General features: G+C 71.7%; 46 protein-coding genes and 2 pseudogenes (2 of these 48 running past the window's edge). 24 read left to right on the forward strand and 24 right to left on the reverse strand.

The genetic code is table 11. The features are described 5' to 3' along the window. From ACH4LD_RS14730 to ACH4LD_RS14740, 3 genes are all read right to left on the reverse strand, one after another. Window positions 1-813 carry the 5' portion of a beta-ketoacyl-[acyl-carrier-protein] synthase family protein gene (locus ACH4LD_RS14730; protein ID WP_398055085.1) on the reverse strand. 459 nt of this gene lie to the left of the window's left edge, so only the first 813 of its 1,272 coding nucleotides appear in the window; it begins with the start codon at window positions 811-813; its stop codon lies off the left edge, out of view. After that, window positions 810-1,139, reverse strand: a complete 330-nt coding sequence (locus ACH4LD_RS14735; protein ID WP_398055086.1) for a TcmI family type II polyketide cyclase — start codon at window positions 1,137-1,139, stop codon at window positions 810-812. The genes ACH4LD_RS14730 and ACH4LD_RS14735 overlap by 4 nt, the downstream gene beginning before the upstream one ends. Window positions 1,140-1,953: 814 nt before the next feature. Beyond that, window positions 1,954-2,802 carry a helix-turn-helix domain-containing protein gene (locus ACH4LD_RS14740; protein WP_132784324.1) on the reverse strand — a complete coding sequence of 283 codons (849 nt, stop codon included), beginning with the start codon at window positions 2,800-2,802 and terminating at the stop codon, window positions 1,954-1,956. Window positions 2,803-2,950: 148 nt separating this feature from the next. Here ACH4LD_RS14740 and ACH4LD_RS14745 point away from each other — a divergent pair, with 148 nt between their 5' ends. Then, window positions 2,951-3,556: an NADPH-dependent FMN reductase gene (locus ACH4LD_RS14745; RefSeq protein WP_398055087.1), complete on the forward strand. Its 606-nt coding sequence runs from the start codon at window positions 2,951-2,953 to the stop codon at window positions 3,554-3,556. 277 nt (window positions 3,557-3,833) lie between these two features. Here the strand turns inward: ACH4LD_RS14745 and ACH4LD_RS14750 are convergent, their stop codons facing one another. Beyond that, window positions 3,834-4,769, reverse strand: a complete 936-nt coding sequence (locus ACH4LD_RS14750) for a zinc-binding dehydrogenase (protein WP_398055088.1) — start codon at window positions 4,767-4,769, stop codon at window positions 3,834-3,836. A 67-nt stretch (window positions 4,770-4,836) separates the two neighbouring features. On the opposite strand from ACH4LD_RS14750, the gene ACH4LD_RS14755 reads away from it, so the two are divergent. After that, window positions 4,837-5,475, forward strand: a complete 639-nt coding sequence (locus tag ACH4LD_RS14755) for a TetR/AcrR family transcriptional regulator (RefSeq protein ID WP_398055089.1) — start codon at window positions 4,837-4,839, stop codon at window positions 5,473-5,475. 98 nt (window positions 5,476-5,573) lie between these two features. Next, window positions 5,574-6,377, forward strand: coding sequence for a hypothetical protein (locus ACH4LD_RS14760; RefSeq protein ID WP_398055090.1), 804 nt, complete (start codon window positions 5,574-5,576; stop codon window positions 6,375-6,377). A 28-nt stretch (window positions 6,378-6,405) separates the two neighbouring features. Here the strand turns inward: ACH4LD_RS14760 and ACH4LD_RS14765 are convergent, their stop codons facing one another. Further along, a complete protein-coding gene (locus tag ACH4LD_RS14765) occupies window positions 6,406-7,857 on the reverse strand; it encodes a protein kinase (RefSeq protein WP_398055091.1) in 1,452 nt (483 codons plus the stop codon). Window positions 7,858-8,638: 781 nt separating this feature from the next. On the opposite strand from ACH4LD_RS14765, the gene ACH4LD_RS14770 reads away from it, so the two are divergent. Continuing rightward, the gene (locus tag ACH4LD_RS14770) at window positions 8,639-10,951 is read left to right on the forward strand and encodes a beta-L-arabinofuranosidase domain-containing protein (protein ID WP_398055092.1); all 2,313 of its coding nucleotides are present in this window, start codon (window positions 8,639-8,641) and stop codon (window positions 10,949-10,951) included. Window positions 10,952-11,042: 91 nt separating this feature from the next. Further along, the gene (locus ACH4LD_RS14775) at window positions 11,043-11,615 is read left to right on the forward strand and encodes a MarR family winged helix-turn-helix transcriptional regulator (protein WP_398055093.1); all 573 of its coding nucleotides are present in this window, start codon (window positions 11,043-11,045) and stop codon (window positions 11,613-11,615) included. 67 nt (window positions 11,616-11,682) lie between these two features. Here the strand turns inward: ACH4LD_RS14775 and ACH4LD_RS14780 are convergent. Further along, a pseudogene (locus ACH4LD_RS14780) lies at window positions 11,683-11,907 on the reverse strand (gamma-glutamyl-gamma-aminobutyrate hydrolase family protein); the annotation flags it as partial. Here ACH4LD_RS14780 and ACH4LD_RS14785 point away from each other — a divergent pair. After that, window positions 11,908-12,456 (forward strand): annotated as a pseudogene (locus ACH4LD_RS14785) (cytochrome P450); the annotation flags it as partial. 127 nt (window positions 12,457-12,583) lie between these two features. Here the strand turns inward: ACH4LD_RS14785 and ACH4LD_RS14790 are convergent. From ACH4LD_RS14790 to ACH4LD_RS14805, 4 genes are all read right to left on the reverse strand, one after another. After that, window positions 12,584-13,879, reverse strand: a complete 1,296-nt coding sequence (locus tag ACH4LD_RS14790) for a carboxylesterase family protein (RefSeq protein ID WP_398055094.1) — start codon at window positions 13,877-13,879, stop codon at window positions 12,584-12,586. A 514-nt stretch (window positions 13,880-14,393) separates the two neighbouring features. Then, complete coding sequence (locus ACH4LD_RS14795) at window positions 14,394-15,644, reverse strand: MFS transporter (RefSeq protein WP_398055095.1); 1,251 nt, start codon at window positions 15,642-15,644, stop codon at window positions 14,394-14,396. A 248-nt stretch (window positions 15,645-15,892) separates the two neighbouring features. Continuing rightward, window positions 15,893-16,765: a helix-turn-helix transcriptional regulator gene (locus ACH4LD_RS14800; protein ID WP_398055096.1), complete on the reverse strand. Its 873-nt coding sequence runs from the start codon at window positions 16,763-16,765 to the stop codon at window positions 15,893-15,895. 187 nt (window positions 16,766-16,952) lie between these two features. Further along, a complete protein-coding gene (locus tag ACH4LD_RS14805) occupies window positions 16,953-17,660 on the reverse strand; it encodes an alpha/beta fold hydrolase (RefSeq protein WP_398055097.1) in 708 nt (235 codons plus the stop codon). Window positions 17,661-17,848: 188 nt separating this feature from the next. Here ACH4LD_RS14805 and ACH4LD_RS14810 point away from each other — a divergent pair, with 188 nt between their 5' ends. The 3 genes from ACH4LD_RS14810 to ACH4LD_RS14820 all read left to right on the forward strand — a co-directional run bounded on the left by ACH4LD_RS14810 (window position 17,849) and on the right by ACH4LD_RS14820 (window position 21,998). Next, window positions 17,849-18,601: a helix-turn-helix transcriptional regulator gene (locus tag ACH4LD_RS14810; RefSeq protein ID WP_398055098.1), complete on the forward strand. Its 753-nt coding sequence runs from the start codon at window positions 17,849-17,851 to the stop codon at window positions 18,599-18,601. A gap of 32 nt (window positions 18,602-18,633) precedes the next feature. Then, window positions 18,634-19,119 carry a DUF3291 domain-containing protein gene (locus ACH4LD_RS14815; protein ID WP_398055099.1) on the forward strand — a complete coding sequence of 162 codons (486 nt, stop codon included), beginning with the start codon at window positions 18,634-18,636 and terminating at the stop codon, window positions 19,117-19,119. An 83-nt stretch (window positions 19,120-19,202) separates the two neighbouring features. Further along, window positions 19,203-21,998 carry a SpoIIE family protein phosphatase gene (locus ACH4LD_RS14820; RefSeq protein WP_398055100.1) on the forward strand — a complete coding sequence of 932 codons (2,796 nt, stop codon included), beginning with the start codon at window positions 19,203-19,205 and terminating at the stop codon, window positions 21,996-21,998. Window positions 21,999-22,019: 21 nt separating this feature from the next. Here ACH4LD_RS14820 and ACH4LD_RS14825 read toward each other — a convergent pair whose 3' ends face one another. The 8 genes from ACH4LD_RS14825 to ACH4LD_RS14860 all read right to left on the reverse strand — a co-directional run bounded on the left by ACH4LD_RS14825 (window position 22,020) and on the right by ACH4LD_RS14860 (window position 30,608). Then, window positions 22,020-22,391 carry an STAS domain-containing protein gene (locus ACH4LD_RS14825; protein WP_398055101.1) on the reverse strand — a complete coding sequence of 124 codons (372 nt, stop codon included), beginning with the start codon at window positions 22,389-22,391 and terminating at the stop codon, window positions 22,020-22,022. Window positions 22,392-22,419: 28 nt separating this feature from the next. Further along, complete coding sequence (locus tag ACH4LD_RS14830) at window positions 22,420-23,643, reverse strand: PP2C family protein-serine/threonine phosphatase (RefSeq protein WP_398055102.1); 1,224 nt, start codon at window positions 23,641-23,643, stop codon at window positions 22,420-22,422. Window positions 23,644-23,733: 90 nt separating this feature from the next. Then, entirely contained in the window at window positions 23,734-24,450 is a 717-nt protein-coding gene (locus ACH4LD_RS14835) for a GntR family transcriptional regulator (protein WP_398055103.1), read from the reverse strand. Window positions 24,451-24,705: 255 nt separating this feature from the next. Continuing rightward, entirely contained in the window at window positions 24,706-26,250 is a 1,545-nt protein-coding gene (locus tag ACH4LD_RS14840; RefSeq protein ID WP_398055104.1) for a sugar ABC transporter ATP-binding protein, read from the reverse strand. Further along, window positions 26,247-27,323, reverse strand: coding sequence for an ABC transporter permease (locus tag ACH4LD_RS14845; protein WP_398055105.1), 1,077 nt, complete (start codon window positions 27,321-27,323; stop codon window positions 26,247-26,249). The genes ACH4LD_RS14840 and ACH4LD_RS14845 overlap by 4 nt, the downstream gene beginning before the upstream one ends. Further along, complete coding sequence (locus ACH4LD_RS14850; RefSeq protein WP_398055106.1) at window positions 27,320-28,396, reverse strand: ABC transporter permease; 1,077 nt, start codon at window positions 28,394-28,396, stop codon at window positions 27,320-27,322. The genes ACH4LD_RS14845 and ACH4LD_RS14850 overlap by 4 nt, the downstream gene beginning before the upstream one ends. Further along, window positions 28,393-29,481 (reverse strand): mandelate racemase/muconate lactonizing enzyme family protein, encoded by a 1,089-nt coding sequence (locus ACH4LD_RS14855; protein WP_398055107.1) that lies wholly within the window; start codon window positions 29,479-29,481, stop codon window positions 28,393-28,395. Before ACH4LD_RS14855 ends, ACH4LD_RS14850 begins: the two co-directional genes overlap by 4 nt. Before the next feature lie 35 nt (window positions 29,482-29,516). Beyond that, window positions 29,517-30,608 carry a substrate-binding domain-containing protein gene (locus tag ACH4LD_RS14860; protein ID WP_398055108.1) on the reverse strand — a complete coding sequence of 364 codons (1,092 nt, stop codon included), beginning with the start codon at window positions 30,606-30,608 and terminating at the stop codon, window positions 29,517-29,519. A gap of 387 nt (window positions 30,609-30,995) precedes the next feature. Between ACH4LD_RS14860 and ACH4LD_RS14865 the strand changes: the two genes are divergently transcribed. The 4 genes from ACH4LD_RS14865 to ACH4LD_RS14880 all read left to right on the forward strand — a co-directional run bounded on the left by ACH4LD_RS14865 (window position 30,996) and on the right by ACH4LD_RS14880 (window position 38,441). Continuing rightward, window positions 30,996-32,207, forward strand: a complete 1,212-nt coding sequence (locus ACH4LD_RS14865; protein ID WP_207928288.1) for an ROK family transcriptional regulator — start codon at window positions 30,996-30,998, stop codon at window positions 32,205-32,207. Between the two features lie 354 nt (window positions 32,208-32,561). Further along, the gene (locus ACH4LD_RS14870) at window positions 32,562-34,436 is read left to right on the forward strand and encodes an alpha-galactosidase D (protein ID WP_398055109.1); all 1,875 of its coding nucleotides are present in this window, start codon (window positions 32,562-32,564) and stop codon (window positions 34,434-34,436) included. A gap of 110 nt (window positions 34,437-34,546) precedes the next feature. Continuing rightward, window positions 34,547-36,964, forward strand: coding sequence for a glycosyl hydrolase family 95 catalytic domain-containing protein (locus ACH4LD_RS14875; protein WP_398055110.1), 2,418 nt, complete (start codon window positions 34,547-34,549; stop codon window positions 36,962-36,964). 274 nt (window positions 36,965-37,238) lie between these two features. Then, window positions 37,239-38,441, forward strand: coding sequence for an SGNH/GDSL hydrolase family protein (locus ACH4LD_RS14880; protein WP_398055111.1), 1,203 nt, complete (start codon window positions 37,239-37,241; stop codon window positions 38,439-38,441). A 42-nt stretch (window positions 38,442-38,483) separates the two neighbouring features. On the opposite strand, the gene ACH4LD_RS14885 is transcribed toward ACH4LD_RS14880, so the two are convergent. Further along, the gene (locus tag ACH4LD_RS14885; RefSeq protein ID WP_398055112.1) at window positions 38,484-40,049 is read right to left on the reverse strand and encodes an amidase; all 1,566 of its coding nucleotides are present in this window, start codon (window positions 40,047-40,049) and stop codon (window positions 38,484-38,486) included. Between the two features lie 95 nt (window positions 40,050-40,144). On the opposite strand from ACH4LD_RS14885, the gene ACH4LD_RS14890 reads away from it, so the two are divergent. Both ACH4LD_RS14890 and arr read left to right on the forward strand, forming a co-directional pair. Next, the gene (locus ACH4LD_RS14890; protein WP_398055113.1) at window positions 40,145-40,996 is read left to right on the forward strand and encodes a helix-turn-helix domain-containing protein; all 852 of its coding nucleotides are present in this window, start codon (window positions 40,145-40,147) and stop codon (window positions 40,994-40,996) included. 121 nt (window positions 40,997-41,117) lie between these two features. Beyond that, complete coding sequence (arr, locus tag ACH4LD_RS14895; RefSeq protein ID WP_398055114.1) at window positions 41,118-41,546, forward strand: NAD(+)--rifampin ADP-ribosyltransferase; 429 nt, start codon at window positions 41,118-41,120, stop codon at window positions 41,544-41,546. 159 nt (window positions 41,547-41,705) lie between these two features. On the opposite strand, the gene ACH4LD_RS14900 is transcribed toward arr, so the two are convergent. From ACH4LD_RS14900 to ACH4LD_RS14910, 3 genes are all read right to left on the reverse strand, one after another. Then, window positions 41,706-42,149: a universal stress protein gene (locus tag ACH4LD_RS14900; RefSeq protein ID WP_398055115.1), complete on the reverse strand. Its 444-nt coding sequence runs from the start codon at window positions 42,147-42,149 to the stop codon at window positions 41,706-41,708. Window positions 42,150-42,685: 536 nt separating this feature from the next. Beyond that, window positions 42,686-43,561 carry a universal stress protein gene (locus ACH4LD_RS14905; protein ID WP_398055116.1) on the reverse strand — a complete coding sequence of 292 codons (876 nt, stop codon included), beginning with the start codon at window positions 43,559-43,561 and terminating at the stop codon, window positions 42,686-42,688. A 203-nt stretch (window positions 43,562-43,764) separates the two neighbouring features. Next, window positions 43,765-46,149 carry a phosphoketolase gene (locus ACH4LD_RS14910; RefSeq protein ID WP_398055117.1) on the reverse strand — a complete coding sequence of 795 codons (2,385 nt, stop codon included), beginning with the start codon at window positions 46,147-46,149 and terminating at the stop codon, window positions 43,765-43,767. A gap of 709 nt (window positions 46,150-46,858) precedes the next feature. On the opposite strand from ACH4LD_RS14910, the gene ACH4LD_RS14915 reads away from it, so the two are divergent. The 5 genes from ACH4LD_RS14915 to gap all read left to right on the forward strand — a co-directional run bounded on the left by ACH4LD_RS14915 (window position 46,859) and on the right by gap (window position 51,796). Further along, window positions 46,859-47,068, forward strand: a complete 210-nt coding sequence (locus ACH4LD_RS14915; protein WP_014670436.1) for a ferredoxin — start codon at window positions 46,859-46,861, stop codon at window positions 47,066-47,068. Then, window positions 47,058-48,413, forward strand: a complete 1,356-nt coding sequence (locus ACH4LD_RS14920) for an NAD(P)/FAD-dependent oxidoreductase (protein ID WP_398055118.1) — start codon at window positions 47,058-47,060, stop codon at window positions 48,411-48,413. The genes ACH4LD_RS14915 and ACH4LD_RS14920 overlap by 11 nt, the downstream gene beginning before the upstream one ends. A gap of 31 nt (window positions 48,414-48,444) precedes the next feature. Next, window positions 48,445-49,629: a cytochrome P450 gene (locus ACH4LD_RS14925; RefSeq protein WP_398055119.1), complete on the forward strand. Its 1,185-nt coding sequence runs from the start codon at window positions 48,445-48,447 to the stop codon at window positions 49,627-49,629. Window positions 49,630-49,728: 99 nt separating this feature from the next. Continuing rightward, the gene (locus ACH4LD_RS14930) at window positions 49,729-50,685 is read left to right on the forward strand and encodes a GlxA family transcriptional regulator (RefSeq protein ID WP_398055120.1); all 957 of its coding nucleotides are present in this window, start codon (window positions 49,729-49,731) and stop codon (window positions 50,683-50,685) included. A gap of 112 nt (window positions 50,686-50,797) precedes the next feature. Then, window positions 50,798-51,796: a type I glyceraldehyde-3-phosphate dehydrogenase gene (gene gap, locus ACH4LD_RS14935; protein ID WP_398055121.1), complete on the forward strand. Its 999-nt coding sequence runs from the start codon at window positions 50,798-50,800 to the stop codon at window positions 51,794-51,796. A 103-nt stretch (window positions 51,797-51,899) separates the two neighbouring features. On the opposite strand, the gene ACH4LD_RS14940 is transcribed toward gap, so the two are convergent. Both ACH4LD_RS14940 and ACH4LD_RS14945 read right to left on the reverse strand, forming a co-directional pair. Continuing rightward, window positions 51,900-52,787 (reverse strand): SDR family NAD(P)-dependent oxidoreductase, encoded by an 888-nt coding sequence (locus tag ACH4LD_RS14940; protein ID WP_398106175.1) that lies wholly within the window; start codon window positions 52,785-52,787, stop codon window positions 51,900-51,902. 124 nt (window positions 52,788-52,911) lie between these two features. Then, a complete protein-coding gene (locus ACH4LD_RS14945) occupies window positions 52,912-53,715 on the reverse strand; it encodes a tetratricopeptide repeat protein (protein WP_398055122.1) in 804 nt (267 codons plus the stop codon). Window positions 53,716-54,283: 568 nt separating this feature from the next. Between ACH4LD_RS14945 and ACH4LD_RS14950 the strand changes: the two genes are divergently transcribed. From ACH4LD_RS14950 to ACH4LD_RS14965, 4 genes are all read left to right on the forward strand, one after another. Next, window positions 54,284-55,189: an NAD-dependent protein deacetylase gene (locus ACH4LD_RS14950; protein WP_398055123.1), complete on the forward strand. Its 906-nt coding sequence runs from the start codon at window positions 54,284-54,286 to the stop codon at window positions 55,187-55,189. A 389-nt stretch (window positions 55,190-55,578) separates the two neighbouring features. Beyond that, window positions 55,579-56,070, forward strand: a complete 492-nt coding sequence (locus ACH4LD_RS14955; protein WP_398055124.1) for a sortase — start codon at window positions 55,579-55,581, stop codon at window positions 56,068-56,070. Window positions 56,071-56,354: 284 nt separating this feature from the next. After that, a complete protein-coding gene (locus ACH4LD_RS14960; protein WP_398055344.1) occupies window positions 56,355-56,939 on the forward strand; it encodes a class F sortase in 585 nt (194 codons plus the stop codon). A 61-nt stretch (window positions 56,940-57,000) separates the two neighbouring features. Next, window positions 57,001-57,671 carry the 5' portion of a class I SAM-dependent methyltransferase gene (locus tag ACH4LD_RS14965; RefSeq protein WP_398055125.1) on the forward strand. The gene runs 97 nt beyond the window's last position, so 671 of the gene's 768 nt are visible here — the first part of the coding sequence; its start codon is at window positions 57,001-57,003; its stop codon lies beyond the right edge, outside the window.

Below are 57,671 nucleotides of genomic sequence, written 5' to 3' on the forward strand. Positions count from 1 at the left end.
GCTGCGGGTCGCGTAGCCGGCGATCTCCGCGTAGACGTGGGCGCCACGGCGGCGCGCGCTCTCCAGTTCCTCCAGGACGAAGACGGCGGCGCCCTCCCCCAGCACGAACCCGTTGCGGGTCCTGTCGAAGGGGCGCGAGGCGGTGGCCGGGTCGTCGCAGCGGGGGGTGGTGGCCTTGATGGCGTCGAAGCAGGCCATGGTGATCGGGGAGATCGGCGCCTCCGACGAGCCCGCCACCATCACGTCGGCCGAGCCCTCCCGGATCAGTTCGGCGGCGTGGCCCACGGAGTCGATGCCCGAGGTGCATCCGGTGGACACCACGGTGCCCGGTCCCTCCGCGCCGACGGCCCAGGCCACCTCCGCGGCGAAGGAACTGGGGACGAAGTGGTCGTACAGGTGGGGCACGGCGTAGGTGTGGTCGACCAGGTCGAGCCGGCCGCCGTCACTCACGACCCGGTACTCGGCGTCGAGTCCGGTCGTCGCGCCGACGGCGCTGCCGATCGTGACACCGACCCGGTGCGGGTCCAGCGCCGTCAGGTCGATGCCGCTGTCGTCGACCGCGCCGCGTGCCGCGACGACGGCGAACTGGGCCGCCCGGTCCATCCGCCGGACCTCCTGGGGGGTCAGTCCGTGGGCGTAGGGGTCGAAGTCGATCTCGGCCGCCACTCGGGAGCGGAACGGCGTGGGGTCGAAGAAGGTGATGCCCCGGGTCGCGGTCCGGCCCTCGCTGAGCAGGTTCCAGAAGTCCTTGGTGCCGATCCCGCCGGGCGCGAGGACCTCCACGCCGGTGACGACCACGCGGCGCGCCGTCATATGGAGGCCTCCCAGGAGTAGAAACGGGAGGCCATGGCGTCGGCCGGGGAGCGCCAGGTGGCGGGGTCGTAGGCCTCGATGAAGGGCTTCAGGTCATTGCTGATGCTGATGAACCGGGGATCGTTCCGGGCCTCTTCGATCCGTTCCCCTCCGTCGGCCGCGTCGAAGTCCTGGAGGTGGAAGTACAGTCCCCGGTACGTGAACAGCTGGCGGCGCCGGGTGCCCATCCGGTGCGGCATCTCGGTCGCGTCGAACGCGGTGAACAGTTGCGCCACCTCGGAACTGGCCCCGGGCGACATACGGGCGACGATCAGGGTGCTGTGCATACGTGACACTCCTTCGGTACGGGCATGCCGGGCGGCGGACGTGCGGGGCCGGTCGTGCGGGGGCCGGTCCGGTGTGGAGGGGCCGGCGGCGGGAGAGGAGCGGTGTCCCGTTTCCCGACTTCAAGACTCTTCGGCCGCCAACAGCCGATCAAGGCAAGCCTGTTCAGGACTGCGTCATCTTGTGCACGGGTTGCGCAGGAACGGGCGGCAAGGACAGGGGAACGTCAGACGAGCGTCGCGCGAGTGCCCATTCCGCCGACCGCGGCGGGCGTGACGGTGCCGTGAGGTCCGACGGGGGAAGGGCCGCCGAAGTCCGATGTACCGCGGGGACCCGGCGGTTCGGGTCAGCGGTGTCGGAGAGGTGACCCAGCCGGAAGCCGTCGGCCTGGACCGGCTGCGACGTACGCGCGCCGCCGTACACGCGCCGCCATACGCGCGCCACCGCACCCGCGCGCCACCGCCGCGGTCCCGGGGGCGGTACGTGAGCCGGGGGCATGGCTGTCCGGAGCGTGGTGCGGTGGCCGACGCCACGCCGGGGCGCATGGGCGACCGGGGCGTGGCGCGGCGGCCGACAGCTACGCCGGGGCGCATGGGCGACCGGGGGCGTGATGCAGTGGCCGACGGCCACGCCGGGGGCCTTTCGGCGACGGGCGGGCGGGCCCGGGCTCGCGACGCGCCCGCTCGCCCACAGGAACCCGCCGCCCTCCTGTTCCTGGACCGGCCGCCGAGCGGCGGACGGCAGGCGGCAGGCGGCAGGCGGCAGGCGGCAGGCGGCAGGAAACGGCTCGTCGACTCTTCTGTCCGGCGCTACCGCTCAGACCGCCCGCAGGGCTCCGGGGCGGCGGCCGGTGAGGCGGTCGAGCGCGGCGGCGCTCGCGTCGTCGGCCGGCAGGTGGACGACGATGTGCTGGTCGTCGTCGGCGGGCAGACCGAGCGTTTCGTACGCCAGCCGCACTTCCCCCGCCTGCGGGTGGACCATGCGCACCACCCCGTTCGCCCGCGGCAGCCCGGGCAGTGTCCGCAGCCGGCCGGCGAACGGCTCTCCGGAGGACACCGTCAACTCGTCCATCAGCGCGCCGACATGGACGTCGGTCTGCCCCGGCCCCTGTTTCAGCGCCGCGACCTGCTGGTCGGCGACCGTGTCCCAGTCCGGGTAGACCGAGCGTGCCCGCGGGTCGGTGAAGACGAAGCGGGCGAGGCTGGGCCGGACGCCGTCCAGCAGGCCGAGCGGTTCGGCCAGCCGCCGGTACCCGTCCGTGCAGGCCAGGATCTCGCTCAGCCGGTTCACCAGCACGGCGGGCGCCGGTTCGAGCCGTTCCAGCAGCGCCCGCACCGTGGGCCTGACCGCCCTGTTCGGTCCCGCGTCGCCCCGGCAGCTGAAGCCAGGGTCGGCACCCTTGGCGAGCCGGTGCAGATGGACCCGTTCACCGGGGGTGAGCAGCAGCGCGTCCGCCAGGGCCGCCAGCACCTGCACCGAGGGCCTGCGGTCCCGCCCCTGCTCCAGCCTGGTGACGTACTCGACACTCACCCCGGCAAGCGTCGCCAGTTCCGCTCGGCGCAGTCCCGGCGTACGGCGGCGCGGCCCGGCGGGCAGTCCCACCTCGGCCGGTGTCACGGCTTCCCGGCGCAGCCGCAGGAAGAGGCCGAGCTCGTTGTCGCTCATCCCGCGAACGTAACACCGGTCGCCCCGGCGGATCGTGGCCCTGCCACTACCACCCTCCGCCCGGCCTCCCTCGTCCGCCGACCGTCCGCCACCGTGGAGCGCAGGCCCCGGCTGGGGCGGCATCGATCCCCGTAGGAGAAGCACACCCATGTCCAGCGCGCGACTGAATCTCGCAGTGATCGTCGGCAGTGTCCGGGAGGGCCGCTTCGGCCCGGTGGTGGCCGACTGGTTCGTCGAACAGGCCAAGCGCCACGACGAGTTCACGATCGACCTGATCGATCTGGCGGACGTCGAGCTGCCCCTCGCGCTGCCGCCCACCCCGCCGGCCCTGCAGCCCGACCTCCCGCGCCCCGAGGGCATGGCCGAACTGACCCGGCGGCTCGACGCCGCCGACGCGGTCGTCATCGTGACGCCCGACTACAACCGCAGCTTCCCGGCGTCCCTGAAGGCCGCCATCGACTGGCACTACACCCAGTGGAAGGCCAAGCCGATCGGCTTCGTCGGGTACAGCGGCCTCAGCGGCGGTCTCCTGGCGATCGAGCAACTTCGGCAGGTCTTCGGTGAGTTGCACGCCCACACCGTGCGCGACTACGTCGCCTTCCCCAGCTACTACCTCCTCTTCTCCCCCGATGGCACGCTCCGTGACCCGCAGGGCCCCGAGGACGCCGCCAAAGCCATGCTCGATCAGCTCCTCTGGTGGGGCTCGGTCCTCCACGACGCCCGCCGCGACCGCCCGCAGATCGCGAACCGTTAGCCCACTCCGGCCCCGGCCGACGGCCCGCCTCCCCGGCCGGGCCGACCGGTTCCGGTGCGCCGTCAGGGTGGGGTGGGCCAGGCGAGGAGGCCGGAGTCGGCGAGGCGCGTGGCGACCACGTCCTGGCGGGTCTCTCCTCGGAGGTGTCGGCCTGTGTGCCCACGAAGCGACGCCCCCGTGCACCATCGGCGACACGGCGACCCCCATTGCTTCCGGAACGCCGGTGAGCAAGGGGCTCCTCGCCCCGGTCACGCCACCACGGGGGCGTCTTGTCCGTTCAGTGGACGTCGAGGACGGCCTTGCCCGGCACGCGGCGGCCCGCGAGTTCGGCTGCTGCCCGCGCCGCCTGCGCCCAGTCGGCGCGGAGGGCGACTTGCGGGTCCAGTTCGCCGCGGGCGGTGAGTGCGGCGAGCCAGGTGAGGTCGGCGCCCAGTCCTACGGCGTCGTCCAGCAGGTAGTAGGTGGCGATCTGGCGGTTGTGGCGGCGGCCGTTGCCGAAGAGGGCTCCGTAGGGGAACTGCTCGCCGTCACCGGATATGTGGCCTGCGGCCACCAGCACGCCGTTCTCGGCCAGGGCACCGTGAGCGGCGACCATGTGGGCGCCGCCGACCAGTTCGACCACGCCGTGCACCGGTTCCAGGTGCTGGAGGGCGGCCAGGTCGGTGACGACCTCATGTGCGCCGAGTGCGCGCAGTGCGTCCGCCTTCGCCGGATCGCTGGTCACCGCGGTGACGTGGGCGCCGCCCCGGGCCGCGAGTTGCAGGGTGAAGCGGCCCACGCCGCCTCCGGCGCCGGTCACGAGGACGCGCCGTCCCAGGATCGGGCCGATGCGGTGCAGGGCGCGCAGGGCCGTGCCCGCCGCGACCGGCAGTGCGCTGATCGGGCCGAGGTCGGTTCCCTCGGGCACGGTGCCCATCAGGTTGGTGTCCACGGCACGCAGTTCGGCCCAGGCGCCGTCCGCCGCCAGGGTGACGACGGGGGTACCTGCCGCGGGACCGGAGCCGTCGGCGGCTGCGCGGACCACGACGCCCGCGGCGTCCCAGCCGGGCACCGTGCCGGCTTCGCCCTCGGGGACCACGTGGTGGACCTCGCCGGCGTTGAGGGAGAACGAGTGGACCTGGACCAGGGCCTGGTGAGCGGCGGGTTCGGGATCGGCGACCTCTGTGAGCGCGAGGTGTCCCGGGGCTGAGTGATCAATCGTCAGTGCCTTCACGATGCGAGATAGTGCCACTGAGTGGCATAAGCCCACAAGAGGCAAACGCGGCTGCTAGGCTTTGCTCGTGCAGAAGGACATGAGAGAGCTGCCACTGCGTGAGCGCAAGAAGCTGCGGACCCGTCAGGCTCTGGTCGACACCGCCCTGGAGCTGTTCACCGCGCAGGACTTCACCACGGTCACGCTGGACGAGATCGTCGATGCGGTGGAAGTCTCCAAGCGCACCTTCTTCCGCACGTTCAGTTCGAAGGAAGACGTGGCGCTGGCCCCGGAGAAGGAACTGTGGGCCGCCTACCTCACGGACATCGAGAGTCGGCCCCTGACCGGCGAGCACCTGCTCGGCGCCTACAAGGACGCGCTGTTCACGGCACTGGAGCAGATGGCGGACGGATGGGAACGGCGCTTCCTGGCCAGCCGCAGCCTGGCCGACCGCACCCCGGCGCTGACCGCGCACAGCCTGCGCCACTGCTCGGAGGTCTCCGCGGACGTCGTGCGGATCATGGCGGAACGGTTGGCCGGGCAGTCCCCCAACGACATCGAACTGCGCCTCCTGCTCGATCTCATGCTGGCTGCCTGGCACCGCGCACTGGAGACATGGACCTCGTCGGACGCCGTACAGCAGGACCGTACGGCGCTCATCCAGCACACGCGCAAGGCTTTCGCGGCGATCCCCGCGGTCGCGGTGCTGGCGGCACAGGACGGCTGAGCGGACAGAAGGAGCTCTGCCGTCACGGCCATCGCGGTGACCCCCGTGTGCCACCGTGCGCACCTCCGTTGTCAGTGCGGTGCGTTTCACTGTCCGTCATGGAACTCACGCAAGCGGCCGTCGACGACCTGCTGGCCCAGCTCGGCCCGGGGAACGCCTACATGTACCTGCCCAGCGATCTGGTCCCGCAGGTTCTGACCGACCTGCTCGCCGACAGGTACGGCGCCCCGCGCACCCTCGTGCTCGACGGTTTCACCGATCCGACGGTCGACGACTCCAGGGGCGCGGCGCTCCTCGTCCCCTTCGAGAACCGGGCCGTGAAGATGTGGGCATGGGCGTACGGGGACCAGTGGGTCGGCACGGGCACGGCCCGGGACGCCGAAGGGATCGAGCGGCCGGTGCTGGTGGTCGCGCACAGGGAGGTGCCGGAACCTCTGCCGGCCGCCTTCGACGCGGACGAGGACGTCGACTGGTTGGAGCGGCTCATACGGATCACGGGCTGGACGCAGCCCGCCCAGCGGCCGGACGTGGACTGGACGGAGGTGGAGTCGCGTCTGGGCACCGCGCTGCCGAGCGACTACAAGCGCATGGTCGAGACGTTCGGCGAAGGCGCCTTCGACGGATACCTGGACCTGAACCAGGAGCCCTGGACGAATCTCAGGGAGGACGGGCTGCTGGTCTGGGCGGGCACGGAGCATGAAGACCTGTACTGCTGGAGGGCCGACGGCGACGACCCCGACCGTTGGCCCGTCGTGGTCCGGTCCTTCGTCGACGAGGACGTCCCCTTCGACTGCCAGGCCGCGGAGTTCGTCTGCCGCATCCTCGTCGACCCGCACCACCGGTTCACGATGGCCCGCAATTTCGACACCCACTGGTTCATGACCTACCGGGACAGCGACTGACCGAACGCGCGTCGCCGAGGGCGAACTCTCAGTCCGCCTTCTTCTTCCGGTCCTTCTTCTGGCGAACCTCCTCAGCTCGCCGGGACTTGTGGGACCGCTCGCTGGACGGGTCCGCTCCCCTCTTGTCATGCGATGCCGTGTCCGACGGCCGCGCGGCCCCACTGCCTGGAGTTCCCTGTGCGGTGTGGTGTGAGGGTGGGGCCGTGGTGCCGTGGGCATCCGTGCCGGCGGCCGGCTCCCGGCTGGGGACAGCCGGGGCGGAGACGGCGGCCTGACGGGGGGTCGGGTCGTGAAGCTGCCCTGCGGGGACCTCCCGGGCGGAGGGCGTGGCGGGAACGGACCCCGCCTCATGGCCGGGAGCGGACGTGCCCGGTGCGTCGGATTTCGCGGACGGACTGCTCACCGCCCGGGGCGCTGCGTGGTGCGCGGGTCCGTCGGACATGCCGACAGTGGCCGCCACGGCAGCCGCCAGCGCCGCGGCCGTACCGGCGACCAGGCGGCGTCCGCGCGCGGGCACGGCCTTCGGTGCGGCCGTGCCGGCGGTGTGCGACGCATGGGGGTGCGTGGGGTCGGCTTCCCACGCCGGTATCTGCTCGGGAACCAGGCTCGTCACGTCAGCCGGGGGCGGGACGGGCCGGGGACCGTTCGACTCGGCCTGGGCTGCCAGGGCGGCCAGCGTCCGGACGCAGTCGTCGGCTGATGGGCGGGCCTGCGCGTCCAGGGCGGTCATGTCCCCCAGCAGGGCCGCGAACTCCTGCGGGAGGGAGTCGGGCAGTTCGGGCTGCCGGTGGAGTCGCGCGATCGCGGCTTCCAGGGGAGCACCGTCGTATTCGAGTCGGCTCGTGACGCATTCGAGGAGCACCAGTCCGAGGGCGTAGACATCGGCGGACGGGCCGACGGACCGGCCGAGCACCTGCTCGGGGGACAGATAGGCGGCCGTGCCGACGAGTGTGCCGGCGGTGGTACGGGTGGTGGCGTCAAGCAGCCGGGAGATACCGAAGTCGGTCAGGTGGGGGCGGTCGGACGCGTCCAGGATGATGTTCGAGGGTTTCACGTCACGGTGGACGATCCCCGCGCCGTGCGCATGAGCCAGAGCACGCGCGAGGTCGGCTCCGAGGGCGGCGGTCTCCCCCGGCGCCAGGGGCCCCGCCGCGATGCGCGCCTTCAAGGTGGGACCGTCGATCAGCTCCATCACCAGGTAGGCGCGTCCGTCATGCCGGCCGGCATCGTAGACGGTGACCAGACCGGGGTGCCGCAACCGGGCGAGGATCACCGCCTCGTTGTGGAACCCGCCCTCCCTGTCGTCACCGGTGCCGTCGCGGAAGACCTTGACGGCCACGGGTCGTTCGAGACGCAGGTCGAAGCCACGGTGGACGTCGCCGGCGCCTCCGGAGCCGATGACCCCGTCCAGGCGGTAGCGCCCGCCCAGCACTTGTGTGGAACACCGGAACGGCGCCAGAGCCGACTGGCGGAGCCTCATGTCTTCTCCCACTGCTTCTCCAGGTGCTGCCCACAGGTGCGCCTGCGAGGGGGCGCCGCACACGCGTACCCATGGGAGGCCGGAGTAGCCCTGCTCCACGTTCCGTGACGCGATCGGTGGTCCTCCCGGATAGCAGGGAGGCGCACGGGCCCCCGAGAGCGGCACGGTCACCGGAGACGCCGCCCCGGCCGGCCGCCACCCTCACCGTGCGCGTCACCCCACGGCACGACCCCCGTCCCCGGCAGGCCGTCCCACCCCCCGGCCACCTGGGACAGCACCGGCAACGTCATGACCATGCGACCCGATGGCAACGGCAGCCTCGCCGCGGGCGCGTCGACGAGCTTCGGCTTCACGGTGATGAAGAACGGCAACTCGGCCGCACCCGTGATCGGGGCGTGCACGGCGTCCTGACCCGCGGGGCGCCTCGTCCTCTCGGCCGTACGACCCCACGCCGGGTCGTGCGGCCGAGTCATGGGGGCCGAACGCCGTGCTGTCGGACCCGGCGCAGGACGAGGCGTCTCGTGCGCAACGGGCGGCATCGTATGGCTCGTTGATGCTGTCGGCACCGTTGACGGCCCGTCATTCACCCCACTATGGTCTCGACGACCCAGCGAACACCGTTCGAAATCACGAACAGATCTGGCCGCACGCCGTTCATGCGGCTCACGGGCACGACGGCCGCGTCCCCAGCATCCCTCTGACAGCGGCCCGTACGCGACGGGCCTGCCTCGCACCGGCGACCGGTCCTTCCTCCTCGTCCGCCCCCTACGAGAGGCCGAGAATGCCCCAGTTCGTCAGCAGGAGACGGCTCATCCAGCTCGCCGGGACCGCGGTCGCCGGCTCCACCGCCGGCCCCCTGCTCGGCAGCACCGCGGCGAGGGCGGCGGCCCTCCCACCGGTCCGCGCCGACATCGGGACCAAGGCGCTGCCCTTCGACCTCGGCGAGGTCAGGCTGACCGCGAGCCGGTGGCTGGACAACCAGAACCGCACCGCCGCCTATCTCCGGTTCGTCGACGTCGACCGGCTGCTGTACACCTTCCGCGCCAACCACCGCCTGTCCACGGGCGGCGCGGCCGCGACGGGCGGCTGGGACGCTCCCACCTTCCCGTTCCGCAGCCACGTCCAGGGCCACTTCCTCACCGCCTGGGCGCAGTTGTACGCGGTGACGGGTGACACGGCGGCCCGGGACAAGGCCCTGTACATGGTGGCGGAGCTGGCCAAGTGCCAGGCCAACAACGGTGCCGCGGGCTTCGGCGCGGGCTACCTCTCCGGCTACCCCGAGTCCGACTTCACGGCGCTGGAGGCCGGTACCCTGCGGAACGGCAACGTGCCGTACTACACCGTCCACAAGACCATGTCAGGTCTGCTGGACGTGTGGCGGCACCTCGGCAGCGCACAGGCCCGCGACGTGCTGCTGGCCCTCGCCGGCTGGGTCGACGCGCGCACCGGCCGGCTGACCACCGCGCAGATGCAGGCGGTGCTGGGCACCGAGTTCGGGGGCATGAACGCGGTCCTGGCCGACCTCTGCCGGCAGACCGGTGACGCCCGGTGGCTCACCGTGGCCCAGCGCTTCGACCACGCCGCGGTGTTCGACCCGCTGGCGGCGAACCAGGACGCGCTGGCCGGGCTGCACGCCAACACCCAGGTGCCGAAGTGGATCGGGGCGGTCCGCGAGTACAAGGCGACCGGCGTCACCCGGTACCGCGACATCGCCACCAACGCCTGGAACCACTGCGTCGGCTCCCACACCTACGCCATCGGCGGCAACAGCCAGGCCGAGCACTTCCGCGCCCCGAACGCCATCGCCGGCTACCTGGCCGACGACACCTGCGAGAGCTGCAACACGGTCAACATGCTCACCCTCACCAGGGAACTGTTCACGCTGACGCCGGACCGGGCCGCGCTGTTCGACTACTACGAGCAAGCCTGGCTGAACCACATCATCGGCAACCAGAACCCGGCCGACCCCCACGGGCACATCACCTACTTCACCCCGCTGAGGCCCGGAGGCCGGCGCGGTGTCGGCCCGGCGTGGGGCGGTGGCACCTGGAGCACCGACTACACCACCTTCTGGTGCTGCCAGGGCACGGGCGTGGAGATCCACACCCGGCTCATGGACTCCGTCTACTTCCGCTCCGGCACCACGCTCACCGTCAACCTGTTCGTGCCGTCGGTGCTCACGTGGACCGAGCGTGGCATCACCGTCACACAGACCACCTCGTACCCGGCGAGCGACACCACGACGCTGCGCGTCACCGGTGAGGTGGGCGGCACCTGGGCGATGCGCATCCGCATCCCCGGCTGGACGACCGGGGCCGGCGTCAGCGTCAACGGCGTCGCGCAGAACATCACGGCGGCCGCCGGGAGTTACGCGACCCTCAACCGGACCTGGGCCTCCGGCGACACCGTCACCGTGCGGCTGCCCATGCGCACCGCGCTGCGGCCGGCCAACGACGACCCGAACGTCTCCGCGGTCACCTACGGCCCGGTCGTCCTGGCCGGCGACTACGGCGACACGGCCCTCGGTTCCCTGCCCGCCCTCGACACCTCATCGATCAGGCGGACCAGCTCCACCGCGCTCGCCTTCACCGCCACGGCGAACGGCGGCACCGTCGGCCTCGGGCCCTTCCACGACGCGCACGGTCACAACTACACCGTCTACTGGAACACCGGCGGCCCGCGCTCCGTCCGCCTCGCCAACGCGGCCGGCGGTCTGGTGCTGGGCATCCAGGACATGTCCACCGCCGACGGCGGTCGCGCCCTGCTCTGGAGCGACAACGGAACGGCCGACCACGACTGGGAGATGGTCCCCGACGGCGACGCCTACCGCTTCCGCAACGTCCACAGCGGCAAGGTGCTCGGCGTGCTGAACATGTCCACGGCCGACGGCGCCACCGTCCTGCAGTGGTCGGACAACGGCACCGCCGACCACCGGTGGACGCTGCTCGACCAGGGTGACGGCACCGTCCTGATCCGCAACGCGCACAGCGGGAAGCTGCTCGCCGTGGAGAACGGGTCGGGTGCTGTCGGCGCCTTCGTGGTCCAGGCGCCCGACGACGGCACGGCCGACAACCGGTGGCGCGTCGTACGGTGACCGCCGGCCCCCGCGTGTGGATCTCTCCCCGTACAATTTGGTACCGAACGATCGCCGGCCCGCGATCCAGGGACGACGTGAGGGAGCCACGGTGCCCAGCCAGCGGTCCATCAGCGAGGCGGAGAAGCTCGCCGCGGAGAAGCTCGGCGACATCCCCCTGCGCCGCGAGCAGATGGCCGCGGTGGCCAACATCTACCGGGCCGCGTCCGCCGTGCGCCAGCACCTGGAGAACTCCGTACTGCGCGGCTCGGACCTGACCTGGACCGCCTTCGTGGTGCTGTGGGTGGTGTGGGTGTGGGGCGAGTCCGAGACCCGGCACGTGGCCGAGGAGGCGGGCATCTCCAAGGGCACGCTGACCGGTGTCTCCCGCACGCTGGAGTCGCGTGGGCTGCTGCGGCGCGCGGGTCACCCCACCGACGGGCGGCTCGTCCTGCTGTCCCTCACCGAGGAGGGCGAGGACTTCATGCGCCGGGTGTTCCCCGCGTTCAACGAGGAGGAGGCCTTCGTCACCGCCCGGCTGACCGACGCGGAGTGCCGCGGCCTCGCCGACGGGCTGCGGCGTGTCGTCCTGCAGATCGAGGAGGAGGGCGAGGACCGCCGCAGGTCGCTGCTGAACGGTGAGTCCCCGACGCCGCGCCGCAGCGGACGACGCGCCAAGGGCTGACCCGGCGCGGTGGTGTCCCGGCCCGGCGCCGCGCCGGGCGCACGGCCCCGCGCCCCCGCGGCCGTCGTCAGGGCGTCGCGCGTGCGGCGCGCACCAGCGCGTCGAAGAGACTCTGCTGCACCGGGTCCTCGTGCGCGGTGTCCTCGGGATGCCACTGCACGGCCAACACCGGTCCCCCGTCGGTGAGTTCGACGGCCTCGACGGTCCCGTCGGCGGCGCGTGCGGTGACCGTCAGCCCCTCCCCCGGCCGGTCCACGTGCTGGTGGTGGTAGCAGGACGCCTCCGCCTTGTCGACGGCGTTCCCCTGTCCCCGCAGGACTTCGACAACTACTTCCTGCTCCTGGTCGTCGCCGGCAACGAGACCACCCGCCACACCATCACCCACTCCATGCTGGCCCTCATCCAGCACCCCGAACAGCTCGCCCGCCTCCAGGAGGACCCCTCCCTCATCCCGACGGCGGTGGAGGAGTTCCTGCGCTGGGCCTCTCCCGTCTACCACTTCCGCCGCACCGCCACGCGCGATGTCGAGCTGGGCGGCAAGCACATCAAGGAGGGCGACAAGGTCGTCATGTGGTTCGCCTCCGGCAACCGCGACGAGGAGGTCTTCGGCAATCCCTACGACTTCGACGTCACCCGGCAGAACAACGACCACATCACGTTCGGCAAGGGCAGCCCCCACCTGTGCCTGGGCAACCTGCTGGCGCGCACGGAGATCCGCATCATGTTCGAGGAGCTGATTCCCCGTCTGGCGGACATCAGACTGGCCGGGGACGTCCCGCGGGTCCGCTCCAACTTCGTCAACGGCATCAAGAAGCTGCCGGTCGAGATCACTCCGGCCTGATCCACGGCAACGGCCCGGCCCCCGGCGCCCCGAGGGGCCGGGCCGCATGCGGGCACCGGCGGGGCGGCCGACCTGCCGCGGTCGCCGCCCTCTTGAGCCGTCCACGGCCGCTGTCCGCTCTCCTCCCTCAGCCGAAGTGGCGGATGCGGGCGGCGGTCGCGGGAGCGTAGGGCAGCCAGTCACCGGCCGTTCCGGCGGCGACGAACCGGGCGAGAGCGGTCGCGAATTCGCGGCCCAACGCGCGCTGGGCTTCTCCGGCACCGGCGAGGACGGGGCTGTCCGGGTAGGCGTCGAAGGTGTTGAAGAGGAAGGGCAGGTCGGCGCAGTGGGTGGCACCCAGGCCGTACGCGTCGTCGGCGGGGGCGTAGTCGAACCGGTAGACGCAGGTGGTGTTGCCGCCGGCCGCATGATGGTCGGCGATCCGCAGTGAGCCGTCGCGGAAGAGTCCGTCGGTCTGCACGGCGGTGAAGATCTGCGCCGCAGTCGCCTGCGGAAGCCGGGCGGCGTGCCGCTGGTAGGCGTCCTGGGCGGCCTCCCGGCCGACCTGGGCGGTGAGCAGGTCCAGCGCGGTGGCGGCGGTGAGGTTCTGGATGCGGGGATCGAAGGCGAAGAACGCCGTCGCCTCGTCGCGGGTGGTACCGATCAGCAGCGCCTTGCCCGCCAGGGCACCGTCGGCGAGGGCCCGTTGCCAGGTACGAGGCATACCGGGTGCCCCGAGGACCGGATACATCGGCGGGGCGGCGCCGCCCGGAGCCGCGAGCTGCGCGGAGAGCCGACCGTAGGCGTCCAGCAACTGCTCGGCCGGCAGCGCGCGCAGGGGCTCGGCGGGGTCGGCGCCGGCCGGGACGCCCAGCAGGCGCAGGTAGGCGTCGGCGTTCTCGGCGGCCTGGTGGGGGTGCTGCGGGTCCAGGCCGAAGGGGCCGCTCTGCAGCAGCACCCGGGCGATGGATCCGTTCGTCCCGGGATCGAGCGCGAGCGACAGGGCCGAGTACGCTCCGGCGGACTGCCCGCCGACGGTGACCGTGCGGGGGTCGCCGCCGAAGGAGGCGATGTTGTGCCGCACCCAGCGCAGGACGGCGGCCTGGTCCTGGGAGCCGGGGTTGGCGGCGCCGATCTCCGGCAGGTAGAGGTAACCCAGCGGTCCCACCCGGTAGTTGGCCGTGACGACCACGATGTCGCCCAGAGCGGCGAGGCGACCGCCGTCGTACCAGTCCCAGCCGCCGGAACCGCTGGTGAAGCCGCCGCCGTGCCACCGGAGCAGGACCGGTCGGGCCGTGCCGTCCGCCGGCGCCCGGCGTGGGGTGAAGACGTTGACGGTCAGGCTGCCGTCCTCGTTCCAGTCCGGTGTGCGCCGCCCCTGCACCCGCTCCAGCCGGGAGGCCGCCTGCGGCACGGACGGGCCGGCCTGTGCCGCCTCCCGCACGTCCGTCCAGCCCGGGTGCGCCCGCGGTGGCGCGAACGCTCGCCGACCGGCGACGCCGCGTAGGGGATCCCGCGGAAGCAGAGTGCCTCACCCTCCGCGATTCCCCTGACCCTGCCCCGGTCGGTGTCCACGATCGTGCGCCCGCTACCAGCGGTCATCGTGCCCCACCTGCTTTCTCTCGTCTCGGTCCCCCTGAGACGTTTCTAGGCCGGAACGAGGATCTGAGCCAGAATTGACCATTCCGGTTGAGGAAGAAGGACATCGGATCTTCATCCATGGAGAGAGTGCGCCACCAGCTGAACGAAACGGACAGCCGGATCGCCGCCGCGCTGCCGGCCGCCACGCCTGCGTCCTGGCGCACGGTCAGCCGCGTCCTGGGCATCTCGGAACGCACCGTCGTACACCGTGCGGCCCCGCTGTTCGGCGACGGCACGCTGCGCGCCACGGCCGTACGCAACCCCGCGCACTTCCCCGATCTGATTCCGCCGGCCCTGCGCATCCGCTGCCGGCCAGGTCAGTCGGCTGATTCCGCCTTGCCGTGGGAGGCGGCCAGCAGGCCGAGCGGCAGCAGGGCCGCCAGGGCGAAGGCGAAGCCGGTCAGCGACGGGCCCTTGAGACCGAGGCCGGAGGTCAGGGCGATGCCGCCGAGCCAGGAGCCCGAGGCGATACCGACCTGGAAGGCGGACGTGGCCAGGGCCATGGGCAGGGACCGGCCGGCTCCGGAGACCCGGACGACCTCGCCCACCACGATGGGGTTGTTGGCGAAGCCGGCTCCGCCGAGCAGCACCACCAGGGCCACGGCCACGACGCTGTCGGTCGCCCACAGGGTGAGGGCGCCGAGAAGCGCGGAGGTGAGGGCGGTGGCCGGGATGAGCGTGCCGTAGGGGCGCCGGTCACCGAGGCGTCCGCCGACCGTGGTACCGGCCAGGGCGCCGACGCCGTAGCCGAGCAGGGCCAGCGGCACCACGGCGGTCGCGAGGTGGGCGCGGTCGGTCAGCAGGGGGACGACGTAGCTGTAGGCGGCCATGATGCCGGCCTGGATGAGCGCGATGGCCAGGTAGACCAGCCACAGGCGCGGATGCCTGAGCGCGGTCGCCTCGGCGCGCAGGGAGGTGTCGGCGCGTGTGGTGTCGGCCGGGATCCGGCGAGCGATCACGGCGGCGGCGATCACGGCGAGAGCGGCGAGCATCCAGAAGGGGGCCTGCCAGCCGGTCAGCTGGCCGGCCGCCGTACCGAGCGGGACGCCGACGATGTTGGCGAGCGTGGTGCCGCCGACCATCACGCCCATGGCGCGGGTGCTGGCGGCCGGTCCCGCGGCGGCGGTCGCCACCACCGCGCCCACGGCCCAGAAGGTGCCGTTGCCGAGCGCGGAGGCGAAGCGGCCGACGAGGGCGAGGGTCAGGTTCGGGCTGAGCGCGCCGACGATGTGCCCCACGGCGAAGACCAGCAGTGCGGCGACCAGGGCCGAGCGGCGCGGCAGGCGCTGGGTCGCCAGGGCCATCACCGGAGCGCCGATCATCATGCCGACGGCGAAGGCGGTGATCAGCGTCCCGGCGCTGGAGACGCTGACGGCGAGGGCGCCGGAGATCTGCGGCAGCAGGCCGGAGACGATGAACTCGCTGGTGCCCATGATGAACGCGACGGCGCCCAGCAGCCACACCACCGGCGGCAGCTTGACCTTCCCGGCAGGCACTGCCGTGCCGCCGTCACCCGTGGGCGGCGCCGCGGACGAGGTGTCCGGCTTCGTGGACGAGGGGGAACTCACTGACGGTCCTTTCGAGCAAGGTGGCGCGGGCCCGGTCGTCCGAAGGCGTTCGGGCTGAGCGGCATGCGCGCCGAGTGGAGTGCGGGCCGATCCCTGCAGGCCCGCCGCACTCCACGGAACCAGCCGCCCGGCCCGGCAGGCAGTCACGCTCGTGAGGGGTGACAGCAGGGACCCCCTCGTGCGGGAACCGCGCGGCGTGTGCTGCCCGCCCGCGGGCAGGGGCCCGGGCGGACAGTGCGTGTCCGGCGTCAGCTCTCGGTGTGGGCCCGCGTCGCGGCCTCGTCCTGTGTGGCCGCCCAACTCGCCAGGAGCTTCAGAGCGTCCGCGGCCCGGGTGCCGGGATCGGCGCTGTACACGGTGATGGACAGCCCCTGGTCACCGGGCAGGTCCAGAGTTTCGTGGGCCGGCTCCATCGCGCCCACCGCGGGGTGGTGGAACCGCTTGGTTCCCTCGGTGAAGACGTGCACGTGGTGCGCTCCCCACATCGTGCGGAAGGCGTCGCTGCGGGTGGACAGCTCACCGATCAGGTGCGACAGCTCACGGTCGTACGGGTTCTTGGCGACCTCGACCCGCAGCACGCCGACTCCGTCGCGGGCCACACGCTCCCAGTCGGGGTGGAGCCGGGTGGCGCGGGGGTCGAGGAAGACGAACCGGCAGGTGTTGGCCGGCTTCTGCTCGAACGCCTCGTAGTGCAGGGCGCGGGCGAGCGGATTCGCGGCCAGGATGTCCATGCGGTTGTTGCGCACGTACGCCGGCTGGTCGCGCAGGCCCTCGATGATGCGCAGCACGCTGGGCCCTACGGTGGCCTTCTTCGGGCGACTTCGGACCCGGGCCGGGGTCGCGCTCGCGGCACGGGCCAGGGCGTAGAGGTGGTCCCGTTCGGTGTCGTCGAGCCGCAGGGCCTGGGCGAGTGCGTCCAGGACGCTGTCGGAGGCTCCGCCGAGGTCGCCGCGTTCCAGGCGCGTGTAGTACTCGACGCTCATCCCGGCGAGCATCGCGACCTCGCCCCGGCGCAGCCCGGGCACCCGACGGTGCCCGTACACCCGCAGTCCCGCCAGCTCGGGCGTGATCCTGTCACGGCGGGACCTGAGGAACGCGCTCACTTCGGCCCGGTTGTCCATGCGGCCGGCCTAGGGAGACGGCGCGGGCCCTGGGGGTCCCTGTCAGTACCCCCGTGCGGCGGCCCGGTCGACGCGGACGAGGTCGCCCGGCGTCGTGGAGGACCGTCCGACAGCCTGCTCAGGAGGGTGCGCGCGCACTCCACGGGCCGGCAGTCACGCTTCTGGGGTCAGCCGAGGCGCTGGGCCCTCAGGGCAGGCCGACGGAGCGCGAGCCGCTCCCTTCGTCTTCCGGCACGGCGTCTTCCGGCCCGGTGAGCCGGGTGGCGAGGCGGTAGGAGACGGTGACGTCGCGGTACTCCTCGCCGGGCGCGACCCTGTCGGGGAGGCGGGTTCGGTCGCTGTGGCTCGTCGACTCCCGCTCCCCGGTGCCGGGGAAGCGGACGGCTGTCCTGGGTTGTGCCGCGAAACGGAGACGCTCGGCGTGGACCGTCGACCGGAACGAGATGTGCCACCAACTCGCGGCGAACGTCGCGTCACAGCGCCATAGCGCTTCCCCGACGGGAACGGCGTCCAGCACGCTGACGGCGGACACGGCTTCCGGGTGGTCCAGGGCGAGGCGCGTGGCCACGTACGCGCCCCGGTCGTGCCCGACGACGGTGAACCGTTCGTGCCCGAGGCCGCGCATGACCGCCAGGCAGTCGCCGGTCATGGCGCGTTCGGAGTACGGGCTGTGGCTCGGGTCGGTCGGGGGCTTCTCGGACTCCCCGTAACCGCGCAGGTCGGGGCAGACCACCGTGTGACCCGCCGCCGCCGGCAACGGGGCCACGCGGTGCCAGGTGGAGTGCGTTCGCGGGTGCCCATGCAGGAGCAGCGCCGCGGGTCCACTGCCGCCGTGACGCACCCGCAGCCGGACCCCGTCGCCCTCGCGACGCGTCAGCGTGAACCCGTCGAACATGGAACCTCCTGTGGCGTGGCCGGGACTCACGGATCCCCTGCCCGGAGCACTTCATGCACAGCGGCCGCGGCCGTGGTCGGCCGGTCACCGGGTCCGGCACGGGCCGCCTGCCGGGCGCTGTGCGGATGGCATCGGCCGGAGCGGACCGTCTTTCTATCTCCAACGTGGATTGTTCCTAGAATGGCCAGGTGAAGGACATCGACTCGATCGCGGTGTTGCAGGATCCGGTGCGGCGCCGCCTGTACGAGTACGTGGTGGCACAGGGCCGCGAGGTCGGCCGGAACGAGGCCGCCGAGGCGGCCGGGGTGGCCCGCACGCTCGCCGCGCACCATCTGGACAAGCTGACCGAGGCCGGATTGCTGGAATGCGGCAGCCGACGGCTGACGGGCCGCTCGGGGCCGGGGGCCGGCCGTCCCGCCAAGGTGTACACCCGGGCCCCGGTCGAACGGTCGGTGTCGCTGCCCGCCCGCGACTACCGCACCGCCGCCGAGCTGCTCGCCGAGGCCGCCGAGGAGGCCGGACTGGACGCCGGGCTCTGCGCGGCCGCGCGCCGCCGGGGTGAGGCCCTGCGCGGCTCTGCGGCACCCTGCGGCGGGCTCGAAGAAGCCATGGAGACACTGGCCGCCCGCGGCTACGAACCGTACCTGGAAGGCGCCGGGAGCACCGAGCGCGTACCGGCCGCCGAAGGCGTCGGGAGCACCGAGGGGGTACGGGCCCCCGAATCCGCCGAGGAGACGACCGGGACGTCCGCACGCGTCGTTCGTATGCGCAACTGCCCCTTCCACGCCGTCGCCGAACGCTTCCCGCCACTCGTCTGCGGCATGAATCTCGCGCTGTTGGAGGGGCTGCTCGGCACGGACGGTTCCGTCCGCGCCCGCATGGACGCCCGGCCGGGCGAGTGCTGCGTGGTGGTCGAGAGTTCTAAAAACAATGGCGATTGACATAGAAATGGAGCGCGTGCTGGGATGTGGCCATGACCGCAGCCGCGCACGCCGCCCACCTCGCCGAACTCAACGTCGCCACGCTCCGTCACCCCCTCGACGACCCGCGCATGACGCCGTTCGTCGAGATGCTCGACCCGGTCAACACGGCCGCCGACGGAGCGCCCGGTTTCGTGTGGCGGCTCGCGGAGGAGGGAGGGGCGGACGCCACCGGCCTGCGCCCGGCGGGCGAGGACGTCATCGTCAACCTGTCCGTATGGGAGACCCAGGAGGCCCTGTGGGACTTCACGTACCGCAGCGGGCACCTGGAAGCGCTGCGGCGGCGGCGTGAATGGTTCCACCGGCACGTCGAGGCGCACCTGGTGCTCTGGTGGATCCCCGCCGGTCACCTCCCGACCGTCGGCGAGGCCCTGGAGCGACTGGCGGACCTGCGGGCCCACGGGCCGTCCCCGCGCGCGTTCACCTTCGCCTCGTCCTACACCGCGGCCGAGGCCGCCGGTAACGCCCGGTCGCGGTGACCTGTGAGACGTACGGCGATGGCTGCGGAGGGTGACGGGCCACACCGAAGCGAGTGCCCCATTTGCCCGATTATCCTGGAGCGGTGGAGTCGTACCCAACTCCTTCGGGCAGCGATCAGGGCGGCCGCCTGCCGCTGGACGCCGGAGTGCGCCCGGAGATCCTCGCTTCCTGGCAGCGCTCGCAGTCCCTCGGCATCGACCGCGAGCGGGCGGCCCTGCCGATCGAGAGTGACCTGGACCCGGACTCCCGGCTGATCAGGGCTGCCACGCCGGTGCTGGACCGCCTGTACGAACGGTTCTCGGGCATACCGGTGACCGTGGCACTGGCCGACTCACGGGCGCACATCGTGGACCGCTGGGGCGACCCGGCGGGGCTGGAACTGATGGACGCCGCCTCCCTGGTGCCGGGCGCCAACGTCGACGAACGGTTCATGGGAACCAGCAGCGTCAGCATGGTGCTGAGCACCAGGGAGCCGTTCGTGGTCGTGGGCCACGAACACTTCTTGCACGACTTGAAGGAGCTCACCTGCATGGCCGCGCCGGTGCGCGACCCGGTGGGCGGCACCGTGCGGGGCGCGGTCAACCTCTCCGTCCCCCGGGAACTGGCCGACCCCGGCATGGCGCTGGTCCTTCAGGACGCCACCGAACGCATCGGGGAACGCCTGCTGGAGCTGAGCACGGCACGCGAGCTCGAACTCACGCGCTCGTTCCGCCGGGCCATGGAGCGCGGCGGGCACGCCGAGCTTGACCTTGAGTCGGGAGAGCTGTCCCGGCGCGGCGGACCGCCGCCCCGACTGGCCTCGCAGGAACGGCTGACGCTGCTGGAGCGTGCCGTCGAGCTGATCTCCTCGAACGGTGAGGCGTTCGCCGAGGTGCCGCTCGCGGGCAGTCGCGTGGCCGTCCTGCGCCGGCGGGAGCTGCACCACGGTGACGCGGAGGGTGCGGCGGTCGAGGTCAGTTTCCAGGACACCGGCGGTACGGGCACGGCACGTCCGGCCACCGCGACCGCCACAGACGGTCGTGTGCCGCTCCCGGGCCGCCCCGCCGAGGTGGCGGAACCGCACGCCGGCGGAACGACCGACGCGTGGCTGCTGCTCGTGGGCGAGCCGGGCGTCGGCCGGCTCGCCGCCGAGGCGCGCGGGCGGCTGTCCCTGCTGAACGAGGCAGGTGTCCGGCTCGGCACCACGCTGGACCTGTGGCGTACCGCCGAGCAGCTGGCGGAGATCACCGTGCCGCGCTTCGCCGACCTGGTCGTCGTCGACCTGGCCGAAAGCGTCCTGGCGGGTGAGGAGCCACCGCCCGGACCGCTGCGCCCCGGCGCACCGCTGCGCCGGGTGGCCGCCTGGGCCGGCGAGGACTCCCGCGACCTCCCGACCGGCGGGGTGAACGAGCCGACCGCCTACCCCGCCGGAACACCCCAGGCCCGGTGCCTGGAGACCGGGCGGCCGGTCACGGACTCGGTGGTGACCGCCGCCCTGGCCGGGTACCCTTCCGGCCGGGCGCACCCCGTCGAGTTCCTGGGCGAGGGCGTGCACTCCTACCTGGGCGCTCCGCTGTCCGCGCGGGGCTCCGTCCTCGGCCTGGCGGGCTTCTACCGCCTCGGCAGGACGAGGCCGTACGAGCAGGACGACCTGACGCTGGCGGGCGAGCTGGCGGCCCGCGCCGCGATCAGCATGGACAACGCCCGCCGCTACGGCCGGGAGCACCACGCCTCCCTCACCCTGCAACGCAGCCTGTTGCCGCACGTCCTGCCCCGGCTGAGCACCGTCGGCCTCGCCTCCCGCTACCTGCCCGCGGACGCGAGGACAGGCGTGGGCGGGGACTGGTTCGACGCGATCCCGCTGTCCGGCATGCGCGTGGCACTGGTCGTCGGCGACGTGCCCGGAAACGGGTTGCAGGCCGCGGCGACCATGGGCCGGCTGCGTACGGCGGTACGGACGCTGGCCGGTCTGGACCTGCTGCCCGAGGAGGTGCTGGCCCATCTGGACGACCTGGTCAGCCGTACCCCGGAGGAGGACGCCGACGACCAGGACCCGGCGACGGGGACGACCTGCCTGTACGCGATCTACGACCCGGTGTCCTGCCGGTGCACCGCCGCGACGGCCGGTCATCCGCCGCCCGCTCTGCTGACTCCGGACGGGCGGGCACAGCTGATCGGCCTCCCGACCGGTCCGCCGCTCGGGCTCGGCGGGATCCAGCCGTACGAGTCCGCCACCGTCGACCTGCCCGAGGGCAGCCTGCTGACGATGTACACCGACGGACTGCTGAAGGAGAGCCGCGGCTACGAGGACACCGGAGCGCGCACCGAGCAACTGCTGGCCTTGCTGCGCCTCGCCGGTCCGGAGCTGGAGGACACCTGTGACCTGGTCACGGACGCGCTCCTGCCCAGCGGTCCGTCCGACGACGTGGCCCTGCTGCTGGCCCGTGTGCACGCGCTGCCCGAGGACCGGATGGCGTGCTGGGAGTTCCCGTCCGACCCCACGGCCGTGGGCCGGGCCAGGGCGCTCACCCGCGCCCAGCTCGCCGCCTGGGGCATGTCGGAGCTGGACTTCAACACGGGGCTCGTGGTCAGCGAGCTGGTCACCAACGCCGTGCGGTACGGCGGCCCGGGGCCGGTGGGCCTGCGGTTGCTGCGCGACGACTCACTGATCTGCGAGGTCTCCGACGGCAGCAACACCTCTCCTCGGATCAGACGCGCGGCCACGACCGAGGAGGGCGGGCGCGGCCTGTTCCTCGTGGCGCAGTACACCAAGAGCTGGGGTGCCCGCTACATGCCGCAGGGCAAGACGGTGTGGGCCGAGCAGATCCCGCAGCCGGAGCAGCCGGTGCCCGAGACGGACGAGCAGGCACTGCTGGCCATGTTCGACGACCCCGGCTGACCCGCCGCCGGCCGCGGTCGGTCAGTCGGGGACGGCGTCCAGGGTGGCGTAGCTGTGCAGTACCCGGTCCGTACCGGTCAGCGCCAGCATGCGCCGTACGCGTTCGCTGGGTGCGATCAGCGCCAGGCGGGCGCCGGTGCTCCGGGCCGTGCGGTAGACCGCGATCAGGCAGGTGAGCCCGGTGGAGTCCAGGAAGGCGACGTCGGACAGGTCCAGGAGCACGCTGTGCCCACCGGTGAGGACCAGGGGTTGCAGGGCGTCCGCGAGGTGCGAGGCGGTGTGCAGGTCGAGGTCGCCCACGACCGTGACGAGGTGGCGGTCGGTGCTCAGACGGCGGACGTGCACCTGGAGGGTGTGCTGGTGATCACGGAAGGCGGGCCGGTCGGAGTTCATCGCCGCTTCCTTCCGCGCGGGCCGGGGTTCACGGGGTCAGCTCCTGCTGGTGGCCGCCGCGCCACTCGGTGAGCAGTACGGTGGCGTCGTCGTCGAGCTTGCCGTCGTGGTGTTCCATGACGGCGGCCATCAGCCGGCGCAGGGTCTCGTGCAGGGTGTGCCGGCCGGAGTGGTGGCGGCGGATGAAGTCGACGAAACGGTCCTGGCCGAATTCTGTGCCATGCCTGTCGCGGGCTTCGACGACGCCGTCGGTGTACAGCAGCAGGCGATCGCCGGGTTCCAGCTGCTCGATGGCCGTGGTGACCGACAGGCCGAGGCCGGCGCCCATGGGACCGGCCGGGGGGCAGACCAGTTCGGTGGTCCAGCGGTTGCCGCGGATCAGGATGGGCAGGTGGTGACCGCGGTTGATCCAGGTCAGCCGGCCGCTCTCCATGTCCAGGTCGGCGAGGACGGCGGTGACGTAGCGGCTGGTGCCGAACTGCTCGATCAACGTCTCCTCCACCATCCGGCTGGTCTCGGTCAGCGAGGCACCCTGGCGTCGGGCGTTGCGGCAGGCGGACACGGCGACGTTCGCGGTGATGCCGGCGGTGGTGTCGTGGCCCATGGCGTCGAAGACGCCCAGGTGGAGGGCGCTGCCGGCCACCGCGTAGTCGAAGGCGTCGCCGCCCACCTGGTAGGCGGGCTCCATCACCGCGCCGACGGTGGCGTCGTGACCCGCGTAGGCGGGTGGCGGGGTGAGGTTCCACTGCATCTCCGCGGCCACGTTCATCGGCTCGGTGCGCACCAGACGCGCGTAGGAGTCGCTGAAGGACCGCTTGCTCAGCAACAGCAGGGCCGTCATCGACGCCAGGTCGCGCAGGGCCTGGCGGACGGGTTCGTCGTCGGTGTCGGTGTCGGCCCGCAGCACGCCCAGGCGTTCCACACCGTCGGTGATGGCCACCCACCACCGCCGCCCGCCAGGTCGGTCACGCTCGCCATCCCGTTCGGGTTCGGGCACCAGTTCCACGCGCCGGTAGGCCTGGCCGGGCAGACTGCCCGCGACGGTGAACTCCTGCCCGCCCTCCCCGGCGCTCAGCCCCTGACCAGTGAGCCGGCGCAGCACGGTCTCCCGGATGTCCACCACGAAGAGGGCCACGTCGTGGATGCCTGCCACGGCGGCGTGGTCGGCGATCATCCTGGGAAGCTGTTCGAGCGTAGCCGTATGACTGGCCTGCATCAGCCGCAACAGCGACGCCGCGCTGCTGTCCGTCACTCCGCGCCTCTCTCCCGGCCGGTCGGGTCATATCCATCCTCGGGCACCACACGGGTACCCGTTCCCGGAGAGCACGCGCGGCCCGGCCGGTCAGGGTTTCCCGGCCTGGCTGAGCTGGCGCCGGAGGCTCCCGGTGAGGTGGTCCGCCATGGCTTCCGCGGCACGGTCGGGCTTGCGGCGCAGTATGGCGCGTACGACGCGTTCGTGTTCCGCCGGCGTGGGGTCGCCGGCGTTCGCCACGCTTCTGATGCGGAAGACATGCAGATGGGAGTGGAGCCGCTCCACCGCATCGGCGAGCAGCGGGCGTTGCGAGGCCACCGCGATGGTGTCGTGGAAGCGCTGGTCCAGAGCGGCGAAGCCGCGGTAGTCCGCGTAGCGCCCCGTCGGCCCCGGGTGGGTCTGCATCTCCTCCACGAGCCGTTCGAGGGCGTCGAGTTGCTCCTCGGTGGCGTTGGCGGCGGCGAGAGCCGCCGCTCGCGGTTCCAGCAGGAGCCGCATCTCGAAGAGCTGCTCAAGGCCCTCGCGCGTCAGCAGCTCTGTCGCCCGGTACCCGGACAGCGACCTCTTGACCACGAGTCCGTCGGACTCCAGCCTGGCCAACGCCTCGCGGACGGGCGTGGGCGAGACTCCGAGAGCGCGCGACAGCGCTTCGATCCCCACGCGTGCGCCCGGAGCGATCTCATGGTCCATGACCATGGCCTTGATCTGCTCGTAGACGCTGTCCGAGAGAACCTGGCGACCGGCGCCGGCGGACCGGCCGCCTCCGGACTCCGGGGCCCTGGCAGAGGAACTGTCATGCTGTGGCATCCGTTCTCCTGCTCCTGCCGCTCCAGGCTGTCGGGACGACGCAGTTTACCGAGGTGGGCACGGTGCCCGGCTCGGGGCCGGCCGGGGCTCAGGGCATGACGGACACCTGTTCCGTGGGCCGCCACCAGGCCCGCGTCGCCTCACCGGCGGCCGTGCGGGCCCTGTGGTCCGGCACCGGCCGGGGCATGTCGCGGTGCGGCGCGCGGTACCTCTCCCGCTGGTCCGGGCGGACCCGGACCACCTGTGCCGCGCGCCTCACTCCACCCCCGTTTCCGTGGTCGCCGCCGAGAGCGCACGGTCGTGGATGACGCGGATGATCCGGCCGCTCATCCGTTCGTAGTCGCCGTCGTTGTCGACCTCGCCACGGATGCGGTGGTCGGCCATGACGAGGACACGGTCCGCCAGCGTGATCATCTCGGTGAGGTCGCTGCTGATCAGCAGGATCGGCAGACCCTCGCTGGCCAGCTCCCACAGGAGCCGGTGGAAGGCGTGCTTGGTGCGCACGTCGACGCCCACGGTCGGTTCGTCGACGATCAGCAGACGGGTGTCGGCCGCGAGCCACTTCGCCAGACTCACCTTCTGCTGGTTGCCGCCGGACAGTTCACCCACGTTCTGCTCAAGGCCCGAGATGCGGATCCCGAGCCGGTCGACCAGGTCCTGTGCCGCCTTCCGCTCCTCGGCGGCGGGAACGAACCCGAGAGCCCTGGCCAGCTTCTTCCACACGGTGACCGTGATGTTCCGGTGGATGGGCTGTGCGAGGAAGACGCCCTCTTCCTTGCGGTTCTCGGTCAGGTAGCCGATGCCGAACTCGTGCAGCGCCTGGCGGGGCGAGGCGATCCGGACCGGGTCGCCATGCATCCTGATCTCACCGGCGGTGATCCGGTCGAGGCCCAGTACGGCTCTGACCAGTTCGCTGCGCCCGGCGCCGACGAGGCCGTAGAGACCGACGATCTCGCCGGGCCGCACCGTTAGGGAGACGTCCTGGTGGCCGTGGGCGGTGGAGATGCCGTCGAGCGCGAGGACCGGGGCGGCCGTACGGTCCGGGGTGCGCGGCCGCATCTCGGTCGCCGTGTGCGCGCGGCCCACCATCAGGTTCACGATGTCGTCGTGGGAGTGGCCGGCGAGCGGAGAGGACTCCAGTACCGACCTGCCGTCGCGCAGCACGGTGACGGTGTCGCAGAGCGCGAAGACCTCTTCCAGTTTGTGGCTGACGAAGACGACGCACGCGCCACGGGCCGTGAGGCGCCGGACGACGGCGAAGAGGCGTTCGGCCTCCCGCGGGGACAACGAGGCGGTCGGCTCGTCGAGCAGCAGCACCCGGCTCTCGGTGTGGAGCGCCTTCGCGATCTCCACCAACTGCTGCTGGGCGACCGACAGTTCGCGTACCGGCCGGAGCGGGTCCAGGTCCAGGTCCAGCTCGGCCAGGCAGCGCAGGGCGGGCGCGCTCATGGCGCCGCGGTCGACGAACCCAAGACGCGCGGGAGGGCTGGTCAGCGTGATGTTCTCCGCCACCGAGAAGTCGGGTATGAGGTTGCGTTCCTGGTGGACGACGCCGATGCCGGTCCGGGTGGCCTCCAGCGGCGAGCGCAGGCGGACCTCTTCGCCGCGCCAGGTGAGCCGGCCGCCGTCGGGCGCGTGGACGCCCGTCAGGACCTTGATCAGCGTGGACTTCCCCGCTCCGTTCTCGCCCAGCAGCGCGTGCACGGATCCGGCCGTCAGGCGCAGTCCCACGCCGTCCAGGGCCCGTACTCCGGGGAAGACCTTGACGATCCCCCGGCCTTCGAGAAGGACGTCGCTCACTGCGCACCTCCCGCGTCCGCCACGGCGGCGTCGGTCGCCCGCGTTCGGCCGGCCGGCGCCGGCGGGGTTCGCCCGTGCGCCTTCCCCTTCTTCTCCAGGTGTGTCTGGTGGACGCGGCCGCCGACCACCGTGCCGAGCACGACCAGCCCGATGAGGAAGTTCACCCAGCTCGGGTCGAGCGAGAACTGGGCGCGCGCGGCGTCGACGAGCCGCATCACGAACGCCGCCAGCACCGTACCGAAGACCGCGACGGAGCCGCCGCCGAGCCCGACGCCTCCGATGATCGGGGCGGCGAAGCTCGGCAGCAGCCAGTCGCCGCCCACGCTGCGGTTGACGCCGGGCAGGGACGCCGTCGCGGTCACGGCGGCGACGCCGACCAGGAGGCCGGACAGGGTGTGCGCGAGCACGATCTGCCGGTCGGTGGAGATGCCGGACAGCCTCGCCGCCAGCGGGTTGCCCCCTGCCGCGAGGAGCCGGCGACCGGCGGTCGCGCGGTGCAGGAACACGGCCAGCAGGGCCGCCGCGGCGAGTGCGGTGAGGAACACCAGCGGGACGTTCAGCGGGGCCGCCCGGCCGAGGTCCTTCAGGGCCGGCGAGTAGCCGTCGACGGTACGCGTGCCGGCCAGCCGGTACTGCGCTCCCAGCAGGATGGTCATCACGCCGAGCGTGACGATGAAGCCGTTGATCCGGGTGACCACGATGAAGACACCGGTCGCCAGACCGACCAGCATGGCCATGAGGACGCCGGCCGCCAGCGCGACGGGTGCCGGGACGCCGCCGTCGGCCATCAGGACACCCGTCAGACAGGCCGTGCAGCCCCCCAGGGCGCCGACGGCGAGGTTGAGCTGTCCGACGCACAGGGCGACCATCTGGGCCAGTCCGATGAGGATCGGCGTGGCCAGGTACTGGAGGAAGGTCCGTACCGACGGTCCTTGGAAGAACTCGCCCGACGAGGCGATCCCCAGGGCCAGGCAGCCGCCCAGCGTGACGCACAGCAGTGTCATGGTCGTGGAGCGGGAGAAGCGGCGCAGGGCCGCGGTGGTCCGGGCTCCGCACTCATGGATCGTGATCACGTGGAGCGCACCACCTTGCGGTAGGAGACGACGGCACGCACCCGGTCGGCCGACAGGGCCAGCAGGAGGACGCAGCCGAGGTAGATGTTCAGGCTCTCCAGGCCGACGCCGAGCAGGTCCAGACCCTTGCGGATGACCGCGACGAGGGAGGTGCCCAGCAGCGCTCCGAGCACGGAGACGACCCCGCCGGTGAGAAGGGTGCCGCCGAGGACGGCGCCGAGGAAGGAGGGAAGCATGAAGTCGTCGCCGATCGAGGCGCGGAACGTGCCGGTGCTGACCGCGGCCATGAACCCGGCGAGCGCGGCGAGCAGTCCGGACAGGCTGTGCGCGAGGATCACGCGGCGGCCCGTGGGGATGCCCGACAACTCCGCCGCCTTCGGGTTCGCCCCCGTCAGCAGCAGCTCGCGGCCCATCCGGGTGCGGGTGTACAGGAAACCGAGGCCGGCCAGCGCCAGGACCGTGAACTGCGCCATCTGCGGCACGGCCGGGGTTCCGCAGACGCGCCCGACGCAGATGTCGGCGAGTGAGGTGGAGCGCAGGTCCAGGAGTCCGCTCGGCCGCGTGGTGAAGGCCGCGTTCCCGGTCAGCGCCGAGTAGAGCAGGGAGACCAGTCCCATCAGCACGAAGTCCATGGCCAGGGTGACCACGAAGGAACTCACACCGGTCCGGGCGATGATCCAGCCCGTCAGGGCGCCGATGGCGGCTCCGGCGATCAGGCAGACGGCGAGGCCGAGTTGGAGCGGAAGGTGGAGCCGGTCGTAGCCGAGGCCGGCGAAGAGGGCACCGAAGGCCGCCATCCGGCCGACGGCGAGGTTCATGTGTCCCACGGAGAGGACGGCCAGCTGGGCGAGCGCCACCACGGTCAGCGTCGAGATCTCCCGCAGCAGGGGGAACAGCACGAGCCGCTGGTCGAGGAACGCCGGCCGCAGAGCGCCGAACAGCGCGGCGAGGGCGACGGTGAGCACCAGGAGACCGAGCCGCTGGTCCACCCAGGACGGCAGCCGCCGCGGGGGGCGCCGTGCGCCGGCCTCCTCGCCGGCCTCGTGCTCCGGTGCCGTGACGGGTGTCCTCATGCCACCCTCCTGTTGTCGATGGCGTCCCTGTCCCAGTCGATCCCGATGCCCGGCACATCCGGTGCGACCGCCCGTCCGTCACGGACCGTCAGGCCGGTGCGGGTCACCGCCGTCAACTGCGGGATGTACTCGACGAACATCCCGTTGGGCACCGCGGCGGCCAGACTGACGTGCAGTTCCATCAGGAAGTGCGGGCAGACCATGACGTTGTGGCTCTCCGCCGTGTGCGCGACCTTCAGCCACGGCGTGATACCGCCGACGCGCGCGGCGTCGACCTGTACGACAGAGGCGGCGCCCGACTCCAGATACGCGCGGAACTGCATGGCGGAGTACAGGGATTCACCGACGGCGACGGGGATCCTCGTCGCGGCCGCCAGGCGGGCGTGTCCGCTGACGTCGTCGGCCGGAAGGGGCTCCTCGAACCAGTACGGCCCGTAGGGCTCAAGGGCGGCCGCGAGGTGGACAGCCGACGAGAGGGTCTGTGACTGGTTGGCGTCGGTCATGATGTGCAGGGACGGGCCGACCGCCTCGCGGACGGCGCGCAGCCGCTCGGCGTCCTCGGCCACGTGCGGTTTCCCGACCTTGATCTTGACTCCCGCCCATCCGGCCCGCTGGGCCTCGCGTGCCGAACGGACCAGGTCGTCGGTGCTCAGGTGGAGCCAGCCGCCTTCGGTGTCGTAGAGGGGGACCTCCTGGCGGTGGCCGCCGGCCAGCCGCCACAGTGGTTCACCGGCGCGCTTGCACCGCAGGTCCCACAGGGCGGTGTCCACGGCGGCCAGGGCCAGGGAGGTGATGGCTCCGGTGGTGGTGGCCCGGGTCGTGGCGAACAGCCGCTGCCACAGCGCCTCGACGTTACGGGCGTCCGCTCCGGCGAGGAGGGGCAGCAGGTGGTCCCGGAGCAGGGCGAGGACGGATGATCCGCCGGTGCCGATCGTGTAGGCGTAGCCGGTTCCCCGGAGGCCGTCCCCGGTGGTGATCTCGACGAGGATCGTCTCCTGCTTGACGAAGGCCTGCACGGCGTCCGTGCGGTCCTTCTCCACCGCGATGTCGGCGAGCAGCGCGGTCGCGGTCGTGATGGTGGTCATCGGGCGGGGTCCGCTTTCCGTAGGGCCGTCAATGGTCACTCGCAGACGAGGAGCGTGTCCGCGAACTCCTTCTTGAGCTGCTCGGTCTTCGCCTTCCTGGCCGCGTCGTAGGTGCCCGCGTTCGCTTTGGTGACCACGAACGAACCGGAGTCGACGGTCTGGCCCGGGTGGCGCATGGCGCACTGCTTCGTCTGCAACAGCGCCAGCGCCCAGATCCCCACCTCGGCCTGTCCGACGGGGTTCTGCACGACGGTCGCGGCGACCGAGCCGTCCTTGATCGCGCCGAGGATCTTGGCGTCGTCGTCGATGGCGACGACCTTGGCGGCGGACCCGGAACTCTTCACCGCGTCCGCGGCGGCGACGGCGGGGTTGTAGGCGGTGGTGACGATGCCCTGGATCCGGTCGCCCTTGGCCGCGAGCAGGTCGGAGACCGCCTTCTGCGCGGTCTGCAGGTCCTTGTCGACGTCGGTGACGGTCTGCAGCAGCCTGACCTGGCCGCCGGACTCCTTCACCGCCTTGGCCACGCCCTTGATGCGCAACTGCGTGTTGGCGTCCACGTTGTTGCCGGTGAGGTGGACGAGCGTGCCCTTGCCCCCCATGGCGTCGATCGCGGCCCTGGCCGCCTTGTAGGCGGCGACCTCCACGTCCGTGGACAGGCAGAAGTCGGCCTTGTCGGTGGGGCCGGCGGGACAGGACGCGAGCGAGGCCACGGCGAAACCCTGTGACCTGAGGTCCTGGAAGGTGGTGTTGATGTCGGTGGGCGACACCCCGAAGACCCCGAACGCGTTGTAACCGCGGGCCGCGAGCGTGGAGAGCAGGTTGTCCTGCTTCTGCTGGTCCCACTCGGAGGTCTCGTCGAAGGTCACGTCGCCGAGGCCGTACTCCTTCTTCGCGGCGGCGCCCGCCGCCTTCCAGGGCTGGAAGTACGGGTGGGCGCCGCCGGGCACGAGGGCCACCTTGACGCCCGACCCGTCGGCCAACCGGGCCGTGCCGGTGCCGGACTTGCCGGGCGCGGGGGCCCGGGTGCCGGTCCCGGCACCGGAGTTCTTGATGGTGCAGGCCGCCGGGGTCGCCATGAGCACGGCGGCGACGACACCTGAGAGGACGGAACGGGTCGGGGGACGCATCTCCACCACACCCCAGAATCACATAGGAAATTGGTACGGCGATGCTTGGCCACCCAGCTCCGCCCGTCAACCCCTCGAACCACACAATCGACGTCGACCTGGTCAGAGAGAAGGAGGAATCCGGTTACGACGGGTCCACCGGTCGGTCCTCGCCGGTTCGGACCGGAGCAAAACCCTATAGGAATCGTGAAGTCAGCGATGAGCCCAGGGCCTGCCGGGAACGGCCGAGATGCTGCCCGGTGCCGCAGGGTCGAGCCCTTGGATCCACCGTCAACATCCCTGCGTAGCTCGCCATTTCTGAGGCTGAGCACCCATCCAGTAAGCACTTCTGAAGAAGTATGGTTTTTTCATTGACAGCGGAAAAGAGTGACGCCTAGGTTTCCGGCCATGCGCCCGACCTCCCCCCGTGAGTCGGTCCCCACGATGACTCCGGCCGCTTCCCTGGTCTTCACCACGCTGCTCTCCCACGGTCCGCTCACCCGGGCCGAGGTCGCGCGGCGGACCAGCCTGTCCGCCGCCGCCGTCACCAAGGCGGTTCGTCCGCTGATGGAACTCGGCTATCTGGTCGAGGGGGTGGACGAAGAGGCGCCGCCCGCCGTGGGACGCCCGGCCAACCTGGTGTGGGTGGACGGCGGAAGGGCGCTGTTCATCGGGCTCAAGGTGACGGGCGACGAGATCATCGCCGTACTGGCCGATCTGTGTTGCCGCATCCGGCTGTCCCGGCACGTACACCTCACGGGCCGCGAGCCGGAGGTGGTGCTCCCCGCCATCATCGCGCTGGTACAGGAGTTGCTCACCGAAGCGGCCGGATTCGGCGTGCGGGTGCGGGGGTTGGGCATCGCGATCTCGGGGGACGTGGACCGGGCCGAGGGGGTCGTCCGTTACTCGCCCTTCCTGGAGTGGCGGGACGTGCCGCTCGCCGAACTCGCCGCGGCCGCGACCGGGTTGCCGGTCACGGTCGACAACGACGTGCGGGCGCTCACGGTCGCCGAGCACTGGTTCGGGGCCGGAGTCGGACTCTCGCACTTCGCCCTGGTCACCGTGGGCGCCGGCATCGGCTGCGGCCTGGTGGTACACGGACGGGTGGTGTCGGGCGCGCACGGCGTGGCCGGTGAGATCGGGCATCTGTCCCTCGACCCGCTCGGCCCGCGGTGCCACTGCGGAAACAGGGGGTGCGTGGAGGCGATCGCGGCGGACCCCGCGATCGTGCGCGCGGTGCGCGCGGCCACCGGCGAGCGGGTGGCCGACACCGCTGAGGCGCTGGATCTGGCCCGCCGCGAGGACCCCGGTGCCCGGGCGGTCTACGCACGGGCCGGCGAGGCCATCGGCAAGGCGATCGGCTCCCTGGTGAACCTCCTCGGTCCCGAACGGGTGATCATCTCCGGGGAGGGCCTGGCCGCCTACGACCTCTTCGCCGAGGGCATCCGGGACGCGTTCGCCGCGTCCGCCTTCGGTACCGCCGCGCGGTGTGACGTGGTGACACGTCCGCTCCCCTTCGAGGAGTGGGCGCGCGGGGCCGCGGCCACCGCGATCCAGTCCTTCATGGGATCGGACACGTACGAGGAGCAGCCCATGACGCTGCAGAGCCGCAGCCCGTAGACCGCGCGCCTCCGGCCGACGGACGGCCACCGGACGCCGGGGCCGCCGTGAGCCCGGCCCTGCCCGCTCTCGCCGTCGGCGGCACCGGGCCGGCGCCAAGACGGTTCCCCCTCCCCACATTCGTCGCGGCGGGTGCGCCCACGACCGCGACCCCCTGCTCCCGGTGCGCCGCACGCCACGGCGACAGCGCACCTGCGGGCTCCCCCTCGGCTCGGGCACGGACCGGGCCACCGATTCCGACGCCCCGGCGGCCGGCCGCTCGACCGCCTCCCCGGCGTCCTGCCCGGCACCGCACCCGACCCCCACCGGGTACCACCGCACGATTCCGCTCACCCCACCCCCAGGAGGCGACCCATGCGGTCATCCCCGTACACAGCCCTGCGCGGAACCCACCCCGGCCTCCCGCGCCGTGCCCTCAGAGCGACGCTGGTCCTGGCCGTCACGGCCGGACTCGTCACAGCGGTCCCGGTGGTCGACCGGGCCATGGCCGCCACCGCCAAGTCCACCACCGCGGCCGTCGGTTCCGCTTCGACGACGGCCGACGCCACCCCCGGCCTCGCGGCCAAGCCCTACATGGGCTGGTCCAGCTGGAGCATGCAGTCCTCCCAGTACCCGGGGCTGAACCCGAACGGCAACTACAGCTACCTCACCGAGGCCAACGTGCTGAAGCAGGCGGACGCCTTGGCCAGCACGCTGAAGAAGTACGGCTACGAGTACGTCAACATCGACGCCGGCTGGTGGATGGACCAGAACTGGACGTCCGAGTTCGACCAGTACGGCCGGCAGACGCCCGACCCGGTCCGGTTCCCGAACGGCATGAAGTCCGTGGCCGACCACATCCACGCCAAGGGCCTCAAGGCCGGCATCTACCTGCCCGTCGGACTGGAGAAGGGGGCGTACGGCGAAGGGAAGGTGCCGATCCGGAACGCCCCCGGCTGCACCACCGCGGACGTGGTCTACCCCGACCTGCGCACCACCAACGGCTGGGACAGCGCCTACAAGCTGGACTTCGACAACCCCTGCGCGCAGAAGTACATCGACTCGCAGGCACAGATGCTCGCGGACTGGGGCTACGACTTCCTGAAGCTCGACGGGGTGGGTCCCGGCTCGTTCAGGTCCGGAGACAACTACGACAACGTCCCGGACGTCGCCGCCTGGCACAAGGCCATCGGCGACACCGGACGCCCGATGCACCTGGAACTGTCCTGGTCGCTCGACATCGGCCACGCCGCCGACTGGAAGAAGTACTCCAACGGCTGGCGCATCGACACCGATGTGGAGTGCTACTGCAAGACCCTGGTCACCTGGGAGAACTCGGTCAACGACCGTTGGGACGACGCCCCCGCGTGGAGCGGCAAGGCAGGCCCCGGGGGCTGGAACGACCTCGACGCGATCGATGTCGGCAACGGGGAGATGGACGGCCTCACTCCTGCCGAGCGGCAGAGCTACATGACCCTGTGGGCCATCAACAAGTCGCCCCTGTTCACCGGTGACGACCTCACCAGACTGGACGACTACGGCCTCTCCCTGCTGACCAACCAGGAGGTCATCGCCGTCGACCAGAACGACTCGCCGGTCGCACGCCCCGTCACCCCGATGGGCGACCAGCAGGTCTGGGGGACCAGGAACCCTGACGGCAGTTACACCGTCGCCCTGTTCAACCTCGGTGACTCTTCGGCCTCCGTCACCGCCGACTGGGCATCGTTCGGCTTCACCGGCGCGGCCTCCGTGCGCGACCTGTGGAGGCACCAGAACCTCGGGACGTACAAGAACAGGATCACCGCGACGCTGCCCGCGCACGGCTCACGGCTGTTCACCGTCAAGCCGGGCGGCCCCGCGCTGGCGACCACCCGCTACGAGGCCGAGTCCGGGAACAACACCCTGACCGGGAACGCCTCCGTCGCCTCGTGCGACGCCTGCTCCGGCGGCAAGAAGATCGGCAACCTCTACCTCGACAGCCGGCTGCAGTTCAACGACATCAAGGTGAAGAAGGACGGCATCTACACGGTCGACGTCGCCTACGTCAGCGGCGATCCCCGGTCGGTGACCGTCTACTCCAACAGCGGCAACGGCACCCGGTTGAAGTTCCCCTCCACGGGCGACTGGAGCACGGTCCGCACCGTCAGCGTCCAGTTGGCCCTGAAGGCGGGCTCCAACAGCATCACGTTCGACAGCGGCTGGGACTACTCCCCCGACATCGACAGGATCGACGTCCCCAAGGCCGCCTGACCCGCGCGTGGGCCCGGTACGGCTCCGGGCCCACCCGCCTCGCACCACACCCGACGGTCCCGCATCCGTCGTTCCCGCATGCGCCGTTCCCCGGACATGGAGTGCACCACGTGGACACCCAGCACACCGAATCGCGCGAAAACCGTCCCAGCCGCAGAGGCTTCCTCTCCCTCGCCGCCACCGCCGGCGCGGCCGCCGCGCTCGGCGGTCTGCCGAGCTTCACCGCGTCGGCGGCCCCTTCCCGCCCCGCTTCCTCGCCCATGCTGTCCGGCGCCGCCGCCACGAAGAACCAACTGTGGTGGCGGGCCCCCGGCTCCCCCACCTCGATGATCCGGCAGGGCCTGCCGGTCGGGAACGGGCGCCTCGGGGCGCTCGTGAGCAACGACCCCTCCAGCGAACTGCTGACGATCACCGACGCCACCCTGTGGACCGGTGGCGTCAACGACACCCTGCAGAGCGACGGCCAGTTCCCCTACGGGCGGGACGACTTCGGGTCCCTGACCCTGCTGGCCGAGCTCACCGTCGACGTCCCCGGTCACGACCTGGGCTCCGTCGACAACTACCGTCGCACCCTGGACCTGGCCCAGGGCGTCGTCAGCGCGTCCTACGACCTGTCCGGCGTCACCTACCAGCGGCAGATCTTCGCCAGCCGCCCCGACGACGTCATCGTCGTCCACTTCTCCCAGCTCGGCGGCGGCACCTACACCGGCACCGTCACGCTGGCCGGCACCCACGGCGAGCACACCACCGCGGCCGGCGCGGGCCGCTACGCCTCGTTCGGGGCTTCCCTCGCCAACGGCCTGAAGTACGGCGCCGCCGTCACGGCGACCAGCGGCACCGGCACGGTGACCGTCAGCGGTACGTCGATCAAGTTCAGCGGCTGCAAGGACCTCACCGTCGTGGTCAGCGGCGGCACGAACTACGCGCCCGACGCGGCCAGCGGGTTCCGCGACCCGGCCCTGGACCCGGAGCGTCTGGCGCGCACCAAGGTCCAGGACGCGGCCGGCCACTCCGCGAGCACCCTGCTGCACACCCACGTCGCGGACTTCCGCCCGGCCTTCGAGCAACTGGCCGTCGACCTCGGCACCTCGTCCACCGCACAGCGCAAGCTGGACACCTGGCAGCGTGTACAGGCGCGCTACCGGGACAACGTCCCGGACCCGGAACTGGAGGCGGCCTACCTCCAGTTCGGGCGCTACCTGATGATCTCCGGATCGCGGGGCGTACTGCCGATGGGGCTGCAGGGACCGTGGCTGGACGGCAACGACCCGGACTGGATGGGCGACTACCACACCGACATCAACGTCCAGATGAACTACTGGCTGGCCGATCGCGCCGGCCTGTCGGACTGCTTCGACGCCTTCACGGACTACTGCCTCGCTCAACTGCCCACATGGACGGACGTCACGCGGCGGCTCTTCAACAGCCCGACCAACAGGTACCGCAACTCCAGCGGGAAGATCGCCGGCTGGACCGTGGCCATCTCCACCAACCCCTACGGCGGAGGCGGCTGGTGGTGGCACCCGGCGGGCAACGCCTGGCTCTGCCAGAACCTGTTCGAACACTACGAGTACACCCAGGACCGCGCCTACCTGGAGAAGATCTACCCCCTCCTCAAGGGCGCCGTGGAGTTCTGGGAGGCCCGCCTCATCACCACCACCGTCACCGACGCCTCCGGCTCCGCACGCGAGGTCCTCATCGCCGACAGCGACTGGTCCCCCGAGCAGGGACCGCTGGACGCCAAGGGCATCACCTACGCCCAGGAACTGGTATGGAACCTCTTCGGCAACTACCGCACCGCGACGGGAGTGCTCGGCAGGGACGCCTCCTACGGTGAGACCGTCGACGGACTGCGCCGACGCCTGTACCTGCCCGTGGTCAGCCCCAAGACCGGCTGGCTGGAGGAGTGGATGTCGCCCGACGACCTGGGCGAGACCACCCACCGGCACCTGTCCCCGCTCGTCGGTCTCTTCCCGGGCGACCGGATCCGGCCCGACGAGTCCACGCCGAAGGACATCCTCGCCGGCGCGACCGCCCTCCTGACCGCGCGCGGCATGAACAGCTACGGCTGGGCCAACGCCTGGCGCAGCCTGTGCTGGGCCCGGCTGAAGAACGCCGAGAAGGCCTACCAACTCGTCGTCAACAACCTGAAGCCGTCGACGGGCGGCAGCAACGGCACCGCGCCGAACCTCTTCGACATCATGGACATGGGGCAGGGGCGCGGCATCTTCCAGATCGACGCGAACTTCGGCACTCCCTCCGCGATGATCGAGATGCTGGTCTACTCGCGGCCGGGCCACGTCGAGCTGCTGCCCGCACTGCCCGCAGCGTGGGCGGCGTCCGGCTCGGTGTCCGGAGTCGGCGTGCGGGGCGGCTTCGTCGCCGACCTCAGGTGGAAGAACGGCAAGGTCACCCAGGTGACCTTGAAGAGCGTCGGCGGCCGTGACACGACCGTGTTCGCGGGCGGCACTTCGCGCAGGATCAGCATCGAGCCGGGTGGGTCCGTCACGCTGAACAACCTCGGCTGACGGCACGCTCAGCGGCCTCGTCCGAGGCCGGCACGGCACCCACGCACCCCCCGAGCCAACCCCGATGACCCGTCGTCAGCGGACCGTCCCGCCGTCCGGAGTCCTTCCGTCTCCGGCCGGGGCGGGACCGGGCCGGACTCCCCGCGGAGCCGGCCCGCCGCGGACGACGCGGAGAGTGGAGAGAACGACGATGTTCCCGGAGAAGGAAGGCACGGCGGCGGATCGCCGACCGCGTCGCGGATCCCTGCTGTCCGTGTTCGGCGCTGTGACCGGGATGATCCTCACGATCGTCCCGCTGAGCACCGCGCACGAGGCGAACGCCGCCGCCACATCACCGTCGCAGGGCAAGGGCACCAGGGTCAGTGCCTGGTCGCCCAGCATGACGACCGGCGGCCCGTCCTTCGACAACCAGACCATACGGATGGTGGTGCACAGCAGCGTCGCGGGTTCGGGCGTACGCATCACCCTGTCGAACCGGTACGGCACCGCGCCCCTCGATCTGGGCACGGTGGACCTGGCCGTACAGGCGAGCGGCGGCGAGGCGACGCGCGGCACCACTCGGAACGTCGCCTTCGGTGGCTCGCGGCACGTCACGATACCCGTCGGCGAAGAGGCGGTCAGCGACGTCGTCCCGATCTCGGTCAGCGCCGGCGAGAACCTGCTCGTCAGCCTCTACGTCCCCGGCGCCACGGGAACGTCGACCTGGCACTCCGACGCGTTCGACACCACCTACACAGCCTCCGGCGACCACGCCGGGGACGACGGCGCCGCCGCGTTCGGCACCACCACGACCTCCTGGTACTACCTGGCGGGGATGGACGTCGTGTCCCCGACCGCGAGGGGCACCGTCGTCGCCTTCGGCGACTCCATCACGGACGGCTACCACTCCTCGACCGGCACCTACACCCGGTGGCCCGACTTCCTCGGACGCCGGCTGGGCTCCGGACCGGGCCCGCAGAAACTGAGTGTCGTCGACGCCGGTATCGGCGGCAACCGGGTTCTCACCGACGTCCCGAACCTGTGGCAGGGGGTCAGCGCTCTCAAGCGCTTCTCCCACGACGCCCTCGGCCAGCCGGGCGTCAAGGACGTCATCCTCTTCGAAGGCATCAACGACATCGGCAACAACGCGGGCCCCGACGGCCGGGCACTGACCGCGCAGGACCTGATCGAGGGCTACCGCACCCTGATCGACGAGGCACACGCCGCCCACGTCAACATCATCGGCGCGACGCTGATGCCGGACGAGGGCAACGGGTACTACACGCCCGACGCGGAGAGGATCCGCCAGAGCGTCAACCAGTGGATCCGCACCAGCGGCGCCTTCGACGGCGTCATCGACTTCGACCGGACCATGCGTGACCCCGCCAACCCGGCGGCCCTCAACCCGGCCTACGACTCGGGCGACCACATCCACCCCAACGACGAGGGGATGAAGGCGATGGCCGACGCGGTCGACCTGCGGCTCCTGCGCACCTGACACGGCGCCCCGGACCGGATCAGCCGCGCCCGCTCTCGCTGATCAGCCGCCGTCCGCCGTCGGGTGGGTTCCCCGCGTCGCGTCGCCGCGTCCCGGACGTTCGCGCAGGAGGCGCACGCCGCGATGGACTCCGGCCCTCATCTCAGGTGACCGGGCCCCCGACGGGCGGGCGGCGACCGGCGGACGGCGACCGGTCCAGGGACGGGCGAGTTCGAGGGTGCGGGACACCTGGAGCAGGAGGTCCTCCCGCCATGGTGCGGCGACGATCTGGACACCGACGGGCAGGCCGGTGGCTTCGTCGTGATGGACGGGAAGGGAGATCGCCGGCTGGCCGGTCACGTTGAACACCGACGTGAAGACCCCCATCGGATAGCTGTTCCGCAGCGCCCTCAGGGGATCGTCGTCGGTGCCTGCCCGCCAGGCACCGACGAACGGCGGCAGGCAGGCCATCGTCGGTGTGACGAGGAGGTCGAAGCCGGCGAGGAAGCCTTCGACGATGCGCCGCGACAACTGCTGGGTCCTCCGCACCCCTTCCGCGTACGTCCACGAGTCGACCGCTCGTGCCGCCGCACGCAGCGCGCGATTGTGCGGCTCGACACGGTCCGGCTCCGCGAGGGCGATCCCGGCACCGCCGACGTTCCACAGGGTCGTGAACGCCGAGACCAGGTCATCGGCCGACGGCAGCGGGAGGGGGGTGTCGACAAGGTGATGGCCGGCCGATTCGAGCACCCGAAGAACGACGTCGACGGCTGCGACACAGGCGGGGTGCACACGTATCCCGTCGATCGGGGAGTCGGTGAGCGCGCCGACCCGTAGCCCGGTCGGCACGGCCGTCCTCATCGCGGCGGCGAACGACATGCGGGGGGTCGGGGGCGACCACCACGCGCCCGGGTCGTGACGCGCCATCACGTCGAGGGCCTCCGCGGTGTCCGCCACCGAGCGGGTGAGCACTCCGCTGGTGCCGAGACCCTCCACCTCCACGGTGGCGTTGGTCACCAGGCCACGGGTGGGTTTGAGGCCGACGAGGCCGTTGCAGGACGCGGGAATCCGTATCGAACCGCCGCCGTCCTCCGCGTGGGCGATGGGCGCCATCCCGGCGGCGACGGCGACGCCCGCCCCGCTCGACGAACCGCCGGGCGTACGGTCCGGGTTCCACGGGTTGCGTGAGATGCCCAGGGCGTCGCTCTCGGTGAAGGGCAGGCTGCCGAACTCGGAGGTGGTGGTCTTGCCGAGCAGGATGAAGCCCGCGTCCACGAAACGTCGCACGACCGGGTCCGATGCCTCGGCCGGGGCGTGCCCGGCGCCGGCGGACCCATGGGTGGTGGGCCATCCGGCAACGTCGACCAGGTCCTTGACCGGCAGCGGAACGCCGTGGAACGGCGGGAGGTCGTCGACCGAGGCCGCCCGGACCACCGCGTCGGCCGCGGTGGACGCGGCCTTGCGGACCTCGTCGTCGGCGCGGTGGCAGAAGGCGTTCAGCCGGGGGTCCAGCTGGTCCATCCGCTCAAGGCAGCAGTCGACCACCTCGACCGGGCTCACCTCCTTCCGGCGGATCGCCGCGGCCAGTTCGACGGCGGGAGTGAACGGATCGATCGGTGAACGCGTCATGGCCGGACCCTTCCGGTGCAGGGCTTGCGGGAGCCGTCAGTGTCACCGCCTCCCGGACATCGCGTCTTGGATGAATGTCGCGTAGCTTGAACGCCATGCGATCCGCCGGACCGGTCCATGACGCCGCGTCGGTGTGGGACATCGCCACCCCGTCGCGGCGCGGTCGGCTGCCGGGGGTCAGCATGGCCGGATTCCGCGCCCGTACGACCGACCCCGTCGACCTGGACGTGGTCCCGTTCCCCGCTGTCACGGTGGCCGTCGACCTCGGCGCAGGGGACTTGGCCGTCGATGACCTCGACGGCAGGCGACACGGCGGCAGCGTCGTCGTGGGGCTCGCGTCCGTCGGCGTCCGCGGGCGCGGCCGGGACATCGCGTGTCTCCAGATGCGGCTGTCGCCCCTGGTCGCGCACGCGGTGCTGGGCGACTGTGCGGAGCTCGGTGCCGTGGTGGTCTCCCTCGACGACCTCTGGGGCCGTGACGCCGCGCGCCTCCAGGAGCAGTTGTGTGCCGCCAAGTCATGGGACGACCGGTTCGCGACAGCGGAGACCGCGCTCGTCCGACGACTTCAGGCACGCCGAGCGGTCGATCCCGAAGTCGCCTTCGTGTGGGGGCAGACGGTGACGCACCAGGGAAGGGTCCGGGTCGAGCGGCTGGCAGCCGAGGTCGGCTGGAGCCGTAAGCGTCTGTGGTCCCGGTTCCGGGCCCAGATCGGTCTCAGCCCCAAACGCGCCGCTCAACTCGTCCGCTTCGACCGGGCGGCCCACCGTCTGGCCGCGGGGCACAGTGCCGCTCGGGTGGCTGCGGAGATCGGCTACGTCGACCAGTCCCATCTCCACCGGGACGTCATGACCTTCGCCGGTGTGACGCCCACGGCCGTCGGGGTCGCACCGTGGCTAGCGGTCGACGACGTCGCATGGGCGGCCCCCGCATACCTGTCCACGTCCTGAACCGCGGTGTGCGGCCGGTGTCGAGCCCGGCCGGGCGGGCACGGGGGCATACTCCGGGCAGGCGAGCGCAAGGAGCTGTGGTTCCCTGTAACCCCTAGCCCAGGCCCCGAGGAGCAAGCCCATGACCAACGCACCTGTCCCCTTCCAGGTGTACGAGGCGGGAACCTACCTGCACGGTACGAAGGCGGCGCTTGCTCCAGGGGACCTGCTGATCCCCGGGTACGCCTCCAACTTCGAGGAAGGGCGTACGTCCCGCCACGTGTACGTTTCCGAGACCCTTGATGCCGCCGTCTGGGGCGCCGAGCTCGCAGCCGGCGACGGGCCGGGGCGGATCTACGTGGTGGAGCCGACCGGCGACCTGGAGGACGACCCCAATGTCACCGACAAGAAGTTCCCGGGCAACCCCACCCGCTCCTATCGCACACGCGAGCCCGTGCGCATCGTGTCGGAGCTCAAGGGCTGGGTCGGGCACTCCCCCGAGCAGATCGAGGCCATGCTGAAGGGGCTGGCCGACCTCCGCCGCCGCGGCATCGCCACGATCCTGGACTGACGAGGGCCACCGAGCCGCCGTGGGCCGTGTCATCGCTCCGGGCCGCCTCGCGCGCCACCCGGTCAGACGGAAGCCGACCGCTGCGGATCCGGCAGGTCCGGGTCGAGGTCCGGGTGGCGGGGTGGGCCGGTCAGCGCGCACTGTACGTACACCACACCGTCACCGCTGCGCGGAGCGCACGATCACCACCGGGCAGCTCGCGTGCTGCGAGACGTGCTGGCTGACGGAGCCCAGCAGGGCACGCGCGAACCCGCCCCTGCCCCGGCTGCCGACGACCAGGATCTCCGCCCCTTCGGCGGCCCGCAGCAGGATGTCGGCGGGGTTGCCGTGCACCACATGGGTCCGCACGGAGCCGGCCGCGTCCGCACCGAGCACGTCGGTCAGCTCCTGGCCCATCTTCTGGCGCGTCTCCTCCTCGTCGACGTCCATGTCGACGGCGGGCCCCGACCAGCCGTACAGACCCGGCAGCTCCCACACCGCGACCGCGTCCACGGTGCCGCCGACCAGGCCGGCGTACCGCACGGCCCAGCGCAGGGCGTCGTACGAGGACTGCGACCCGTCGACACCGACCACCACCCGGCGCTCGGAGGCATCCCTGTCCATGCGTCCCACCTCTCGTCCGGTGTGACCCGGTTCTCCGGTGTGCGCCCACCGGGCCGGTCCGCCCCTGTTCCCCACGCTGCGGGACCCGTCGCCACACCGCCACCCAGCCGGTTCCACTTGCTCCCGCCTTTGTGCGATTCGGCCCCGCCACCGGGTACAAGAGGAGAGATGCTGGGTGTGTGACCGGCCGCCGTCCGGCCATCGGGGCGAGCCCGACCGCCAGGAAGGGCCCGGCGTTCCCCGGAGCATCCTGTACTCGCGAACTGGAGGGCCGATGAGCCGACGCACTCAACCTGATGCGCGGGCCGAGCGGACCTGCCGCGGTCCGGCGCTGCCCTCGGCGAGGAAGACCCGGCGGCGAGCGGGGCCCCGGCCGGCCGGTTCCGGTCGGTTGAGCGCTCGCAGCGCCGACGGCGAGCGGATGCTGCTGCCCGGTGGCACGTGGCGGCGCGTCGAGACCATCAGGGTGCGCAGCCTGTTCGGATGAGTCCGCGGGACCGCTCCCGTCCGTGCACCCGCGGCATGCCGCGCCGCCCTCACTGCCGTTCGGGCACAACCGCGACCGGGCACTGGGCATGGTGGAGGAGGGCATGGCCCACACGGCCGAGCCGGAGTCCGAAGTGTCCCTTCCCGCGTGCTGCCCCGACGATCACGAGGTCCGCCGCTGCCGACCGGTCCACGAGGACCTTGCCGGCCGATCCCTCTACGGCCGCCGGACGCGTCCGGACGTGCGGATACTCGTCGATCGCGGCCGTGAGCCGGGCGTCGACGAGGGCGGAGGCGCTCTCCCCGGATGTGTCGACCGGTCCTCCGGCCTGTGGCAGGTTGCCACTCCTGTCGTGGGCGGTCCTGCGCCAGGCACGCACGACATCGAGGACGCAGCCGCGCACCCCGGCCTCCTGGAAGGCGAAGCGCACGGCTTCCGCGCTGGTACCGGCTTCACCGAGGCCGAGCAGGATGCGCCCGTGCCCACCCGCCAGGCCCACCCGGTCGCCCCGGACGACGACCGCCGGGCAGGGGGCCCGGGCCGCCACGGCCAGACCGACCGACCCGAGCAGCAGTCCCCTGAGCTCGCCGCGGCCGCGTGAACCGGTCACCAGCGCGAAGGCTGCGCAGCCTTCGCGCACGAGAGCCGCCGCCGCCTCCTCGGGCACGATGTCGGTGGTGATCTTCACGTCCCTGTTGCGGCGTTCCGCCCGGTCGGCCGCCGAGGCCACGATCTGCTCGGCCAGCACCTGCTCGGAGGGCCGTCCCGGACCCGCCGGGGACAGGCCGGACTCGTAGCGCTCCCAGAGGGAGGCGTGGATCAGCCTGAGCGGGAGACCGTGGCGGACGGCTTCCTCCACGGCCCAGTCGACCGCGACGAGGCTCGGCTCCGATCCGTCGACTCCCACGACCAGAGGGAGTGTCATCGTCCCCACCGCCTTTCCTCGGGCCGCCTGTCGCGCCGTACCCCGCGAGGGCGTACACGGTCCCGGCCGGAGGTCATCGGCAACTCACGAAGATCCTCACGAAGACATGGCCCTACCAGAACATCATGGTCTCTCACCTGCGTCGGCCCCGCCCCGTGGCCGGATGCGCGAGCGCGCGGGGACAGAGCGGGGCGCGAGGCGGTTCAGCCGTCCCATGTCCAGTCGGCGACCTCCGTCAGGTCCGTGCCGTTTTCCCGGATGTGGACGTGGTGGCGCTGGCGGGCGTCCTCCATGTGCTGGCGTACGGCGGCCGCGCGGACTGCGAGGCCGGGGACGCGGTCGATGACGTCCATGACCAGGCGGTAGCGGTCCAGGTCGTTGCGGACCACCATGTCGAAGGGGGTGGTCGTCGTACCGATCTCCTTGTAGCCACGCACGTGCAGGTGACGGTGCCCGGTACGGCGGTAGGCCAGGCGGTGGATGAGCCAGGGGTAGCCGTGGTAGGCGAAGATCACCGGCTTGTCGGCCGTGAAGAGCCCGTCGTACTCGAAGTCGCTCATGCCGTGCGGGTGCTCCTCGCTCGGCAGCAGTCGGGCGATGTCTACCACGTTGACCACGCGCACGGCCAGGTCGGGCAGGTGGCGGCGCAGTAGCTGGGCCGCGGCGAGAACCTCCTGCGTCGGCACGTCACCCGCGCACGCGAGCACCGCGTCCGGTTCACGCGTGCCGTCCTCGCTGCCGGCCCACTCCCAGATGCCGGCGCCCCGGGCGCAGTGGACCTTCGCCTCCTCCATCGAGAGCCAGTCGAAGCAGGGCTGCTTGCCCGCCACGATCACGTTGACGTAGTCCCGGCTGCGCAGGGCGTGGTCCGCCACGGACAGCAGTGTGTTCGCGTCCGGCGGGAAGTAGACCCGTACGGCCTCGGGACTCTTGTTCAGGATGTGGTCCACGAAGCCGGGGTCCTGGTGGGAGAACCCGTTGTGGTCCTGCCGCCACACATGGGACGTGAGGAGGTAGTTCAGGGAGGCCACAGGAGCGCGCCAGTGCAGGCGGCGGGTGGTGCGCAGCCACTTGATGTGCTGGTTGACCATGGAGTCCACGATGTGCACGAAGGCCTCGTAGCAGGAGAACAACCCGTGCCGGCCGGTGAGGAGGTAGCCCTCCAGCCAGCCCTGGCAGGTGTGCTCGGAGAGGATCTCCATGACCCGGCCGTGCCGGTCGAGGTGTTCGTCCACGTCGAGGGTGGCGGCCTGCCAGGCCTTGCCGCTGGCCGCGTAGACGGCCTGGAGCCGGTTGGAGGCGGTCTCGTCGGGGCCGACGAGCCGGAAGTCGCGGCGGTCCGTGGTCGCCCGCATGACGTCTTCGAGCAGGTCACCGAGGACACGCGTGGGTTCGTGCAGGGTGGCGCCGTGCTTGTCCACCTCGACGGCGTACTTCTCCAGGGGCGGCAGAGGCAGTTCGCGCACGAGGAGGCCGCCGTTGGCGTGCGGGGTGGCACCGAGCCGCCGGGCACCCTCCGGGACGCATGCCACGACGTGCGCGCGGGGGGCGCCGTGCTCGTCGAACAGTTCCTCGGGACGGTAGGAGCGCAGCCACTCTTCCAGCTGCCGCAGGTGTTCGGGGTTGTCCCGTACGGCGGCCAGCGGCACCTGGTGCGCGCGCCAGGTGCCCTCGACCGGCAGTCCGTCCACCTCCACGGGACCGGTCCAGCCCTTGGGTGTGCGCAGCACGATCACGGGCCAGCGGGGCCGGTCCGTGGCCTGGTCCTCGCGGGCGGCACGCTGGAAGCCGGCGATGCGGTCGACCGCCTCGTCCATCGCCGCTGCCATCGCGCGGTGGACGGCCGTCGGGTCGTCACCGGTGACGTGGATGGGGTCGTGGCCGTAGCCACGCAGAAGTTCGTCGAGTTCGGTTTCCGGGAGCCGGGCCAGCACCGTCGGGTTGGCGATCTTGTAGCCGTTCAGGTGCAGGATCGGCAGCACGGCGCCGTCGCGGACCGGGTCGAGGAACTTGTTGGAGTGCCAGGAGGTGGCCAGCGGCCCGGTCTCCGCCTCCCCGTCGCCGATCACGCAGGCGACCAGCAGGTCCGGATTGTCGAAGGCCGCGCCGTAGGCGTGTGACAGGGAGTAGCCGAGTTCACCGCCCTCGTGAATGGAGCCGGGGGTCTCGGGGGCGACATGGCTGGGCACCCCGCCCGGGAAGGAGAACTGCTTGAACAGCCGGGCCATGCCGGCCGCGTCCCGGGTGACGTCCGGGTAGGTCTCGGTGTACGACCCCTCCAGCCAGGAGTTGGCGAGCACGGCCGGGCCGCCGTGTCCGGGCCCCCAGACGCACAGCGCGTCCAGGCCGCGGGCCTTGATCACGCGGTTGAGGTGGGTGTGCACCAGGTTCAGGCCGGGTGAGGTGCCCCAGTGGCCGAGCAGCCGCGGTTTGACGTGCTCGGGCTGGAGCGGCTCGCTCAGCAGGGGGTTCGCCATGAGATAGATCTGGCCGACGGAGAGGTAGTTCGCGGCGCGCCAGTGGGCGTCCAGGGAGGCGAGCTCCTCGTCCGAGAGTGCGGCGGGCGCCGTGCGCGTGTCGACGGACATCCGGATCCCTTTCGTGTCGGGACGGCGTTCGGGGGCTTCGTGCGTCTCGGCCTCTGTACGACCACCTTCCATCGACGTGCCGGGTTCCCGACAGGGCCGTTCGGGCCACCGACCCCGGAACGGACGGTGCCGTGGGGCCTGACTGCCCCGGTCGGCACCCGATCGGACCACGCACTGTGCTGCGTCCGGGGGGCGGGGCAGCGATGCCGTGGTCAGGCCCGTTCAGGTTGCCGGCCGGTTCCTCTCGGGGCGGGGACACGACGGCCACCGGGCGACGGCGTGATCGATCGCGGCGCGAAATCCCTACGACCCAGTGTGGCTCTCCAGCGTCGATGCCCTCGGCAACGAACTGGTCTCCGGCTTCGGGTCCGACGTTACGGCCCCCAGGCCAACCCGGCCCGACGGCCTGGAAGGCGACGGGGACCCTTCTCCATTCGCTCCTTCCAAGCCCGCCCGGCCATCTAGGAGATGTCCACCTACGCCAACCATGTCCGCCCGTACGCCGAGGCGATGAGCCACGAGGCGAGCAACTGGGCGACGCACCACCGGCGTTCACGCACCCCGCCCTCATCGGCGCCGCCCTCGGTCTCGACCGCGCCCGCGACTGACGCCTCACCGGCCGCGTCCCGCAGGCGGTCACCGTGCGAGCGAACGGGTCTCCGCCCATTCTGGAGGTGAGGGGGGTGTGACGGCGGAGGAGGTAGTGAAGATGCGGACCGTTGTCGATCTCACGCGCTGCCAGGGATACGCACAGTGTGTGTTCCTCGCGCCGGACGTGTTCGAGCTGCACGGCGAGGAAGGCCTCCTCTACGCCACGGCCGTACCCGACGACCAGGAGGAACGCGTACGCCAGGCCGCGGCGGCCTGCCCGGTGCAGGCCATACTCCTGGGCGAAGAGGTGAGCAGCGGTGCCCGGTGACCTCAAGGACGGCCGCATCGTCATCGTCGGTGCGTCGCTGGCCGGACTACGGGCCGCGGAAGCGCTGCGCGAGGAAGGCTTCACCGGCTCACTGACCGTGGTCGGGGACGAACCCCACGCACCCTACGACCGTCCGCCGCTGTCCAAGCAGGTGCTGCTCGGGCAGGCGACGGCGGAGACCACCGAGCTGCCGATGCGCCGGGATCCGGACGCCGAGTGGCGGCTGGGCGTCCGCGCCACGGGCCTGGACCTGCTGGAGAAGCGGGTGCTGCTGGAGGAGGGGGAGTCACTGCCGTACGACCGGGTGCTGATCGCCACTGGAACCCGCGCGCGGCCCTGGCCCAACAGGGAGGAGGCCGCGCTGGAGGGGGTGTTCACCCTGCGTTCCCGGGAGGACGGCGCGGGGCTGGCCGAGCGGCTCGCCGCGAGGCCGGAGCGCGTCCTGGTCATCGGCGGCGGCTTCACGGGCTCCGAGATCGCCTCGGCGTGCCGGGAGCTGGGAGTGCAGGTCACGGTCACCGAGCGCGGCCCCGCTCCGCTGGTCGGCGCACTCGGCGGCACCCTGTCGAAGCTCGCGGCCGTCATGCAGCGCAACCACGGCGTGGACCTGCGCACCGGCGTGACGGTCACCGCCCTGAACGGCAACGGAGCCTTCACGGGTGCGGAGCTGTCCGACGGCAGCCGGATCGACGCGGACGTGTGCGTGGCGGCGCTGGGGGCCATCCGCAATGTCGAATGGCTGGCGGAGTCGGGGCTGGCGGTGGGCCCGCGCGGAATCGCGTGCGACGCGGGCTGCCGCGCCTTCAACATGTACGGGATCGTCACCGACGACGTCTTCGTGGCCGGCGACGTCTCCCGCTTCCCCCACCCGCTCTTCGGCTACCAGATGCTGTCCCTGGAGCACTGGGGCAACGCGGTCGAGCAGGCCCAGGTGGCGGCCCACAACATGGTCAACCCGGGCCCGCTGCAACGCCCGCACCTGGCCGTCCCGGTCTTCTGGTCGACCCAGTTCGGACTCAACATCAAGTCCGTGGGCGTGCCCACCTACTCGGACCACGTCGTCATCGCCCAGGGCTCGTTGGAGGCCCGCCGTCTTGCCATGGTCTACGGGTACAAGGGCCGGGTCACCGCGGCCGTCACCGTCGACATGGCCAAGTCGCTCGACTACTACCGGCATCTGATCGAGACGGCCGCTCCCTTCCCGCCCCCGCCCGGTGCGCCGGACCGCGCGATCGCGGCCGACGTCACGATCCCTTCCGACGTGCCCGATCCGTCGGTGCTGTCCCACGGCCCGACCGTCGCGCTCACCGGTCACCTGCCCGACCGCCGACTGACCGTGGTGTAGCCCACGTCCCGCCCGACCACGAGGAGCCGCCATGGCCTCCGAGACCCTGCTGGCACGCATCACCGACTACTCCAACCGCCCTGACCCGTACCCGCTGTACGCGGAACTCCGCGCGGCCGGTCCCGTGGTTCAGCAGACTGACGGCAGCTACCTGGTCGGCACCTACCACGAGGTCGCCGCCCTGCTCCACGATCCGCGGGTGAGCGTCGATCCCCGTACCCGCGGCGGGGAGGCGCAGCAACTGCCGTTCCTGCGGCTCGACGACCCCGAGCACCACAGACTGCGCACCCTGGCCATGCGGCCCTTCGGCCCGCCGCACAGCCCGCACCGCGTCGACGGCATGCGCGGCGAGATCGACCGGATCACCCAGGAACTGCTGGCCTCCTTCCGTGCGGGCGAGCAGATCGATCTCGTCGACGACTTCGCCTACCCGCTGCCCGTCACGGTCATCTGCCGCCTGCTCGGCGTGCCACGCGAGGACGAGCCCCTCTTCAGGGCCTGGTCCGACGCCCTCGTCGCCGCCGCCGACGTCAGGCCGGGTGCGGACACCACCGAGACGGACAAGGCCGGTGAACAGGCGAAGATGGAGATGGGCGGCTACTTGGTGAACCTCGCCGAGGAGCGCCGCGGCAAGCCCAGCGACGACATGCTCTCCGCCTTCGTCAACGAGCCCGACCCGGCTCTGCGGCTCACTCGGGAGGAACTCGCCGAAACGGCGGTCCTGCTGCTCATCGCCGGGCACGAGACCACGGTCAACCTCATCACCAACGGTGTGCTCACCCTGCTGCGCCAGCCCGAACAGCTGGACCTGCTGCGCCGCGAACCGGACCTGCTGCCGCGAGCCGTGGAGGAACTGCTGCGGTACGAGCCTCCGGTCCACATGCGCGAGCGCATCCCGCGCGCCGACATCGACGTTGCCGGCACCACCGTCCCGGAAGGCTCGTCCGTCGTCCTGGTACTGGCCTCGGGCAGCCGCGACCCCAAGCGGTTCCACGAGCCCGACCGGTTCGACCCCACCCGTCCGGACAACCAGCACTTCGGCTTCGGCAGCGGCATCCACATCTGCTACGGCGGCCCCCTGGCCCGTATCGAGGCGTATTCCGCGCTCGGCGCCCTGCTCCCCCACCTGGGCACCGCCCGGCTGGTCCAGGACCCGCCCCCCTACCGACAGAACGCCATGCTCCGCGGCCCCCGCCACCTGCCCATCCAGCTCTGAGGCTGCACGCCGGCACCGCGCACGGCAGGAAGGAGCGACGGGACGGGGCGACGACCGCGCGGTGGCGTACCGACGTCACGTCCCACGTAACCTTTTCCCGTGCCTCCCTCCCACCTTCGTCGCGTCGCCGTCCTCGTCCTGGAGGGTGCGAAGCCGCTCGACGTCGGAATTCCCGCGCAGGTTTTCACGACCCGCGCGAGCATGCCGTACGAGGTGCGGGTGTGCGGGGCGGCACCCGGTCTCGTGACCGGCGGGGACGGCCTCGCGTACCACGTCGCCCACGGCCTCGACGCGCTCGCGTGGGCCGACATCGTCTTCGTCCCCGGCTACCGGTTCCCGGACCGCGACGATCCGCCGCGGGCCGTGATCGACGCGCTGATCACGGCCCACGACAGGGGTGCGCGGCTCGCCGCCATCTCCACGGGCGCCTTCGCGCTCGCCGCCACGGGCCTGCTCGACGGCAAGCGCGCCACGACGCACTGGCACTACACCCGGGCACTCGCGGCCGGGCATCCGCTCGTCCGGGTGGACGAGAACGTGCTGTTCGTCGACGAGGGCAGCGTGCTCACCTCGGCGGGAGCCGCCTCCGGCATCGACCTGTGCCTGCACATCCTGCGCGGCGATCTCGGAGTGGCCGCGTCCAACCACGCGGCCCGGCGTCTGGTCGCGGCCCCCTACCGCAGCGGCGGCCAGGCACAGTACGTCCCGCGCAGTGTGCCCGAGCCGCTCGGCGAGCGGTTCGCCGCGACCCGCGAGTGGGCGCTGCACCGGCTCGGCGAGCCCCTCACCCTCGACATACTGGCGCGGCAGGCGGGGGTCTCGCCCCGCACGTTCTCCCGGCGCTTCGTGGAGGAGACCGGCTACACGCCGATGCAGTGGGTGATGCGTGCCCGCATCGACCTGGCCCGCGAACTGCTTGAGCGCTCGCAGCGCAGCGTCGAGCAGATCGCCGACGACGTCGGGCTCGGCACCGGCGCGAACCTACGGCTGCACTTCCAGCGCATCCTCGGCACCACACCGAGTGAGTACCGGCGCACCTTCACCCGGGGCGAGTGACCCGCCCGGCACCACGCCGGCTGGCGGGATCCTTTTGGACACTGGCGATCCCGCCACTGTCGGCGGTGCGGGCCGCGGGCGAGTCTGGTGGCGAACGGAAGGGACATCACTCATGACTCGCATCGCCATCAACGGATTCGGCCGCATCGGACGCAATGTGCTGCGCGCGCTGCTGGAGCGCGACAGTGCCCTGGAGATCGTCGCCGTCAACGATCTGACAGAGCCCGCCGCGCTCGCCCGGCTGCTCGCCTTCGACAGCACGGCCGGCCGGCTCGGGCGGCCGGTGACCGTCGACGGCAACACCCTCGTCGTCGACGGCCGGCGGATCACGGTGCTGGCCGAGCGGGAACCGGCGCAGTTGCCGTGGGCCGAACTCGGTGTCGACATCGTCCTGGAGGCCACCGGCCGCTTCACCTCGGCCAAGGCCGCGCGGGCCCACCTCGACGCCGGGGCCAAGAAGGTTCTCGTCAGCGCGCCGTCGGACGGCGCCGACGTCACTCTCGCGTTCGGCGTCAACACCGACGCCTACGATCCGGCTGTGCACACGATCGTCTCGAACGCCTCCTGCACCACCAACGCCCTCGCGCCGCTGGCCGCGGTCCTCGACGAACTCGCCGGTATCGAGCACGGGTTCATGACGACGGTGCACGCCTACACGCAGGAGCAGAACCTGCAGGACGGCCCGCACCGTGACGCCCGGCGCGCCCGGGCCGCGGGCATCAACATCGTGCCGACCACGACCGGCGCCGCCAAGGCGATCGGCCTGGTGCTGCCGAACCTCGACGGCAAGCTGTCGGGCGACTCGATCCGCGTGCCGGTGCCGGTGGGCTCGATCGTCGAACTGAACACGACCGTCGCCCGCGACGTGACGCTCGACGACGTGCTGGCCGCGTACCGCGCCGCGGCGGAGGGGCCGCTCGCCGGCATTCTTGAGTACTCGGACGACCCGCTCGTGTCGTCCGACATCACGGGCAATCCCGCCTCGTCGATCTTCGACTCGGCCCTCACCCGCGTCGACGGCCGCCACATCAAGGTGGTCGCGTGGTACGACAACGAGTGGGGTTTCTCGAACCGCGTGATCGACACGCTGGAGCTCCTCGCCACCCGCTGACAATCCAGCACGGCTCGCCAGGGGGTGTCCCTTCGGTGAGGGGCACTGCCCGGCGGACGATGGCGCCGCGCCTGTCCACGTCGTGTGCGAAGGCCCGGCGTGTTCAAGGTGTGAGCATGCGGTCCTGCTCCACCGGAGGTGTGCCGTCGTACCAGTCGAGGGCTTGGCCGAAGCGGACGAGTTCGCCGTAGAGGGCGGGATCGACGTGTTCGGCGAGGACCAGGTCGAGCACGGCCTCGGCGGCCCGGGCCGGCGACTGGGCCTGGCTGTAGTCGCTGAACCAGGGACGGGAGGTGGCGGTGTCGACCATGCCGGGACACACCGCCGCGATCAGTGTGCCGTCGGCGAGATCGTTCTCGCGGCGTTCGGCGGCGACGGCGCGGACGGCGGCGACCTGAGCCACCTTCGAGGGGACGTTCAGCCAGATCGGCCAGCCGGCCTCCTGCGCGGTCCGGTTGTGGACGGCACGGCGCCACGATTCGACGGCGTACTCGACCTGGTCGAGACTCGCGCCGTCGAAGAGGTGGTGCAGCCGGGGATCCAGGTGACCGAGGGTGCCCAGGCTGCTGGCGACGACGAGCAGCCGGCCGCCGGGGCGCAGGACGGGACCGAAGGAGCGCAGGATCGCGTGCGTGGCGGTGTTGGAGACGTCGATGAACTCGTCGGCCCGCTCGGCCTGTGACTCCTCGGGCAGCACGCGGGCCACCGCGTTGGAGAGGACGACGTCGACACCTCCGTAGCGGGCTCGGAGATCCTCGGCGAGACGGGCGACGGCGTCGGTGTCGGTGACGTCCAGGACCCGGCCCTCGACCTGGGCCCGGGTGCCGGGCAGCCGGCCGACCTCGTGTGCGGCGTCCGTCACGCGCGGGCGGCTGCGGCCGGTGAGCAGGACCAGGTCGTCCGAGTCCATGCGGGCAGCCAGTCCTTCGACGAGGGCGCGGCCGAGACCTTGGTTGGCGCCCGTGACGAGGGCGATACGGGGAGCGTTCATGCGTGCCACGCTAGGAAGCGGGCGACCATGAGTCCAACGAAACTTCGGCACAGCCACTATGCGCGAACGTCATGGCTGTCCGGGGGGCGAACAGCGAGCGCCCACGTCGCAGTCCTACGTCGCGTCAACCCCGGCTGCCGCCCAGAACCGTGTCGATCAGGGCCTCCGCCGCATCGGGATCACCGGCGAGCCGCCCGGCCTCGCGGATCTGCCCCTCGTCCAGAGCCCCGGCCTTCACCAGCTCGATCGCCTCGTGGATGCCGTCTCCGTCGCCGTGCGCGAGCATGACGAAGAACCAGCGCACCGCCTGAACCGGGTCCGGCGTGGTACCGAAGCCGTCGCGATACCAGCGGGCTGCCGCGTTCATCGCCCCGGTGTGCCCACGCCCGGCCGCCCAGACGTACCAGCCCAGCGCGTCCTCGTCGCGGTCCAGCGCCGACAGCCGGTCGCCGAGGACCGCGCCGGCGGGCACGATGCCCTCGCGTGCGGCGGCCTCGAACAGGCGCAGAGACTCGTCGGGGTCGTCGACCAGTTGGGCGAGGTTGAACATGGCGTAGGCGTCCCCGCTCTCGGCCGCCGCCCTGAACAGTCCGGCGGCACGCGCCTCGTCCTTCTCGACGCCGAGACCCGTCGCCAGCATGTGCCCGTAGGTGCGCTGACCGGCCGGGAGCCCGGCCTCGGCCGCCGCGCGGGCGTGACGCACGGCCCCGGGCAGGGCCGACGCGTCGAAGTACTCCAGGTAGATCCCGGCGAGCAACGCGGCGGCCTCCGCCGACCCACCGTCCGCCAGCGGTTCCAGCTCGACGGTCACCCGGGCAGCCAGCTCGGCACCCTCCGCACTGCCCTCCATGGCGGCCCGGACGAAGGCGTGTCCCGCGCCCACCCAGTCCCCGGCCTCGGCCGCCCTGCGGCCCTCGTCCAACTCCATGGGGAAACCCTATGCCGTCGTCCCGTGGATCATGCTCGGCACCCTGACCCGGTGGCTGCGGCGGTGACGGTGCCGTCGAGGCGAGGATGCACAGGGACGCGCTCGGTCCCGTCGTTGCGGGCGTGCCCCACAGCCGCCCTGCCCCCCGGCCCGTTCCGGCGCAAGATCCCTAGCGGCTCGCCGAGCCCGTCACCCGGGCGGAACCCGCAGTTCGTCCGCCCACCGCGCATCCGGTGGCGCCCTCATACCGGAATGACTGGTGAGGGTCCGGGACGATGCGCCCGGACGAGCGCCCGTGACCTGAGGGATACGGGGAGTCGGTGCGCTCCTGAGCCCCTGCGCCACGGTGTACGGGGCTCAGCCCTCCCCGCGCGGTCCGGCATGCCTGGGACGCACCGACGTCCGTCCCCGTCCGGGAAGAGGCGCGGACCCGGAACCCGGCAGCCACGGATCGGTGCGGTGCGGTCCGGTGCGGGCCGGTCCGGTGCGGTCCGGTTCGGTTCGGTGCGCAAGAGTTGGGGGACGCCGTACCGGACTCCGTCGGCAGCCTGTTTCGTACTCTTGCGGCATGCGTATGCGCCCCACTCTGAGTTGGACCCCCACCGAGGACCTGCCGCCCGGCACCACGGATCTGGAGCCGGTCGCCGATGCGCTGAGCGCCGGCGGTGTGCTGGTGCTCAGTGGGGCGGGCATCTCCACGGAGTCGGGCATCCCCGACTACCGGGGCGAGGGCGGGAGTCTGAGCCGGCACACCCCGATGACCTACCAGGAGTTCACCGCCAGCGCCCGGGCCCGGCGCCGGTACTGGGCGCGAAGCCACCTCGGATGGCGCACCTTCGGCCGTGCCCGCCCCAATGCCGGGCACCGGGCCGTGGCCGCGTTCGAACGGCACGGCCTGCTCTCCGGGGTGATCACCCAGAACGTGGACGGCCTGCACCAGGCCGCCGGCAGCGAGGGCGTCGTGGAACTCCACGGGAGCCTGGACCGGGTCGTCTGCCTCGGGTGCGGTGCCTTCAGTCCGCGCCGCGAACTGGCCCAGCGGCTGGAAGCGGCCAACCCCGACTTCGCACCGGTGGCGGCGGGCATCAACCCGGACGGTGACGCCGACCTCACCGACGAACAGGTCGAGGACTTCCGCGTACTGCCCTGCGCGATCTGCGGCGGCGTCCTCAAGCCGGACGTCGTGTTCTTCGGCGAGGCGGTTCCCCCGCAGCGGGTCGAGCACTGCCGCGAGCTGGTCCGTGAGGCAGCCTCACTGCTGGTCCTCGGTTCCTCACTGACGGTGATGTCCGGACTGCGGTTCGTCCGCCAGGCGGCCCAGGCCGGGACGCCGGTGCTCATCATCAACCGCGACCAGACCCGAGGCGACCGGCACGCCCTCACCCGGGTCGCGCTCCCGCTGGGGAGAGCCCTCACCACCCTGACCGACCGCCTGCACATCCCCATGGACGTACCGGCCTCGCCCCGGACCTGAGCCTCGACCAAGAAAGCGGTCCCCACAGGAGCGGCCCGCGCGACGACGGCGGGCGACGCTACCGCGATCGGGCGGATCGTCACGCTGTGGTGACCCGTTCAGCAGGACCATCCCACGCCGGGGTGGCCCGCCCGGCCCCGGACCACCCGTGGGCACAGCCCGGTCGGCTGTCACCGATATGGGGACGGGGCGGTGGGTGATGAGTACTGATGACCTCCGCATCGGTGACCTGCGCAAGTGATCAAGAGAGAACCCCGGTGCGCCTGACCGGGTGACATGCTCGGCTACTCGTCAGGTTGCGGAACTGACGGACTGTCGGTTGCCTCGTGTGCGGAACACACGAGATGTGCCGCGCAGCAGGCCGGACACGGTTCCGTTGGAGGATTCGCATGCGCTACAGACACATGGGTGCGGGTATCGGCCTGGTTCTCGGTGCCCTCGGGCTGCAGATCCCGGCCGCTGCCGCCGCTGACGACTCGGATCTCAGTATCGAGCCGTGGAACGCCCCACCGGGTTCCACGGTCACGGTCAGTACGAGGGCCTGCGACGCTGACGCGGACTATGGCAAGGGCTGGTCCGAGGCGGGAGGAGAGTTCCACCTCTTCGCAGGCGAGGAGGAGGGGGTGCTCACCGGCGAGTTCCAGATCCCCGAAGGAACCCGGCCGGGCGACGACACAGTCACCGTGAAGTGTCCGCCGCTGACCAAGGTGACGGAGACGTACCGGGTCGTCGGACGGCCTCCGAGCGGCTCGGTCAGCGCCGGCTTCGGACCGGGCGAGGACACGGATGAGGGGCTCGCCCTGGGCGGTGGGCTGCTCGTCACGGCCGCCGCCGGGGGTGCGGTCTGGTTGTGCCGCCGCCCGAACGGCAACCGAACGTGAGCAGCGAACCTGACCGGCCAACCTGATCGTGCCATTCCGCCGACCGGCCCCGTCCACTTCGGCCTGTGACCGACCTCGGAAACGGAACGGATCCGTTGGCCGCACGGCCCGTCCACCGCGAGCCCGCACCACGAGACCCGATCACACCAGGCCCGCCCACCCCGCGCCCACACCACGCGCTGCGACACCCGCCGTGAGGCAAAGACCCGACCGCGATGGCATCCAGACATCACACCAACGCTCACCGAGCTCCGTTCATCCCCGCGGTGCTGCTTCTGACCTGCATGATGACGGCCGGTGTCGTGCTGCTGATCAGCGCGGTGGACGACGGGAAGCCGCCCCCGCGGCCATCGGCAGCCCAGTCCTCCTCAACCTCGGCGGCCCGCACCCGCCCCGCCGTCCACCCGCTGCCCCCCGCAGATCCGGTCCGGCTCCGGATCGCCGCCATCGGGGTGAACGCCCCGATGACACGAGTGGGCCTCGACGCGGCAGGAGCACTGCGGACTCCGCCACCTGACCAACCCGGCAGCGCCGGCTGGTACGGCGACGGCACGCCTCCCGGCTCGGCAGGCACCGCCGTCGCCACCGGGCATGTGGACACACCCACCGGCGACCCCGGCGTCTTCTACGACCTCGGCGCCCTGACCGAGGGAGCCACCATCGAGATCAGCCGGACCGACCGGCGGACAGCGGTGTTCACCGTACGCGCCGTCGAGCTCTACGACAGGGAGGAGTTCCCCAGCAAGAAGGTCTACGGCAGTTCCGGCCGGCCCGAACTCCGGTTGATCACCTGCGGCGGCGGCTACACCAAGCGCACCGGCTACCTGGGCAACGTCGTGGTCTACGCGACGCTGACCGCGGTGACGTGACCGGCGGAACGGAGCCTGACCGCGAGCGCTTCCGGGAGCCCAGCCACAGTACTGTCGGGCCATGCCTGAGACATCGGTGGCGCGCTTCTACGACGAACTGGCCGACGACTACCACCTGATCTACTCGGACTGGGACGCCGGCGTCCGTCGGCAGGGGGAGGCCCTGGACGCCCTGATCGGCCGGGATCGCGCGACGGTGCTCGACTGTTCCTGTGGCATCGGCACGCAGGCCATCGGCCTTGCGCTGCGCGGGCACAGCGTCACCGGCACCGACCTCAGCCACCGCGCCGCCGCCCGCGCTGTCCGTGAGGCCGCCCGCCGGGGCCTGAGCTTGCGCACGGCCGCCGCCGACATGCGACGTCTCCCGTTTCCCGATGGCCGGTTCGACACCGTCGTCTGCGCCGACAACGCGCTGCCTCACCTGCTGACAGAGCACGATGTGCGGGCCGCCTTGACCGAGATGCGCCGCGTGTCACGTCCCGCCGGCCTGCTGCTGGTGAGCACACGCCCCTACGAGGATCTGCTGCGCGACCGCCCCTCTTCGACGCCCCCACAAGTGCACCGGGCCGCCGACGACGGAGAACGGACCGTCACCTTCCAGCTCTGGCGTTGGCACGACGACGGCGAGCACTACGACATGGAGCATTTCCAACTCCTCCCGGAAGGCGGTGAATGGCGCGTCAAGGTCCGCCGGACCACCTGCTGGGCGCTCGGCCAGCGGCGGCTGGCGGA

This window comes from Streptomyces sp. NPDC017676, assembly GCF_044329325.1.
Taxonomy (GTDB): domain Bacteria; phylum Actinomycetota; class Actinomycetes; order Streptomycetales; family Streptomycetaceae; genus Streptomyces.

What these genes read in the sequence shown, in the direction of transcription:
- ACH4LD_RS14835 (WP_398055103.1), bottom strand. Translation starts at nt 24,450, where the DNA reads ATGCCACAGCATGACAGTTCCTCTGCCAGGGCCCCGGAGTCCGGAGGC.
- ACH4LD_RS14770 (WP_398055092.1), top strand. Translation starts at nt 8,639, where the DNA reads ATGCCCCAGTTCGTCAGCAGGAGACGGCTCATCCAGCTCGCCGGGACC.
- ACH4LD_RS14880 (WP_398055111.1), top strand. Translation starts at nt 37,239, where the DNA reads ATGATCCTCACGATCGTCCCGCTGAGCACCGCGCACGAGGCGAACGCC.
- ACH4LD_RS14800 (WP_398055096.1), bottom strand. Translation starts at nt 16,765, where the DNA reads ATGGACAACCGGGCCGAAGTGAGCGCGTTCCTCAGGTCCCGCCGTGAC.
- ACH4LD_RS14825 (WP_398055101.1), bottom strand. Translation starts at nt 22,391, where the DNA reads ATGAACTCCGACCGGCCCGCCTTCCGTGATCACCAGCACACCCTCCAG.
- ACH4LD_RS14900 (WP_398055115.1), bottom strand. Translation starts at nt 42,149, where the DNA reads ATGGACAGGGATGCCTCCGAGCGCCGGGTGGTGGTCGGTGTCGACGGG.
- ACH4LD_RS14860 (WP_398055108.1), bottom strand. Translation starts at nt 30,608, where the DNA reads ATGCGTCCCCCGACCCGTTCCGTCCTCTCAGGTGTCGTCGCCGCCGTG.
- ACH4LD_RS14815 (WP_398055099.1), top strand. Translation starts at nt 18,634, where the DNA reads ATGACCGCAGCCGCGCACGCCGCCCACCTCGCCGAACTCAACGTCGCC.
- ACH4LD_RS14910 (WP_398055117.1), bottom strand. Translation starts at nt 46,149, where the DNA reads ATGTCCGTCGACACGCGCACGGCGCCCGCCGCACTCTCGGACGAGGAG.
- ACH4LD_RS14870 (WP_398055109.1), top strand. Translation starts at nt 32,562, where the DNA reads ATGCGGTCATCCCCGTACACAGCCCTGCGCGGAACCCACCCCGGCCTC.
- ACH4LD_RS14890 (WP_398055113.1), top strand. Translation starts at nt 40,145, where the DNA reads ATGCGATCCGCCGGACCGGTCCATGACGCCGCGTCGGTGTGGGACATC.
- ACH4LD_RS14925 (WP_398055119.1), top strand. Translation starts at nt 48,445, where the DNA reads ATGGCCTCCGAGACCCTGCTGGCACGCATCACCGACTACTCCAACCGC.
- ACH4LD_RS14760 (WP_398055090.1), top strand. Translation starts at nt 5,574, where the DNA reads ATGGAACTCACGCAAGCGGCCGTCGACGACCTGCTGGCCCAGCTCGGC.
- arr (WP_398055114.1), top strand. Translation starts at nt 41,118, where the DNA reads ATGACCAACGCACCTGTCCCCTTCCAGGTGTACGAGGCGGGAACCTAC.
- ACH4LD_RS14745 (WP_398055087.1), top strand. Translation starts at nt 2,951, where the DNA reads ATGTCCAGCGCGCGACTGAATCTCGCAGTGATCGTCGGCAGTGTCCGG.
- ACH4LD_RS14960 (WP_398055344.1), top strand. Translation starts at nt 56,355, where the DNA reads ATGATGACGGCCGGTGTCGTGCTGCTGATCAGCGCGGTGGACGACGGG.
- ACH4LD_RS14885 (WP_398055112.1), bottom strand. Translation starts at nt 40,049, where the DNA reads ATGACGCGTTCACCGATCGATCCGTTCACTCCCGCCGTCGAACTGGCC.
- ACH4LD_RS14915 (WP_014670436.1), top strand. Translation starts at nt 46,859, where the DNA reads ATGCGGACCGTTGTCGATCTCACGCGCTGCCAGGGATACGCACAGTGT.
- ACH4LD_RS14950 (WP_398055123.1), top strand. Translation starts at nt 54,284, where the DNA reads ATGCGTATGCGCCCCACTCTGAGTTGGACCCCCACCGAGGACCTGCCG.
- ACH4LD_RS14850 (WP_398055106.1), bottom strand. Translation starts at nt 28,396, where the DNA reads ATGAGGACACCCGTCACGGCACCGGAGCACGAGGCCGGCGAGGAGGCC.
- ACH4LD_RS14740 (WP_132784324.1), bottom strand. Translation starts at nt 2,802, where the DNA reads ATGAGCGACAACGAGCTCGGCCTCTTCCTGCGGCTGCGCCGGGAAGCC.
- ACH4LD_RS14735 (WP_398055086.1), bottom strand. Translation starts at nt 1,139, where the DNA reads ATGCACAGCACCCTGATCGTCGCCCGTATGTCGCCCGGGGCCAGTTCC.
- ACH4LD_RS14855 (WP_398055107.1), bottom strand. Translation starts at nt 29,481, where the DNA reads ATGACCACCATCACGACCGCGACCGCGCTGCTCGCCGACATCGCGGTG.
- ACH4LD_RS14905 (WP_398055116.1), bottom strand. Translation starts at nt 43,561, where the DNA reads ATGACACTCCCTCTGGTCGTGGGAGTCGACGGATCGGAGCCGAGCCTC.
- gap (WP_398055121.1), top strand. Translation starts at nt 50,798, where the DNA reads ATGACTCGCATCGCCATCAACGGATTCGGCCGCATCGGACGCAATGTG.
- ACH4LD_RS14940 (WP_398106175.1), bottom strand. Translation starts at nt 52,787, where the DNA reads ATGAACGCTCCCCGTATCGCCCTCGTCACGGGCGCCAACCAAGGTCTC.
- ACH4LD_RS14865 (WP_207928288.1), top strand. Translation starts at nt 30,996, where the DNA reads ATGCGCCCGACCTCCCCCCGTGAGTCGGTCCCCACGATGACTCCGGCC.
- ACH4LD_RS14945 (WP_398055122.1), bottom strand. Translation starts at nt 53,715, where the DNA reads ATGGAGTTGGACGAGGGCCGCAGGGCGGCCGAGGCCGGGGACTGGGTG.
- ACH4LD_RS14805 (WP_398055097.1), bottom strand. Translation starts at nt 17,660, where the DNA reads ATGTTCGACGGGTTCACGCTGACGCGTCGCGAGGGCGACGGGGTCCGG.
- ACH4LD_RS14955 (WP_398055124.1), top strand. Translation starts at nt 55,579, where the DNA reads ATGCGCTACAGACACATGGGTGCGGGTATCGGCCTGGTTCTCGGTGCC.
- ACH4LD_RS14765 (WP_398055091.1), bottom strand. Translation starts at nt 7,857, where the DNA reads ATGAGGCTCCGCCAGTCGGCTCTGGCGCCGTTCCGGTGTTCCACACAA.